The sequence below is a fragment of the Streptomyces sp. NPDC107562 genome (assembly GCF_055657325.1).
In genome coordinates this window covers 56,801-113,604 of record NZ_JBVKBE010000010.1, presented here as the reverse complement: position 1 = coordinate 113,604, position 56,804 = coordinate 56,801, and the positions used below count along the sequence as shown (strand labels likewise).

The window sequence follows — 56,804 nt, the reverse complement described above, 5'->3', positions numbered from 1 at the left end:
ATCTGGCGGGCGCGATCGGGACCGGCACGCTGATGGCCGTGTTCCTCGCCAACTCCGGTGGTGCCTGGGACAACGCCAAGAAGCTCGTGGAGGACGGTCACCACGGCGGCAAGGGCAGCGAGGCGCACGCCGCGACGGTGATCGGCGACACGGTCGGTGACCCCTTCAAGGACACCGCCGGCCCGGCGATCAACCCGCTGCTGAAGGTGATGAACCTGGTCGCGCTGCTCATCGCGCCCGCGGTGATCAAGTTCAGCTACGGGGACGACGCGAGCCTCGGCATACGGATCCTGATCGCCGTACTGTCCCTGGTGGTGATCGTCGCGGCGGTGTACGTCTCCAAGCGGCGCGGCATCGCCATGGACGACGACGATCCCGAACCGACGGCCAAGTCGGCCGACCCGGCGGTGGTTTCGTAGGCCCTCGCACCGGGCTCGACCCAAGGAGCGGGCGGGTGGCGCGCGTTGACGCGTCCCCCGCCCGCTCCGGCGTTCGCGCGCTGTCGCCGTGAGCCTTCTCTCCCTTGGTGCAAATGGCTGCAATAAGGTGAATATCGGACCCCGGTCATGCGTTTGCTGTGCGCTTGGCGTGTATGTTCCGGGGCCGAGAGCCATGGAAGGGGCCGAACCGGTGAACAAGAAGCTCGCGGCCGCACTGTCCGGCGGTGCGGTACTGGTGCTGGCGCTGTCGGGATGCAGCAGCGACGACGGCAACGAGAAGCTCGACGCGTGGGCCAAGCAGGTCTGCGACGACCTGCAGCCGCAGGCCAAGAAGATCGCGGCCGCCAACTCCGCGATCCAGAAGGAGACCTCGGACAACAGCACGCCGGAAGAGGTCCAGAAGACCGACGCGGCGGCCTTCCAGGACATGTCCGACGCCTACAAGGCGATCGGCGCCGCCGTGACCAAGGCCGGCGCGCCCGACGTCGAGAACGGCGAGCAGAAGCAGCAGGACGCGGTCAAGGAGCTCAACTCCATCTCCTCGTCCTACGCCTCCCTGCGCAAGCAGGTCGACGACCTCGACACCAAGGACCAGGCGAAGTTCGCCGACGGCCTCAAGGAGATCGCGACGGAGCTGGACAAGCTCAGCCAGAGCGGCAACGACGCGCTGACGAGGCTGGAGGAGGGCGAGGTCGGCCAGGCGATGGCCAAGCAGGACACCTGCAAGAGCGCCGCGTCCACGCCCCCTGCGACCCAGGGCTGAGGTTCGCGGCGGTCGTGCCGCACGGTCACAATGGGGGGCGTGAGCAACGCCAGCCTCTGCGCCCTGCCCGTCACCGACCGCCCCGACGTCACCGCGCGGCTGCGGGAGGCCCTCCTGGGGGCCGCCTTCACCGCCGACGGACTGCTCGAACTGCTCGGCGCACCCGCCTACGCGGCGCTGGCGCGCAGCGAGGTGGTTCCCGCGCTCCGGGCGACGCGCGGGGACACACCTCTGGAGGTGCTCGTACGGCTGTTCCTGCTCCAGCAGCCCGTGCCGCTCGCGCGCGTGGAGGGCGTCCTGCCCGTCGACGCGTGCCTGGAGAGCGGGTGGCTGACGCGGGTCGGCGGTGACGAGGTCGCCGCGGCCGTGGACGTGCGGCCCTACGGCGGGCTCGACGGCGAGGACTGGTTCATCGTGTCCGACCTGGGCTGCGCGGTCGGCGGCGCCGGCGGTATCGCGAGCCACGACGAGGGCGTCGTGCTGGGCGTGGGCGGCGCGTCGACGACACTGGCCGGCATCACCGTCCGTACGCCGGTCGCGGCGGCCCTCGACCTCGGCACCGGGTCGGGCATCCAGGCGCTGCACGCCGCACAGCACGCCACGCGCGTGACGGCGACCGACGTCAACCCGCGCGCGCTGCACATCGCCGCGCTCACCCTCGCGCTGTCCGGCGCGCCGGGCGCGGAGCTGCGCGAGGGCTCGCTCTTCGAGCCGCTCGCGGACGACGCGACGTTCGACCTGATCGTGTCGAACCCGCCCTTCGTGATCTCCCCCGGCGCCCGGCTGACCTATCGCGACGGCGGCATGGGCGGGGACGATCTGTGCCGCACGCTCGTTCAACGGGCGGGGGAGCGGCTGAACGAGGGCGGGTTCGCGCAGTTCCTCGCCAACTGGCAGCACGTCGAGGGGGAGGACTGGCAGGAGCGGCTGCGGTCGTGGGTGCCGCAGGGCTGCGACGCGTGGATCGTGCAGCGCGAGGTGCAGGACGTCACGCAGTACGCCGAGCTGTGGCTGCGCGACGCCGGCGACCACCGGGGCGACGTGGCCGAGTACCAGGCGCGGTACGACGCCTGGCTGGACGAGTTCGAGGCGCGCAAGGTGCGGGCGGTCGGGTTCGGGTGGATCACCCTGCGCAAGCGGGAGGCGGCGGTGCCCTCGATCACCGTCGAGGAATGGCCCCACCCGGTCGAGCAGCCGCTCGGCGAGACGGTCCGGGCGCACTTCGAGCGCCTCGACTACCTACGCTCGCGCGACGACGCGGCGCTGCTGGAGGAGCGCTTCCGGCTGGCCGTCGAGGTGGTGCAGGAGCAGGTCGGGCTGCCCGGCGCGGAGGACCCGGAGCATCTTGTGCTGCGCCAGAACCGTGGGATGCGGCGCGCCACGAAGGTGGACACGGTCGGCGCCGGGTTCGCCGGTGTGTGCGACGGGTCGCTGACCGCGGGACGGATCCTGGACGCCATCGCCCAACTGGTCGGCGAGGATCCGGTGTTGCTGCGCGACCGTACGCCGGCGCAGATCCGCCTGCTTGTGGAACAAGGGTTCCTGGAGCCTGCGGAGTGAGGTGAGTCCGGGGCGCCCGGGGGAGGAGCGCACGCCGGAGCGGGGGCACCGAGAGGGGCTTGTACGCCGGACTGTGCGCCCGGCCTCAGTGGGGTGCGCCGGGGTCGAGGGGGCGCCGGGGCGCGTGTGCAAGGGAGGGCGTCTGCGCAAGGAGAGGCGTGTGCACAAGGGAGTGGCGTGGGTGACGAGGGCGGCACGTGCGGAGGAAGGCGCCTGCGTGAAGGGGGCGGCGCGTGTGGAGGGCGTGCACGCTGGGTGCGAGGGAGCTGAGGTGGGTCTTGCGCGCCGGGATGTGCGGGAGCGCTCAGTCAGGTCTGACGCCGACGCCGGCGCCTAGGCCTCCGGCCGGCCGGAGGAGATCGGGCACCGCCACCCTCGGCGCGGGACGCGAAACCGGCCAACATCCTTCCCCTCCGCTCACGCGGCACCAAGGACCCGATCATGGAAATGAGCGGCCGTCCCGATCATGGCCGAAGTTCGCCTGAGGAAGCCGCGGCCGAAAACCGCTGAAAAAAAACTTTCGAGAGCCCCGGCCTGATCATGCCGGCCCTTGTCCGAAAGCAGCCGCACCGCCCCGTCGACCCCCCGTTCACGTCAGGTTCGCCTGGGCGCAGCCCGTGCGTGTCAACCTCCCGGGAATTGAACACTCGCCGACGGAAAAAAGGGGCACGCTCAGCCATGGAGAGTGGACCGGCGATCTTCGCGGGATTGGTGTTCGCCCTGTTCGGAGGCGGACTGCTGGTGTGGACGGCGACTCGGGTGCGCCGCCGCGAGCCGGTCGCCCACGGTGTGAACCCGGTCGCATCGGCGACCCTCGCGACCGTCGCCGCGGTGCTCGCGCTGACGCTCGGAGCGTGGTGCTTCACCCGGCTCTGACAGCCGGGGAAGCCTTCCACCTGGGGTAATCGGTACGGCACGCTCCGGATAGAACCGGTCGGTGCGGCGGACACGCCGGGCGGCAGGAATGGCGGTAGTCGGGTTACCGTTCGAGTGGCCGTTGCGGGCTTTTCCCGTTTGACACGGGGGCGGGATGTACCGTCACACTCCGCAGCGTCACCAGCGAGTGAGCCAAGAAAGGTGCCCTGACCCCGGGAGTGCAAGGCCTGGGGAGGCCCCAGCGTCGACCGGAGAGAAGAGCGAAGTTGTCCCCGACCAGCGAGACCGCACAGGGCGGCCGCCGACTCGTCATCGTCGAGTCGCCTGCCAAGGCGAAGACGATCAAGGGCTACCTCGGCCCCGGCTACGTCGTCGAAGCGAGCGTCGGGCACATCCGCGACCTCCCCAACGGCGCGGCGGAGGTGCCGGAGAAGTACACCGGCGAGGTCCGCCGCCTCGGCGTGGACGTCGAACACGACTTCCAGCCGATTTATGTGATCAACGCCGACAAGAAGGCGCAGGTCAAGAAGCTCAAGGATCTGCTGAAGGATTCCGACGAGCTCTTCCTCGCCACCGATGAGGACCGGGAGGGCGAGGCGATCGCCTGGCACCTCCAGGAGGTCCTCAAGCCCAAGGTCCCGGTCAAGCGGATGGTGTTCCACGAGATCACCAAGGCCGCGATCCAGGCCGCGGTGGCCAACCCGCGCCAGCTCAACCAGAAGCTGGTCGACGCCCAGGAGACCCGCCGCATCCTCGACCGCCTTTACGGCTACGAGGTCTCGCCGGTGCTGTGGAAGAAGGTCATGCCGCGGCTGTCGGCGGGCCGGGTCCAGTCGGTCGCGACCCGGCTCGTGGTGGAGCGGGAACGCGAGCGCATCGCCTTTCGTTCGGCTGAGTACTGGGACCTGACAGGCACCTTCGCGACCGGCCGCGCGGGGGACCCGTCGGACCCGTCGTCGCTGGTCGCCCGCCTGCAGACCGTCGACGGCAGGCGGGTCGCGCAGGGCCGCGACTTCGACTCCCTCGGACAACTGAAGAGCGCGAACACCCTCCACCTCGACGAGGCGAACGCCCGCGCCCTCGCCGCCGCCCTGGAGGACACCCGGTTCTCCGTCCGCTCGGTCGAGTCCAAGCCGTACCGCCGCTCGCCGTACGCCCCGTTCCGTACGACGACGCTCCAGCAGGAGGCCAGCCGCAAGCTCGGCTTCGGCGCGAAGGCGACCATGCAGGTCGCGCAGAAGCTGTACGAGAACGGCTACATCACCTACATGCGTACGGACTCCACGACCCTGAGCGACACGGCGGTGTCCGCCGCCCGCGCCCAGGTGACGCAGCTGTACGGCGCCGACTACCTGCCGCCCCAGCCGCGGACGTACGCCGGCAAGGTCAAGAACGCGCAGGAGGCGCACGAGGCGATCCGCCCCTCGGGTGATCGTTTCCGCACGCCCGCCGAGACGGGCCTGACCGGCGACCAGTTCAAGCTCTACGAGCTGATCTGGAAGCGGACGGTCGCCTCCCAGATGAAGGACGCGACCGGGAACAGCGTGACGGTGAAGATCGCCGGCACCGCGGCCGACGGCCGGGACGTCGAGTTCAGCGCGTCCGGCAAGACGATCACGTTCCACGGCTTCCTGAAGGCCTACGTCGAGGGCGCCGACGATCCGAACGCCGAGCTGGACGACCGCGAGCGCAGGCTTCCGCAGGTCGGCGAGGGCGACCCGCTGTCGGCCGAGGAGATCACGGTCGACGGCCACGCCACCAAGCCCCCGGCCCGCTACACCGAGGCCTCGCTGGTCAAGGAGCTGGAAGAGCGCGAGATCGGCCGCCCGTCGACGTACGCGTCGATCATCGGGACGATCCTCGACCGTGGCTACGTGTTCAAGAAGGGCACGGCGCTCGTCCCCTCCTTCCTGAGCTTCGCCGTGGTCAACCTGCTGGAGAAGCACTTCGGCCGGCTCGTCGACTACGACTTCACCGCCAGGATGGAGGACGACCTCGACCGCATCGCGCGCGGTGAGGCGCAGGCGGTGCCGTGGCTGAAGCGGTTCTACTTCGGCGAGGGCACCGTCGCGGCCGTCGCCGCGGACGCCGGCAACGGCGACGGGGACCACCTCGGCGGCCTCAAGGAACTGGTCACCGACCTGGGCGCGATCGACGCGCGCGAGGTGTCGTCGTTCCCTGTGGGCAGCGACATCGTGCTCCGCGTCGGGCGCTACGGCCCGTACATCGAGCGCGGCGAGAAGGACACCGAGCAGCACCAGCGCGCCGACATCCCGGACGACCTGGCGCCGGACGAGCTGTCGGTCGAGCTCGCGGAGGAACTGCTCGCCAAGCCGAGCGGCGACTTCGAGCTGGGCACCGACCCGTCCACGGGTCACACGATCGTGGCCAAGGACGGCCGTTACGGCCCCTACGTGACCGAGGTGCTGCCCGAGGGCACCCCGAAGACCGGCAAGAACGCGGTGAAGCCGCGGACCGCCTCGCTGTTCAAGTCGATGGCGCTGGACACGGTGACGCTGGAGGACGCCCTCAAGCTGATGTCGCTGCCGCGTGTCGTCGGCAAGGACGCGGAGGGCGTCGAGATCACCGCGCAGAACGGGCGCTACGGGCCGTACCTGAAGAAGGGGACGGACTCGCGGTCGCTGCAGACCGAGGACCAGCTCTTCACGATCACGCTGGAGGAGGCCGCCGCGATCTACGCCCAGCCGAAGCAGCGTGGCCGCGCCGCCGCCAAGCCGCCGCTGAAGGAGCTGGGCGAGGACCCCGTCAGCGCCAAGCCGGTGGTCGTCAAGGACGGTCGCTTCGGCCCGTACGTCACGGACGGCGAGACCAACGCGACCCTGCGGTCCGGTGACAGCGTCGAGACGATCACGCCGGAGCGGGGCTTCGAACTGCTCGCCGAGAAGCGCGCGAAGGGCCCTGCCAAGAAGACGGCGAAGAAGGCGCCCGCCAAGAAGGCACCGGCCAAGAAGACGACGACGGCGAAGAAGACCGCCGCCAAGAAGACCACGGCGGCGAAGAAGACGACGACCGCGCAGAAGACGACGGCCACCAAGAAGACGACCGCCAAGAAGGCGACGGCTTCCAAGGCGACCTCGGAGGACTGAGCGGGCGGGGAACGGCGCTTGCCGCGGCCGGACGCACCCGTCCCGGTCGGCAACGGCCCTTCCTTCACCTGACGTTCACGAAACGCGCGCCCCGCCACCACATCGGTGCCGGGGCGTGCGGACGTTCGGGCGGGCGCACTGGAGTGTCGGTGCGGCCCGATAGGCTGAAAGCATGACGCGAGCCGAGCAGCCAACGGCCCATCACCCGGCCCCCGACGACGCCCTCGTCGCAGACTCCCGCGAGCGTGCCGTGCGCGCGCTGTTGCGCCGGCCACAGCTGAGGAGGCTGTGGAGCGCACAGCTCGTCAGCGGCATCGGCGACATGCTCGCGCTCCTGGTGCTGGTCCTCCTCGTCCTCCAGGCGGCGATCGCCGAGGAGTCGTTCGGTGGCGGGTACCGGGGCGTGGCGTTCGCGGTCGCGGCGGTCTTCGCGGTGCGCGTCCTCGCGACACTGCTCTTCGGCGCCGTGCTCCTCGGGCCGCTCTCCGCGCTCACCTCGCAGGACGGCCCCCTCGACCGCCGCTGGACCATGGTCGGCGCGGACGGCCTGCGGGTCGCGCTGCTGATCATCGCGCCGCTGTGGATCGACTGGACGCCTCAGGACGCGCTCGCCCTGCTGCTGGTGACCGTGTTCGTCACCGGGGTCGCCGAGCGGTTCTGGACGGTGTGCCGCGAGAGCGCCGCGCCCGCGCTGCTGCCCGCGCCGCCCCCGGAGGGCGCGACGGTACGGCCGCTGCCGGACCACCTGGACGCGCTGCGGCGCCTGTCCCTGCGTACGACCTTCGTGACCGTGCCCCTCGCGGCCGCCGTACTGGTAGTCGCCGGATTGTTCAACAATCTGCTGGGGGCCGGGATCGCCTGGTTCGGCCAGCACCAGGCGGCCCTCGCCTCGTACGTGGCGGCGGGCCTGTTCGCCGCGTCGCTGTCGGTGCTGACCTTCCTGGAGGTCCCCGGCACCCGCACCCCGCGCGCGCGGTCCCCGCTGGAGGGGCTGCGCCGTCCCCGCTCGGCAGAGGGCTCCGACAAGGGCCGCACGGGTGCGATGCCGCTGCTGGTGCTCGCCTGCGCCGCCGTCGCCGGCGCGGTGGCCGCCGTCGTCGCGGTGTCCGTGCTGCACGCCAAGGACCTGGGCGGCGGCCCGGTGACGTACGGGCTGCTGGTGGGCGTGCTCACCGGCGGTGTCGTCGTCGGCGTCCGCACAGCCCCCAAGGTGCTGGTGTCGCTGTCGCGGCGCCGCCTGCTGGCCCTGGCGATCGCCTTCACCGGCGTCGCGCTGCTGGCCGCCGGGCTCGTCCCGGACCTCGCCACCGTGCTGCTGATCGTCGCGCTGGCCGGCGCGGGCGCCGGTGTGGCCGCCAACACCGGCCACACGCTGCTCGACCAGGAGTCCGAGGACTTCCGGCGGGCCCGCACGACCGAGCACCTGCACGCGATGGTGCGGGTCTTCGTGGCGCTCGGCGCACTGATCGCGCCCGTGGTGGCGGCGCTGATCGGGCCGCACCGGCTGGAGAACGGCAAGTTCGTGTTCGCGCACGGCGGGGCGGCGTTCACGCTGATGCTGGTCGGCGCGCTGCTGCTGCCGGTGGCCGCGCTGGTGCTGGCCAAGCTCGACGACCGTTCCGGGGTGCCGCTGCGCCAGGACGTGCGCCACGCGCTGCTCGGCGGCGACGACCCGGAGCCGACGCCCGCCACCACCGGGTTCTTCATCGCCCTGGAGGGTGGCGACGGTGCCGGCAAGTCCACCCAGGCCGAGGCGCTCGCCGAGTGGATCAGGGCCAAGGGCCACGAGGTGGTGCTGACCCGGGAGCCGGGGGCCACCCCCGTGGGCAAGCGGCTGCGCTCGATCCTGCTGGACGTCTCCAGCGCCGGGCTCTCGCACCGGGCCGAGGCGCTGCTGTACGCGGCGGACCGGGCCGAGCACGTGGACACCGTGGTGCGGCCCGCCCTGGAGCGCGGCGCGATCGTCATCTCCGACCGCTACATCGACTCCTCGGTGGCCTACCAGGGTGCGGGCCGTGACCTGTCGCCGACCGAGATCGCCCGTATCAACCGCTGGGCGACCCACGGCCTCGTCCCGCATCTGACCGTGCTGCTGGACGTCTCGCCGGAGGCCGCGCGTGAGCGGTTCACGGAGGCGCCCGACCGGCTGGAGTCGGAGCCCGCCGAGTTCCACGCGCGCGTGCGGTCCGGCTTCCTGACGCTGGCCGCGGCCGACGCCGGGCGCTATCTGGTGGTGGACGCCGGGCAGGAGGCCGAAGCCGTCACCACCGTGATCCGGCACCGGCTCGACCAGCTGCTGCCGCTGTCCGAGGCCGAGGTCAGGGCCCAGGAGGAGGCCCGCCGCAAGGCCGAGGAGGAGGCCCGCCGCAAGGCGGAGGAAGAGGCCGCCCGCAAGGCCGAGGAGGAGCGCCTGGAGCGCGAGCGCCAGGAGCAGCTCGCCCGGCTGCGCGCCGAGGAGGAGGAGCGCAAGCGGCGCGAGCTGGAGGAGGCGCAGCGGCGCGAGGCCGAGCGGCAGGCGGAGGAGGCCCGGCAGCGGGCCGAGGAGGCGAGCCGCCGCGCCGAGGAGGAGCGGGTCCGGCTCCTCGCCGAGGAGCGGGCGCGCGCCGAGGAGGAAGCCCGCCGCAAGGCCGAGGAGGACCGGCGCCGGCAGCAGGCCGAGGAGGAGGCCCGGCTGCGCGCCGAGGCCGAAGAGCGCCGCCTGGAGAAGCAGCGCAAGGCCGAGGAGGCGCTGCTGCGGGCCGAGGAGGCTCGCCGGGCCGCCGAGCAGGCGGCGTCGGCGGCGGCAGCGGGACCCCGGCCGGCGGCTCCCGCGACGCCCGACGTGCCCACCGACGCGGCGACCGTGCCGACGCCGGTGGTGACGCCGACCAACGCCTCCGGCGGACCCGTGGAGGACACGGCGGTACTGCGGCCGGTGCGCCCCGACGCCGAGAGGCCGCAGGCGCGGACGGACGCCGGTGGATCCGACGCCGAGGTGACGACGGAGCTGCCGCAGCCGGGGACGACTGCGGGTGCGGCCGACGAGACGGCGGTGCTGCCGCCGGTCGACCACCGGCGCGGGGCGGGAGAGCCCTCCCGTGCCGCCGACGAGACGGCCGTGCTGCCGCCGGTCGTGCCCGGCGCCGCGGACGAGACCGCGGTGCTGCCGCCCGTGCGGGACGAGGACCCCGCCGACCGGGTGCCGCCCGGCTTCTTCCGGGACGAGCCCCAGGGCGCGGGTCCGGACGGCACCGAGGACCGCACGCGGGAGCTGCCCCAGCTCGACGCCGACGGCAGGCCGCAGCGACGGCCCCGTCCGGACTGGGCCGAGGAGACCCCGCTCGACGACCTGCCGTCGCTGGCGGACGAACTGCTCGGACCGCACGAGGACGGGTACGACGACGAGCAGGACGGGCGCGGGAAGGGGCGCGGGCGATGAGGCGCGTGCGCTGAGGCGGCGCGTGCGCTGAGGCGGCGCGTGCGCTGAGGCGGTGCGTGCGCTGAGGCGGTGAGTGTGCTGACGGGGGGCGTGCGGCTGACGGGACGTGGCCGTGGAGCCCTCCGTCGTCGTTCCTGGCCGCGTCCCGCCGCCTCTCGCCGTGTGGTCGGTGGTCGCGTCCGCCGTTGTCGGTGGTCGCGTCCGCCGTTGTCGGTGGGCGCCCCCACAATGGAGGGCGTACCGCGAAGTGTGACGGAAGGGCGGCGTGACCCATGAGCGTCTGGGACGACCTCGTCGGGCAGGAGCGGGTGAGCGAGCAGCTCACCGCCGCTGCCCGGGACGCCGACGCCTTGGTCTCCGCCGCCGCGGCCGACACCGCGCCCCCCGAGGCGTCCAGGATGACGCACGCGTGGCTGTTCACGGGACCGCCCGGCGCGGGACGGGTCCGGACCGCGCGGGCGTTCGCGGCGGCGCTGCAGTGCGTCAGCCCGGACCGGGCGCTCGGCGGCGCACCGGGGTGCGGTTTCTGCGACGGGTGCCATACGGCGCTGGTCGGTACGCACGCCGACGTCTCCACGGTCGTCGCGGTCGGTGCGCAGATCCTGGTCGACGACATGCGGGACACGGTCCGCAAGTCGTTCACCTCCCCGGCGAACGGCCGCTGGCAGGTGATCCTCGTCGAGGACGCCGAGCGGCTGAACGAGAAGTCCGCCAACGCCGTCCTCAAGGCGGTGGAGGAGCCCGCCCCGCGGACGGTCTGGCTGCTGTGCGCCCCCTCCATCGAGGACGTCCTGCCCACCATCCGCTCCCGCTGCCGCCATCTGAACCTGAGCACGCCCTCGGTGGACGCCGTCGCCGACATGCTCGTGCGCCGCGACGGCGTCGAGCCCGACGTGGCTGCCGCGGCGGCCCGCGCCACGCAGGGGCACGTCGATCGGGCCCGCCGCCTCGCCACGGACCCGGCGGCACGGGAACGCCGGGCGGCCGTGCTCAAACTGCCGCTGCGTGTGGACGACGTCGGCGGCTGTCTCCGGGCGGCGCAGGAGCTGGTGGACGCGGCCGCGGAGGACGCCAAGCAGCTCGCCGAGGAGATCGACGGCAAGGAGACCGAGGAGCTGAAGACGGCGCTGGGCGCGGTGCAGGGAGGCCGGATGCCGCGGGGCACGGCGGGCGTGATGAAGGACCTGGAGGACAAGCAGAAGCGCCGGCGGACCCGGACGCAGCGCGACAGTCTCGACCTCGCCCTCACCGACCTGACCGCCTTCTACCGCGACGTCCTCGCCCTCCAGCTCGGCTCCCGCGTCGCGCTCGCCAACACGGACGCCGAGGACGCGCTGGAGCGGCTCGCGCGGAGCAGCGCACCCGAATCCACGCTGCGGCGCATCGAGGCGATCGCCGCGTGCCGCGACGCGCTCGACCGGAACGTGGCGCCGCTGCTCGCTGTCGAGGCGATGACCCTGGCCCTCAGGGCGGGGTGAGCGGGGGGCGCCGGCGATGTCTGTCAGCGCCGTCGACGACGTACCTCGTCCGTGGGACATCCGTGGGACAGCCTGCACTCGTCCGAGGCGCGGGGCGCACGGAGCGCGTTCAGGCGATGGCGCAGCGTTACGCTCGCGGGATGCACACAAGGCGCACCCACCGCAGGCCCAGGTCCGTGTTCAGCGTCAGGTCCCGCACCGGAGCCGGATTCCTCGCCATCGCGGCGCTGGTCGCATCCGCCTGCTCCTCCGGGAGCTCGACGAGTTCCGCCAGCGCGCCGGCCCAGGCGGCGCTCGCCGCGCTGCCCCAGGCGGCGTCCGCCGCGCTGGCGTCGTACTACGGGCAGAAGCCGAGCTGGCGCTCGTGCGGTGTCCCCGGCTTCGAGTGCGCGACGCTGCGGGCGCCGCTCGACTACGCCAGGACCGACGCCGGCGACGTGCGGCTCGCCGTGGCCCGCAAGAAGGCCTCGGGGCCGGGCAAGCGGCTGGGTTCACTGCTGGTGAACCCGGGCGGGCCGGGCGGTTCGGCGGTCGGCTACCTCCAGTCGTACGCCGGGATCGGCTACCCCAAGGAGGTGCGTGACCGGTACGACATGGTCGCGGTCGACCCGCGCGGGGTCGCCCGCAGCGAGCCCGTCGAATGCCTCGACGGGCGGGAGATGGACGCGTACACACAGACGGACATCACACCCGACGACCGGCGCGAGGTCGACGGCCTGGTCGCGGCGTACAAGAGCTTCGCCGAGGGGTGCGGGGCGGACGCGCCCGATCTGCTGCGGCACGTCTCCACCGTCGAGGCGGCCCGGGACATGGACATCGTGCGGGCGGCGCTCGGCGACCGGAAGCTGACCTACGTCGGGGCGTCGTACGGGACGCTGCTCGGTGCGACGTACGCCGGGCTCTTCCCGAAGCAGGTGGGGCGACTGGTGCTGGACGGCGCGATGGACCCGACGCTGTCGGCGCGGCGGCTGAACCTGGAGCAGACCGCCGGGTTCGGGACGGCGTTCACGGCGTTCGCGAAGGACTGCGTGCGGCATGCCGACTGCGCCGTCGGGGGCCGTGGGGTCAAGCCGGAGCAGGTCGGGCGGAACCTGAAGGCGTTCTTCGACAAGACCGACGCGAAGCCGCTGCCCACCGGCGACGAGGGCGGCCGCCGCCTCACCGAGTCGCTGGCCACCACCGGGGTGATCGCGGCCATGTACGACGAGGCGGCCTGGCCGCAGTTGCGCGAGGCACTGACCGCGGCCGTGAAGAAGAACGACGGCGCGGGACTGCTGGCCCTGTCCGACGGCTACTACGAGCGGGACGCCGACGGCCGCTACTCGAACCTGATGTACGCCAACGCCGCCGTGAACTGCCTGGACCTCCCGCCCTCCTTCGACACCCCGGACGACGTCCGCAAGGCGCTGCCCTCCTTCGAGAAGGCGTCCCCCGTGTTCGGCGAATCCCTCGGCTGGGCCGCCCTGAACTGCGCGTACTGGCCGGTCGCGCCCACGGGCGAGCCGCGCCGCATCGAGGCGAAGGGCGCGGCGCCGATCGTGGTGGTCGGCACCACCCGGGACCCGGCGACGCCGTACCACTGGGCGCAGGGCCTCTCCCGCCAGCTCTCCTCCGGCCGCCTCCTGACCTACGACGGCGACGGCCACACCGCGTACGGGCGCGGCAGCGAGTGCATCGACCGTACGATCAACGCGTATCTCCTGCGCGGCACGGCACCCAAGGACGGAAAGCGCTGCTCCTAGAGCCGCCCCCGGCCCCGGCGTCGCCCGCTCCGGGGCCGGTACGGAGCACCCCCGGAAACTGTGTAGACTTACCGACGTTGCTGATCGCACCATGGTGCGGACAGCGCGCCGCCTTAGCTCAGATGGCCAGAGCAACGCACTCGTAATGCGTAGGTCTCGGGTTCGAATCCCGAAGGCGGCTCTCTCTGAAGCCCAGCCCAGACATTGTCTGAGCTGGGCTTTTGCGTTCGAGGAATTGCTGGTGAACATCCGGGTTTGCGCCGTTCCTTTTTGGCCTTTAGGTGTCGTTTGCCAATTTCCGGGTGGATGTCAACATGCGAAACTCCAGCAGCATCATGAGCATGTCGTTGTAGGGGAGAGTGGGGAGTGTTGCGCGGGATGTGGGGGGCCGTTGTGCTGACGACGGCTGTGCTGCTTGTTGGATGCGGGACGGACAGGGCAGGACGTTCCCATGACGGCGGGGACGCGGGGACGCGGACGGCCGGCGACAGCACTGCGAGCGCGAGTGCGAGCGGGAGCGCGGCAACGACCGCGACGGAGATGAGCCATTCCGAGGTACGAGCGGGCGTTGCCGCCGGTATGAGAGCCGGGGGGTTCTCCGAACCGAGGTACGCCGCCCCCGAGGACGACGATGCGTTCGACGTTTGCATGATCGACGGTGGTACCCCCACCGACACTGATCCGAGCCCGAAGGACACCGCCCTTCTGGCCGGCGAATTGAAGCGTCAGGGATGGGTCCAGGAGGACTACTGGACGGAGGAGGGCATGACGCTCCTGTCGATGCGGAAGGGGACGTGGACGCTGGACATCATGGGCGGCACCATTACGAAGGACGAAGTCGCCGAGCGCCTGCCGGAGGATGAGCGGGCGGCCGCCCGGAAAGTCACCGGACTTCGCGTTGCCGCGGTCGACCGTGCTTGCGCGGACCGGGTGTACAAGACCCTGCACTCGTGACCTGAGCCGGGTCATCGGCGGCAGCTGTGGGGGGCCAGCCTCTCCCGTCCGCCGGGAGGTGGATGAGGTATCCGGTTAGACTCGTCGCATGACGAGCGCCCGCCGGCGCAAGGACGCCGCCCGTAACCGGGAGCGGATTGTCGCCGTGGCCCGGGAACTCGTGGACGAGGGCGCGCCGCTGCAGCTCAACGACGTGGCCCGCCGGGCGGGTCTGGGCGTCGGTACCGTCTACCGTCACTTCCCCACCGCCGAGGCTCTCCTGGAGACCCTCGCGGCGCCCGGTCTTGAGGCGCTCGCCGCCTACGGCGAGCGGGCGCTGGCCGACGACGACCCCGGCCGGGCATTGGCCCGCTTCCTGCGCCGCACCGTCGAGGCGCAGGCCACCGACGCTTCGCTGTCCCAGGTCACCGCCATGGCCGTGGACGCCCTGCCGCGCACCACGGAGGTGAAGCGGGCGCTGGGGGCGGTCGGCGGGCGGCTGCTCGACCGGGCCCACGCGGCCGGCGCCGTGCGCCCCGAGCTGGCCGGCGAGGACCTGGTCCCCCTGATGTGCGGGATCGCCTACGCCGCGCACGTCCACGGCGGCGCCGCCGGCCGCGTCGAGACCGCTCGCCGCTATCTGACCTCGCTGCTGGAGGGCCTCTACCCCGCCACCGCCGGGCCGGGGCAGCCCACGGCGAAGGACCCGTCGGCGTGAAGGCGCTCACGAGCATCGACGCCACGCTGCCCACGGACCAGCACCCCGAGCACGTCTGGTACACCTCCTACGGCTCCAACGTGCATCTCGACCGGCTCGCCTGCTACATCAGGGGCGGTCGCCCGGCGGGGGCCGGGCGGGAGTACCCGGGGTGCCGCAACCCGGCGATGCCCACGCGGTCGATCCCGGTGGAGCTGACCGGCGCCCTGTACTTCGCCACCAGGTCCCCGGTATGGGGCGGCGGCCGGGCCTTCTACGACCCCCGGTGCGGCGGCCGGGTGCTCGCCAGGGCACACCTGGTGACCGCCGACCAGTTCTTCGACATCGCCGCCCAGGAGATGTATCGGGACCCGGGAATGGACCTCGACCTGGTCGACGTACTGACGAACGGGCGGGCCGTGCTGGGGGAGGGGCGCTACGAGACCCTCGTGTGCGCCGGGCAGGTCGCCGGTCTGCCCGCGCTGACCTTCACCGCCCCCTGGCGGATGAACGAGGTGCCATGGGTACCGCCCTCCGCCGACTACGTGAGGTTCCTGTCCTCGGGCCTGCTGTCGGCGGGCGCGTGGGACAGGGAGGCGATCACGTCGTACGTCGCCGCCTGCCCCGGCGCGCGCGGTCACTGGTCGCAGCGGGCCCTCGTCGATCTGCTGAGCCCGGACACGTGACGGAGTGCGCCGGGCCCGGTCAGCCGAGGACGCGGACCGGGGTGCCGGACAGGTAGGCCTCGATGTCCTCGACGGCCTGCCCGTAGTAGCGGCGGTAGTTGGCCTGCGAGACGTAACCCAGGTGCGGGGTGGCGAGCAGGCGCGGGGCCGCGCGCATCGGATGGCCGGCGGGCAACGGCTCGACGTCGAAGACATCCACCGCCGCGCCGGCGATCCGGCCCTCGTGCAGGGCCGCGAGGAGTGCCTCCTGGTCGACGATCGCCGCGCGGGAGGTGTTGACCAGGTGCGCGGTCGGCCGGAGGAGGGACAGTTCCGCCGGGCCCAGCAGCCCCCGGGTGCGGTCGCTCAGGGCCAGGTGGACCGAGACGAAGTCGCTGGTCGTGAGGAGGTCCTCCAGCGTCGGGGAGAGGTGGACCCCGATCTCGTCCGTGCGTTCCTTGGTGAGGTGCTGGCTCCAGGCCGTGACCTCCATGCCGAAGGCCAGGCCGATCCGGGCCACGCGGCTGCCGATCTTGCCGAGGCCGAGCAGGCCCAGGCGGCGGCCGTGCAGGTCCGCGCCGACGGTGGACTGCCAGGGGCCGCCGGTGCGCAGGGCGGTGCTCTCCTGGACGATGCCACGGGCCAGGCCGAGGATCAGGGCCCAGGTCAGCTCGACCGGGGGAGTGGAGGAGCTCTCCGTGCCGCACACGGTGACGCCGTTGGCGTGCGCGGCGGCGTCGTCGATCACGGAGTTGCGCATGCCGGAGGCGACGAGGAGCTTGAGGCGGGGGAGCCGTTCGAGGAGCGTGGCGGGGAAGGGGACGCGTTCGCGCAGGGTGACCACGAAGTCGAAGTCGACGAGTGCCGTGGCCAGTTCGTCCTCGGTGGGGAAGTGGTCGGAGAAGGTCACGACGTCGACCCTCTCGTCGAGGGGGGTCCAGTCGGCGACGGTGGTCGCGACGCCTTGGTAGTCGTCCAGTACGGCGCAGCGGTAGCGCATGTCTCGTCCTCCCGGGGGCCGGTGTCTCTCCCGTGTCTCTCCCCCAGGGTGGCGGGTGCGCGCACGTTCGGACGCGGGCCCCCGTCGTTCACCTCTGCCGACCGGGGCCCACTGGCGTCCCGGGCCCGGCCGCGGCGGCGACACTCCCCCGAGTTGCGCGGCCATACGCGCGCACCGTCGGGCCGGATCCGATGATGTGATCACATCAGGCCACACCAACGGATCGCTAACATGTGGCCAAGGGTTTCCTCGGCGTCTGCCCGTCTCGGCGTCCGCCGGTCCTGGCGCCTGTCCGGGGGACCGGTGTGCCGGAACGGTGGCGGGTTCCGGTCGTGGTCGCCCGGACGCGGGTGGCGGAAAGTGCCGGGTGGAAGGCTGTGGGCGGCGTGATGCGGTGCGGACCCCGGTTCGGGCTGCGGTCCGGACTCCGGTTCGGACTGCTGGGGCCGCCTGTTCTGTACGAGCCGTGTGGCGGGCGGCCGTTCCACGAGGAGCCGGCGCACGAGTCGTCGCACGAGGGGTCGTCGCAGGACGAGTCGTCGCATGAGGGGTCGTCGCACGACGGGTCGTCGCAGGACGGGTCGTCGCACGAGGTGCTGCGGGGACCTGCCGTGCGCCCCCTGAGCAGCCCCATGGCACGCGTCCTCCTCGCCGCCCTGCTCCTCGAAGCCGGCCGGGTCGTCCCCGTCGCGTCGCTCAAGGACACCTTGTGGGGCGGCGCGCCGCCCGCCTCCGCGCAGGCCTCCCTGCACAACCACGTGGCCCGGCTGCGCCGGATGCTCGACGATCCCGGGCGACTGCGTGCCGTGCCGCCCGGATACCTGCTCCGCGTCGAGCAGGGTGAGCTGGACGTCCATGTCTTCGAGTCCCACGTCGCCGCCGCGCGTCATGCGCACGCGGGGCGGGAGTGGGAGCGGACCGTGCGCGAGTGCGCGCGGGCGCTCGCGCTGTGGCGGGGCGCGCCCCTGAGCGGGCTGCCGGCCGACGTGGGCGGGTACGCGTTCGTGCAACGGCTGGTCGAGGCGCGCCTGCTGGTCCTGGAGTGGCGCCATGACGCCGAACTCGCCCTCGCGGAGGAGTGGACCGCCGGACGGGAACGGCTGGCCGGGCTCGTCCCGGAGCTGGCCGCCCTCGCCGCCGAGCATCCGCTCCACGAGGCCTACCACCGCCAGCTCATGCTTGCCCTGCACCGCACCGGCCGCCGCGCCGAGGCCCTCGCCACCCATCGGGATCTGCGGTCGCGGCTCCTGGAGGAACTCGGTGTCGAGCCGGGGGCGGGGGTGCGCGCGGCCCATGTGGAGGTGTTGCGGGGGGCCGTACAGAGGGATGCCGCGCCGGAACCGGAGCTTCCGGGCGACCGGACCGCGCCCGGCGCGAGCGCGGCGCAGCCGGACGAGCGCGGCCAGGAGACGGCCGCCGCACCGAGACCGTCCCAACTCCCACCCTCACCCGCACACTTCACCGGCCGTGTCCCGGTCCGCGACGCCCTGCTCCGGACCCTCGCCCGGCCGGCCGCGCTCGCCGTCGTCAGCGGCATGGCCGGCGTCGGCAAGAGCGCGCTCGCGCTGTATGCCGCGCACGCGATGGCGGAACGTTTCCCCGATGGTCAGCTCTACGTCCATCTGCACGGCGCCACCCCCGGCATGACCCCCCTCGCCGCGGGCCAGGCGCTCACCGCGCTCCTGCGCGACCTCGGTGTCGAGCCCCGCAGCATCCCCGAACACCCCGATGCCGCCGCCGCGTTGCTGCGCTCGCTGCTCGCCCCGACGCGCACGCTCCTGGTGCTGGACGACGCCGCGAGCGCCGCCCAGGTACGGCCGCTGCTGCCGGCCGGCGCCGGGTGCGCGGTGATCGTCACGAGCCGTTCGCCGCTGACCGCGCTCGACGGCGCCCGGCGCTTCGCGCTCACGCCGCTGAGCGGAGCGGAGAGCGCGGCGCTGCTGCGGGCGGTGTCCGGGCGGGACGGGCTCGACGCCAGGCACCCGCTCGTCGAACTCACCGGCCGGCTGCCGCTCGCCCTGCGCGTCGTCGCCGCCCGGCTCGCCGCCCGCCGGGCGCTCACCCCGGACGTGCTCGCGGCTCAACTGACCGCGACCGAGGGGCGCTTGCACCATCTGGAGTACGACGACCTGAGCGTGCGGCGTTCCCTCGCCGTCGCCCACGACGCGCTCGCCGCCTCCGACCGCGAGGCCGACCGGGACGCCGCCGTCGCACTGCGCAGCGTCGGTGCGCTCGACCTGCCGTCGTACGGCGCACCCCTGATCGCCCGTCTCACCGGCACCGGCGAACGCCGCGCCGAGGCCGCACTGGACCGGCTGGTCGACGTGGCCCTCCTGGAGGAGACGGCGTACGCCCGCTACGCACCCCACGACCTGGTCCGCGACTTCGCCCGCGAACTGGCCGCCTCGGGCGGACGGACGGAGGCCGACACGGCCGACCCGCACTCCCATTCTCACCTGAACCCTGACCCGCACCCCAGCCCAGACCCCCACCCCCACGAAGACCTCGTCGACACCGCCCTCCGCTGGTACGCCGCCACCGCCGAGCGCACCCTCACCGCCATCGTCGAGCCCGGGCTCGACCAGGACGACCGTCGCCGTCCCACCGCCGCCCAGCCCGCCGACCATGCCGCGCACGTGGCGACGGTGGCCGCCTTCGAAGGAACCGAGGCGGCGTTCGCCTGGGCGGACGGCGAACTGTGCAACATCGTCGCGCTGGTCGAGGCGTACGCCGATGGTGCGTGCGAGCGCCGTGCCGCCTACCTCGCGACCCTGCTGCGGCTGCTCTCCCCCTGCCTCCACCGCGGCGGCCGCATCCCCGAGATGGAACTGCTCGGCCGGGCCGCGCTCCAGCTGGCGCGGCGGTTCGGGGACGCGGCGGCGGAGGCGACCGCGCTGGTCGACCTCGCCGGGATGCACTTCCTCACCGGCCGGCACAGCGAGGCCCTCGCGCTGAACGACGAGGCGCTGGGCATCTGGCGTCGCCTCGAAGCCGTCTCCTGGGTCCGGCGCTGCCTCAACAACCGGGGGCTGCTGCTCGAAGGCCTGGGACGGTACGCGGAGTCGGAGGACGCGCTGCGCCAGAGCCTCGGGTACTCACGCCGGCTGAACGATCCGTACGGCGAGGCCGTGACGTACAGCCATCTCGGCAACCTGCACGAGCACACCGACCCGCGCGTCGCTGTCGAGCACCACCGCCGTTCGCTCGCCCTCGGCGTCGCGATCGGTGCCGTCATCGTGCAGCACACGGCGCACTGCAACATCGGCTACGCCCATCTCACCCTCGGAGAACCGGCCGCCGCCGCCGAGCACTTCGAGGAGAGCCTGCGTATCCTCGGCGGGCACGGCGACTGGCACGGCGAGTCGCAGAGCCGGCTCGGCCTGGTCCGCGCGCTGCGGCAGCTGGGCCGTGCCGGGCGCGCCGAGCGTGAGTGCGCGGAGCTGCTGCGCCGCGCGGACGCCCGCTCCGACCGGTACACCGGGGGCCTCGGCCGTCACCAGCGCGGTCTGCTGCTGCGCGACCAGGGCCGCGAGGACGAGGCGCACCAGGCGTGGCGCACCGCTCTCGCCGACCTGGACGGCACGGACGAGCGGGCGGTCCTCACGGAACTCCGGTCCCTGATCCCGCGTTCCTCCTGATCACTTCGCGTCGGCGTAGCACTCGACCACCGCCGTCGAGAACGGGAACCGCACCGGTGTCTCGCCGAACGTCAGCCGGGCCGCCAGTGCCCCCGCCTCCCGGATCGCGGCGACGACCGTCTCGGCCTCCTCCTGCGGACAGTGCACGATCACCTCGTCGTGCTGGAAGAAGACCAGTTCGGCGGCGAGGTCCGCGCAGGTGCGGCGCAGCGCGGCGAGCAGCAGCAGGGCCCAGTCGGCGGCACTGCCCTGGACGACGAAGTTGCGGGCGAAACGGCCGCGGGCGCGGGCGTTGGTGGAGGCGTGACCCGGCACCCACTGCGGGGAGTCCGGCTCGTCCTCCGCCGCGGTGACGGGGATGCCGGCCTCCTCCGCCGCGTCCTCGCCCGCCCCGGCGGCCGGGGGACAGGTCCGACCCAGCCACGTCCGCACCAGGCGACCCTCCTCACCGGCGCGGGCCGCGTCGTCGACGTACGCCACCGCCTTGGGGAAGCGGCGTCTGAGGGCGGCGAGGTTCTTCAGCCCGTCGCCGGAGGTCTGCCCGTAGACCGCGCCGAGCACGGCGAGTTTGGCCTGGGCGCGGTCGCCGGAGAAGGCGCGGTCGGAGACGGACTGGTACAGGTCGCTCTCGCGGCCGGCGACCTCCATCAGACCGGGGTCGCGGGAGATCGCCGCCAGCACGCGCGGCTCCATCTGGTCGGCGTCCGCGACGACCAGCCGCCAGCCCGGGTCGGCGACCACGGCACGCCGGATGACCTTGGGGATCTGCAGGGCGCCGCCGCCGTTGGTCACCCAGCGGCCGGTGACCGTCCCGCCGGCCAGGAACTCCGGCCGGAACCGCCCGTCCCGCACCCAGTCCTGGAGCCAGGACCAGCCGTGCGCGACCCGGATGCGGTACAGCTTCTTGTACTCCACCAGCGGTTTCACCGCCGGATGGTCCAGGGTCTCGATCTCCCAGCGCCGGGTGGAGCCGATCTTGATGCCGGCCTGCGCGAAAGCCTTGATCACGTCGGCCGGCAGATCGGGCCGCACCCGGCGCCCGAACGCGGCGGACACCTCGTCCGCGAGCTCGGCCAGGCGGCGTGGCTCGCCACCGCCCGCGTACCGCTCCCCGAGCAGTTCGTGCAGGACCTCGCGGTGCACCTCGGCGCTCCAGGGCACCCCGGAGCGGTTCATCTCGGCCGCCACCAGCATCCCCGCCGACTCGGCGGCCGTCAGCAACCGCATCCGGTCGGGGTGCGCGGCCCGGTCGTGTCGTCGCTGCTGCTCGGCGTAGACGGCGAGCAGGTCGTCGAGGGGTACGTGTCTGCTCCGGGGCTCGAACAGCGGGGACTGGGCGCCCGGTTCGGCGGCGCGCTGCGGGGGATCGGGCGGTACGGGTCCGCCGCGCAGGCGGGCGAGGGCGGCGGCCGCCGAGCGGGGTTCGCCGTACCGCCCCTCGTGGCCGAGGAGGAGGGTCTCGGCGTCCTCGATGTCGTAGCACCGCTCCACCCGCACCCCGGCGGCGAGCAGGCGGGGATAGATCTCGGCGGTCGACCGCCACACCCACCGCGTGACCTGCGGCCGGCTGCGGACGGCGGCCGCCGGGTCCTGCTCCCGCAGCACCGGCCCGGCGGGCAGCCCGTCGGGACCGAGGGGGGCGACGTCCACGCCACCGTCCTCGGCCGGAGCGAGCGCCCACCGGTCGGCCACGCCTGCGAGTCTCGCACCAGGGTCTGACAACACCGCCCCACGCCACCACCCCGACCCACGGCCCCCGGAGTGGAGCGCCCCCGCACGACCTCCGGCATGCCCCCCGACTGGACGTCCGCGGGTACGTGTTCCCGGGCACGGGCTACCTGTCACGACCTTCGGGCAGGTCCCTCGCATGGACGTCGCGGGCACGGATTCCCGGACAGCGGCGCCCGGCACGGCCACTCCGGCACGGAGCTCGCCGCGGACGGCCCTGCGGCACGGCCTCGGTCACGGCCAGGCGACCGGGCGGAGCGCGGCGATGTCGCCGCCGGTGACCCGGTGACCCGGTGACCCGGTGACCCGGTGACCGGGCCCGCGCTCGGCCGGGCCGCAGGCCCCGGCCCGGGTGCCCCTCCAGGGCCGCCCCGGGGGTGCCTCCGACACGGAGCTAGCCGCGGACGGCCCTCCGTCACGGCCTCTCGGTCACGGCCACTCCGGCACGGAGCTCGCCGCGGACGACCCCCGGCACGGACGTCGGGCCTGGCTCTCCCTGCGGAGGCGACTCCCGGGCATGCACTCCCGGCACGGGCTCCCGGGCTCGGCCACTCCGGTACGCCGGTCACGGGGCTCGCCCCGCTCGGCCCCCGGCACGGAGCCCGCCCCGAATCGGCCCCCAGGCACGGAGCCCGCCCCGCGCGGACCCCGAACACGGAGCCCGCCCCGGCAGCCCGGAGCCTCACGGCACAGACACCCCGCACGGAGCCACCGCACACACCCCCCTCAGCTCCCCCCAGCAGCCTCCCCCGTCCCCCCCTCGCCCGCGCCCTCGCCCTCCCGCTCGCGCATCAACTCCGCGAGCGCCTCCGTCACGTACTGTTCCACGCCCGCCTTCGTGATGCCGAGGCCGGACAGCAGGCCCTCGCCGTTCTCGAACTCCAGGAGGGCCAGCAGGATGTGCTCCGTGCCGACGTAGTTGTGGCCGAGGCGGAGGGCCTCGCGGAAGGTGAGTTCCAGGACCTTCTTGGAGTCCGAGGCGTACGGGACGAGTTCCGGCCCCTCCTCCGCGGCCGGCGGGAGCGCCGCGGTGGCCGCCTCGTGGACCGCGTCCAGGGTGACGCCCTGCGCCGTGACGGCCCGTGCGGCGAGCGCCTCGGGTTCCGTGAGCAGCCCGAGCACGAGGTGCGCGGGCAGCCCCTCGGCGTGGTGCGCCGCCTTGGCCGCGTCGTGCGAGGCGACGACCACCTTCCGCGCGCGGGGGGTGTAGCGGCTGAAGCCCTGGCTCGGGTCCAGGTCCATGGACTCCTTCGGCACGAACCGCTTCTGAGCGGCCTGCCGGGTGACGCCCATGCTCTTGCCGATGTCGGTCCAGGAGGCGCCGGAGCGCCGGGCCTGGTCCACGAAGTGGCCGATGAGGTGGTCGGCCACGTCCCCCAGGTGCTCGCCGGCGAGGACCGCGTCCTGCAGCTGGTCGAGGGGTTCGTTGTGGACCTTCTTGATGGCCGCGATGAGGTCGTCGAGACGGATGGATGACGTGAAGTCGGGGTTCTTCGTCATGCGTCAACCGTAGGTTGACACCCCTAAGGCGTCAACCCTGGGTTGACAGTCGCCCGCATGGCACGATCCCCCCGTGGACACCAGCACCGTCGACCGGGCCTTCCGGGCCGCCCTCTACGCCCCCGCCGACGACCACGCCGCCCTCGACACCGGCGCCTCCCTCCTCGCGGCCGACCCGGCGGCCGACGCGGACGTCACCCGACGGGGCGTCGAGTTCGTCGCCGGTGCCTGGCGCCGCGGCTGGCAGCCCGCCGACGTCGTACGGATCGTCCGCCGCGACCTCGACGACGTGCACGAACGCCTCGTGGCGGCCCTGATCCTCGACCAGGCGCCGGACGACCGCCCCCGCGGGCCCCGCTGGGCCGCCCAGCTCGCGCAGCTCGCCGAGGAGGCTCCCGCCACCCCCGCCCGCACCGACCGCTTCACGCACGCCACCGCCGTCCTGGAGCTCTACCGCCTCCTGCTGCGCCTCCCCACCCTCGAAGACCTCGACGAGCCCTCGACCAGGACGGGCGCGCGACCCCGGACGGAGAGCGGCGCGCAGACACCGTCCCCCGAGTCCCGGATGCTGACCCGCATCCGCGCCCTGCTCGCGAAGGCCGAGGCCACCGGCTTCCCGGACGAGGCGGAGGCCCTCAGCGCGAAGGCGCAGGAGCTGATGGCGCGGCACAGCATCGACGCGGCGCTGCTCGCGGGCCGGACGCCGCAGGGGACGGGCCCGACCGCCTGGCGGATCGGCGTCGACCCGCCGTACGAGCAGGCCAAGGCCGTGCTGCTGGACGCGGTCGCCACCGCCAACCACTGCCGCGCGGTGTGGAACGAACCCCTCGGCTTCTCCACCGTCGTCGGTTTCGCACCCGACCTGGAGGTGGTCGAACTCCTCCACACCTCGCTCCTCGTGCAGGCCACGACAGCGATGACCAAGGCCGAGGCCGCCCAGCGCGCGGGCGGGCGCCGACGCACCAAGACCTTCCGGCACTCCTTCCTCGCGGCCTACGCGCACCGCATCGGCGTCCGTCTCGCCTCCGCCGCCGAGGAGACCGCGAGGCAGGCGGCCGAGGAGGCCCAGGGGGAGCCCGCCGGACGCGACGGCGACCAGGGCGCCGCGGCCGGCGGGCTGCTCCCGGTCCTGGCGTCGCGCGAAGCCGCGGTCACCGAGCACGCGGAGCAGATGTTCCCCGAGACGACCACGACCCGGCTGCGCGCGGTCAGCGACGCGGCGGGCTGGACGGAGGGCGCACGCGCCGCGGACCGGGCCGAGGTCCGATCCCGTCGCCGGCTCGACTGACCCTCAGTCTCCCGCCTGCTGGAACGCCCCGACCGAGGCGTCCGGCACGCCCCCCGTGCCGAGCGCGACAGGGCCGTACGACCAGGCGAAGCCCCGCGTCTCCGACGCTCCGGGCAGACCGATCTTCACCCGGGTGGCGTCGAGGCTGCCGCCGACACCCGCCTCACCCCGGACGTACGTGATCGTGAACGTCGCCGCCGTGCCCTCGGCGAGCGTCAGCCTCTGCGGCCGGGCCGCCTCGTCCTCCGTCACGGTCGCGGAGGTGGCGTCGGCCTGGAGGCCGACCGTGGGGAAGCCGTCCAGCGTGCACGCGGCGCCCTGGTTGGTGACGGTGACGGGGATGTTGCCGGTGTCCCCCGCGAGGGGCGCGGCGTTGGCGGGGCCGACCTCCACGCCGACCTCGTCGAGTACGCAGGCGGAGGTGTCCTGGCCCTCGTCCTCGCCCTCACCGTCGCCACCGCCCCCGCAGGCGGTCAGCAGCAGGGCGGCGGCGAGTGCGGCGGAGCCGACGGTGAGCGAAGTAGCGCGCATGAGTGGGTCCCCTGGGTTCGTGTCGATGCCCCTGGATCATCACGTACGCCGGCTCCGCACGGTCACCCGGCCCGCCTCACCCGCGTCACCTCACCCGCGTCACCTCACGAACCGGTCCCCGTGGTGGGCAGCCCCGCGGTCGGCAGCCCCGGGGGCAGTTCCCCGCCCTCGGACCTGGTGAACGTCTCCTCGCCGAGACCGCCGTCCCACGTCACCTTCAGACTCGTGGCGCCGACGGAGCCGACGGTGCCGGTGCCGCGCTCGTCCTTGCCGTTCGAGCAGGTGAGCCGGATCGTCCGGGTGCCCGACGCCTCGCCCACCCGCCCGCTGCACACGGTCCCGCCGGTCGCGAACAGCCCGGCGGTGTCGCCGGTGACGACGAGCGCGACCGCCTCACCCCCGCTGGTGGCGAGCCAACTGCCGTCCAGTTCCCCGGCGGCCGCCCCGGACGGCGAACCGTCGTCCCCGCCGGTCGCCGCCGACGACGTGACCGGGCTGGGAACGGCACCGGCCGAGGAGCGGTCCGGATCCGAGTCCGAGCCACCGTCCCCACTGCAGGCCGTCAGCGCGACCGCCCCCACCACGGCCAGGGCCGCGATCCGCACCCGCCCGCGCACCGCACCAGGCGCGTGCGCCACCGAAGTCGTCGCCGAAGTCACTGCATGCCCCCAGGGGTGAGCCGGTAGCCGATGGGCCGCGCGAGCCGCGTGGCCGTACGGACGGACAGTCGCACAGCGGTACAGCCGTACCAACGGATGACAGCACAGCCGGACCGTCCGACAACAGCACAGCCGGACAACAGCACAGCCGGACGATCACAGGGAACTACGACCTGACAGCCCGACAACCGCATGGCCGGACGGTCGCACCGCCCTACGACCGGAATGTCGTAGGGCCCTATGAGCGGGACGTCGTACCGTCCTGCGACCCCACAGCAGTACTGCCCTACGACCCGAAAGCCGTACCACCCGACCACCCGACCACCCGACAGGCCTACGGCCCTACAGCGCGACGACCCGACAGCCCGACGGCCTGAAAGCCGCACAGTCCCACGGCCTTACAGCCCGACAGTCGCACAGCCCGACAGCCCGACAGCCCGACAGCCCGACAGCCCGACAGCCCGACAGCCCGACAGCCCGACAGTCTCACAGTGCAACAGACCGGCCGCGCTACGGCCTACGACGCGGCAAGCCGCCCCGTGCCCCGCCTACCACGAAGACTTCCGCACCCCCGGCAGATGCCCCGCGTGCGCGTGCTCGCGCAGACCCACCCGCGACAGCCCGAACGCCCGGAAGTACCCGCGCGGCCGTCCGTCCACCTGGTCCCGGTTGCGTACGCGCGTGGCGCTCGCGTCCCGCGGCTGCCGGCGCAGCTCCCGCTGGGCGGCGAGGCGTTCGGCCTCCGTCGACGACGGCCGCCGGACGATCTCCTTCAACTCGGCCCGCCGGGCGGCGTACCGCGCGACGACCTCCTGCCGCTTCGCGTTCTTCGCGATCTTGCTCTTCTTGGCCATCAGACCTTCACCCCGCGCGCGCGGATGCGGGCCACCGCCGCCTCGACGCCGATCACGTCGACCGTCTTGATGCCCTTGGCGCTCAACCGCAGCCGGACGTACCGGTTCTCGCCGGGCAGCCAGTAGCGCCTGGTCTGGATGTTGGGGTCGAAACGCCGTGAGGTGCGGCGGTGGGAGTGGGAGATGCGGTTGCCGAAGCCGGGCCGGGCGCCGGTCAGCATGCAGTGGGCGGACATGGGTGACGTACCTCTCCGTAGGCCTTGTCGTAAATGGAATTCATTTTCAGTAAGATACCAGCATGGCACGCAACGAACTCCGCCCTGTCATCAAGCTCCGGTCCACGGCCGGCACCGGATACACATACGTCACCCGCAAGAACCGTCGTAACGACCCGGACCGCGTGACCCTGCGCAAGTACGACCCGGTCGCCGGCCGTCACGTCGAGTTCCGAGAGGAGCGCTGAGCCGCCGCCATGCGCAAGGGAATCCACCCGCACTACGGGCCCGTCGTCTTCCGTGACCGGGCCGCGAACCACGCGTTCCTCACCCGGTCCACGCTCACCGGCACGCACACCGGCGAGAAGACGGTCGTATGGGAGGACGGCGCCACCTACCCGGTCGTCGACGTCGAGATCTCCCACGTCAGCCACCCCTTCTACACCGGCACGGCGCGCGTCCTCGACACGGCCGGACGCGTCGAGCGCTTCGAGCGCCGGTACGGGAAGCGGGGCTAGTCGATGCCCGAGCTCCCTGTCGTGGTCGTCGGCGGACTCCACGCCGACGCCCGCAAGGCCGCCGTCGGGCAGCTGCTCGCCGAGGTGCCCGGCAGCGTCGTACTGCACCACGACCTGTCCACCGCCGTCGGCGGCACGGTCGTACGCACCGTCCGGGACGCCGACGGACTCCGGGACGCCGGCGAGACACCGCTCGTCAACGACTGCGCGTGCTGCGCGCTGCGCGCGGACCTGGTCCCCGAGCTGCGGCGGCTCGCGGACGCCGGTGACACCCCGCTCGCGGTCGTCGAGCTGTGGGACTCGGTGGAGCCGAAGGCGATGACGGAGGTGATCGCCTCCGGCGGGCTCACGGTCACCGGCGTGATCACCGCCGTCGACCCCGCGCTGCTGCTGCCCTGCCTCGGCAACGGCGACGACCTCGCCGAGTGCGGCCTCGCCGCGGCCGCCACCGATCAGCGGACCGTCGCGGACACCTTCGCGCGGCAGTTGGAGTACGCCCCCGTCCTCGCCGTCCTGGACTCCCCGGACGCCGACGACGAGGACCGTGAGCTGCTCGCGCAGCTGCATCCGACGGCACGTCAGGTGCCCGTCGGCCGCGCCGCTCCGGCGGACGACCGGCCCGCCCGGCCGGACCGGCGGATCCGGACGGACAGCGAGGCCCGGACGGACAGCGAGGCCCGGACGGACAGCGAGGCCCGGACGGACAGCGAGGCCCGGACGGACAACGAGGTCCGTACGGACATGGCGGCCCGGTCCGGCAACGAGGCCCGGACGGGCCGGGGGATCAGGGCGGGCCGAGGGGGCCCGGGCGCGGCGGGAGTGCCCGGCGCGCACTCGCCCCTCGCCCACGCCGCCCTGGCAGGCTTCGACGTGGAAGCGGCCGCCGCGGCCCAGCACCCTGCCTGTGCGCTGCTGCCCACCGAGGCGGACGCGCACGGGGTCACGACGCTCGTCTGGCACCGGCGCCGTCCCTTCCATCCCGAGCGGCTCTTCGAGGCGCTGGAGGATCTGACCTGCGCGGCGGCCCGCAGCCGGGGCCGGTTCTGGCTCGCCGACCGGCCGGACACGCTGCTGCACTGGGACGCCGCCGGCGGTGCCCTGTGCGTGGAGAGCGCCGGCCCCTGGCTCGCCTCGCTGCCCGACGCGGCGTGGGACCTGGTGCCGCCGGTGCGCCGCGCCGCCGCCGCGCTGGACTGGCATCCGGAGCACGGCGACCGCGGTCAGCACCTCGTGTTCACGTCTCCCGGCCTGGACCGGGAGGGGCTCGCGCACCTGCTGGAGTCCTGCCTGCTCACCGACGCCGAGTACGCCGCCGGGCGCGCCGCGTGGAAGCGGCTGCCGCCCGCCTTCGACGCCTTCCTGGAGGTCTGAACCCGCCATGTCCCGCAAGCCCGACGGCAAGCCCGATCGCAAGCCCGTCCGGAGCCGGCCCAATCCGCTGGACCGGGCCGGGATCACGTACATCGACTACAAGGACACCGACCTGCTGCGGACGTTCGTCTCCGACCGCGGCAAGATCCGCGGCCGCCGGGTCACCCGGGTCTCGGCCCAGCAGCAGCGGCAGCTGGCGCGCGCGATCAAGAACGCCCGGGAGATGGCCCTGATGCCGTACTCCGGCCGGTGACGGCCGCCGGCTGACCGGTAGGTGTTTCCCTACGTTTGACGCGTAGGGAAACGCCTACCTATTCTGTGCCGCATGAACATCACCCACGCCTCCTTCGTCACCCTCCCCGTCGCCGACCAGGACCGGGCCCTGCGCTTCTACACCGAGGTGCTCGGCTTCGAGGTCACCGCCGACCTCCAGATGCCGCCCGGGCGCTGGCTCCAGGTCGCCCCGCGCGGTGCGCAGACCACGTTCACGCTGTCCGGGCCCCGGATGGGCGGTTTCACCCCCGGCTCCACACGGGGGATCATGTTGGTCACGACCGATGTCGACGCGGACTGCGCCCGGCTCACGGAAGCGGGCGTCGAGGTGCAGGGGCCGGACGACCACCCCTGGGGGCGCATGGCCGCCTTCCGCGACCCCGACGGCAACGGTCTGATGCTGCTGACGGAGAAGGAAGGCTTCTGACGACGCCATGACCAGCACCGGGGCCGGGGCGCGTGCCGCCGACACCGCCGAGGCCGCCGACCGCGTGTTCGCCGCCCTCGCCAACGCCACCCGTCGCGAGGTGCTGCGACTGCTGCGCGACGGCGGCCCGCAGCCCGTCCAGGCCCTGGCCGACCACTTCGACATGCGCCGGCCCAGCCTCTCGGAGCACCTGAAAGTGCTCCGGGACGCCGGGCTGGTCTCCGAGCAGCGCTCCGGCCGGCAGCGCATCTACCGCCTGGAGGCGGCCCCGCTGGCAGACGTACAGGACTGGCTCCATCCGTACGAGCGGTTCTGGCGCGAGCGGCTGAGCGGCCTCGGTGAGCTGCTCGACCGCATGCCCGACGATGAACCGACATGAGCACCCCACCCGGCGCCGCGGACGACGACCTCACCGTGATCCGCGTCGACCAGTTCTTCCCGCATCCGCCCGCGAAGGTCTGGCGGGCGCTGACGGACCCCGAGCTGCTGGCGCAGTGGCAGATGCCGGGCTCCGAGGACTTCCGCCTGGAGGTCGGCCACCGCTACCGGATGACCTCCGTGCCGCGCCCCAACACCGGCTTCTCCGGTGTCGTCGAGGTGTCGGTGCTCGGCTACGAGGCGGAGCGGATGCTGCGCGTCCGGTGGGCGGACGCCGCGGGTGCCGGCGCGGCGGACTGGACCATCACGTGGACCCTGGAACAGGAAGGGCGCGGAACGCGTCTGTTCCTAGTGCACGAGGGATTCGATCCGGACGATCCGGCGCAGTCGATGGCGCGGAGGATCATGGACGGGGGCTGGCGGTCGTATGTCATGCGGGCCCTGGGGCAGACGCTGGAACGACTTCGGTAGCGCGGCCGTCCAAGCTGTAACCGCAGGAACACCCCCCGTGCACGTGCATCTGCCCATGCATCTGCACATGAACAAGGTTATGATCCGCCTCAGTTGACCACTGCATCCATGGCCATAGCAGCCAGTGCACCACCGGGGAGCGACCTGTGGATCACGACGTGTACGACGGTGACGTGTACGACGGTGACGTGCACCACGGCGCCGGCGCGTCCGGCGTGTACAACGGCATGGCCGCCACGAACCTGTGCGGGGTGGCCTGGCAGAAGAGCCGGCACAGCAACTCGCAGGGGTCCTGCGTGGAGTTCGCGCGATTGCCGGGCGGGAGAGTGGCGGTACGCAACTCGAACTTCCCGGACGGGCCGGCGCTGGTCTACACGCGCGCGGAGATCGAGGCGATGCTCGCCGGTGTGAAGGACGGCGAGTTCGACCATCTGATCGCGGGCTGAACCCGCGGGGCGCGGTGACGGCGGGTGAGCCTCCGCCGACCCGCGGTGACGCGCGTAGAACCTCGGCACCAGGAGGTGCCGAGGTTCCTCAGCCGTCGGGCTGGAGCCGGAACATGGCCCAGACGACCTTGCCGCTGAGCGTGCCGGCCAGCGGGTGCCAGCCCCAGCTGTCGCAGAAGGAGTCGACGAGGAACAGCCCGCGACCGGACTCCGCCGCGAAGTCGTCGGCCTCGCGCGCGACCGGACTGTCGTTGCTGGGATCGCGTACCGCGCACACCAGCCGCTCGGTCCAGCGCATCAGGTGCAGTCGCACCTGGGGCGGGGTGTGGTCGCCGTCCCGGGCCGGCGGGCGCGGGGTGACGGACGGCAGGCCGTGCCGCAGGGCGTTGGTGACCAGTTCGGAGACCACCAGGCAGACGTCGTCGAAGCGGTGGCCGACATCCCACTGGTCCAGCGTTCTGCGGGTGAACTGCCGCGCCTCACGCACCGCTTCGTAGCGGGCCGGCAGGGCGCAGGAGGCGGCGTTGGACACGGCCGTGGGGTCCAGCGGCGGAAGGCCCTGCCGTAAAGGCTCGAGCATGGTCGATCCATTCGTCCCCATGCGAGGCACTCCCCCGGGAATTCGCGGTCGTGGCGATGCAGCGGTGGCGCGGGACCATGGTTTCGGATGCGTACAGCAGATGCAAGGGCAGATGCACGTGCACGCGACCGAATTGGACCCTCCCGTACCACTTGTTGGCCATTTTTTCCGCCATCTTCACGCCGCCTCCTGGCCTTCTCCTTCCCTCGGCGTTCCTTGAGGGATCCGGAATCTTTGGCTTCTTTCCATCTGTGTAATCGGACGAGTACAGCTCGGAGTGTTTTAGTGGCAGACTGCGGGCCCTGAAGACGGTTGGGGAGGCTGGAACGTGAGCGCGGGAGAGCCCGGATCGGTGGTGCGGCGGATGCTGCTCGGCTCGCAACTCAGGAGACTGCGAGAGGCACGGGGCATCACGCGCGAGGCGGCGGGTTATCACATCCGCGCCTCCGAGTCGAAGATCAGCCGGATGGAGCTGGGCCGGGTGAGCTTCAAGACGAGAGACGTGGAAGACCTGCTGACGCTGTACGGCATCGTGGACGAGACGGAGCGGACGTCGCTGGTGTCCCTGGCCCGGGAGGCCAACGTCGCGGGCTGGTGGCACAGTTACTCGGACGTCCTGCCGAGCTGGTTCCCCACCTATGTGGGCCTGGAGGGCGCGGCGTCCCTGATCCGCGCCTACGAGGTGCAGTTCGTGCACGGCCTGCTCCAGACCGAGGCGTACGCGCGTGCCGTCGTCCGGCGCGGGATGAAGGGTGCCGGCGAGGCCGACGTCGAGAAGCGGGTGGCGCTGCGCCTGGAGCGGCAGAAGCACCTCGTCTCCGAGAACGCCCCCGACTTCCACATCGTGCTCGACGAGGCCGCCCTGCGCCGGCCCTACGGCGACCGCGAGGTGATGCGCGGCCAGCTCCAGCACCTGATCGAGTTCTCCGAGCGGCCCAACGTACGGCTCCAGATCATGCCGTTCAGCTTCGGCGGGCACTCCGGCGAGTCCGGCGCCTTCACCATCCTCGGCTTCCCGGAGTCCGACCTGTCGGACGTGGTGTACCTGGAGCAGCTCACCAGCGCGCTCTACCTGGACAAGACGGAGGACGTCGCCCAGTACGAGAAGGCGCTGAAGGAGCTCCAGCGGGACAGCCCGGGGCCGGACGAGAGCCGCGACCTGCTGCGAGGGCTGCTCCAGCTCTCCTGAAGGGTTCCCGGAGAGTTACTCCAACTCTGTTGCATCACCAGTACGATGACGTGCGATCAGGCACTGCTTCACCGGCAGGGATTGAGGAGTCGCATGTCGTCCTACTTCACCGACCTGGCACAGCAGTACATCGACGGCGAGTGGCGTCCGGGCACGGGTTCCTGGGACATCATCGACTTCAACCCGTACGACGGTGAGAAGCTGGCCGCGATCACCATAGCCACGGTCGACGAGATAGATCAGGCCTACCGCGCCGCCGCCCGCGCCCAGCGGGACTGGGCCGAGGCCGGGTCCCACGCCCGTCGCGCCGTGCTGGAGAAGGCGCTGCGGCTGGTCGAGGAGCGCGAGCCGGAGCTCACCGAGGCGATCGTCGCCGAGCTGGGCGGCACGCGGGTGAAGGCCGGCTTCGAACTGCACCTCGCCAAGGAGTTCCTGCGGGAGGCCGTGAGCCTCACGACGCGCGGCGAGCACCGGCTGATCCCCTCGCCGGACCCCGGCAAGGAGAACCGCCTCTACCGCGTCCCGGTCGGCGTCGTCGGCGTGATCAGCCCCTTCAACTTCCCGTTCCTGCTGTCCCTGAAGTCGGTCGCCCCGGCCCTCGCTCTGGGCAACGCCGTCGTCCTCAAGCCCCACCAGGACACCCCCGTCATGGGCGGCACGGCGCTGGCCCGGCTCTTCGAGGACGCGGGACTGCCCGCCGGTGTGCTCAACGTCGTCGTCACCGACATCGCGGAGATCAACGACGCCTTCCTGGAGCACCCGGTCCCGAAGGTCATCTCCTTCACCGGCTCCGACAAGGTGGGCCGGCACGTCGCCACCGTCTGCGCCGGGCACTTCAAGCGCGCGATCCTCGAACTCGGCGGCAACAGCGCCCTGGTGGTCCTCGACGACGCCGACCTCGACTACGCCGTCGACGCGGCCGTCTTCAGCCGGTACGTGCACCAGGGCCAGGTCTGCATGGCCGCCAACCGCATCCTGGTGGACCGCTCGGTCGCCGAGACCTTCACCGAGAAGTTCGTCGCCAAGGTGCGCGGCCTGAAGGCCGGTGACCCGAGCGACCCGGAGACGGTCATCGGCCCGCTGATCAACTCCTCGCAGTCGGACGCGATCACGTCGGTCGTCGACCAGGCGGTCGCCGAGGGCGCCACCGCGCTGCTGCGCGGCGCCACGCGCGGCAACCTGGTCGAGCCGTCGGTCCTGACCGACGTACCGGCGGACTCGGGGCTGCTGCGCCAGGAGATCTTCGGCCCGGTCGCGCTCCTCGTCCCCTTCGACGGCGAGGAGGAGGCCGTGCGCCTCGTCAACGACACCCCGTTCGGTCTGAGCGGCGCCGTGCACACCGCCGACGTCGAGCGCGGCGTCCGCTTCGCCCGGCGCATCGACACCGGCATGTTCCACGTCAACGACGGCACCGTGCACGACGAGCCGCTCGTGCCGTTCGGCGGCGAGAAGGACTCGGGACTCGGCCGGCTGAACGGCGAGACCACGCTGGACGCGTTCACGACGCTGAAGTGGATCTCGGTACAGCACGGCCGCAGCACGTTCCCCTTCTGAGACCGCCCCATCGATCACGACGTAAGCGGGGCGAGTGACCTGGGCGGTTCTCCGGGAGCCGACCGCGCTCGATACGCGCGGCCCGAGGGCTCCCGGACGGGCACCACGGGGCGGACCCAGGGCCGCCCGACGCGCGGCCTAACCTGGACGGCATGTCAGCGATCCGTCTCCTGGTGCTGGGTGCCGTCCGCCAGCACGGGCGGGCCCACGGGTACCAGGTGCGCAACGACCTGGAGTACTGGGGCGCCCACGAGTGGTCCCACGCCAAACCCGGCTCGATCTACCACGCCCTGAAGCAGATGGCCAAGCAGGGCCTGCTGCACGCGCACGAGATCGCCCCGTCCACCGCGGGCGGACCGCCGCGCACCGAGTACGAGCTCACGCCGGCGGGCGACGCGGAGTACTTCGCCCTCCTGCGCGACGCGCTGACCTCCTACGACCAGAAGGTCGACGTCAAGTCGGCGGCCATCGGCTTCATGGTCGACCTGCCGAGGGCCGAGGCGGTGGCGCTGCTGGAGGAGCGCATCCGGCGCATCGAGGAATGGCGTACCGCCGTCACCGACCACTACGTGCCCGAGGAGGGCCCGGCGCAACTGGGCCACATCGGCGAGATCATGAACCTCTGGATCCATACCGCCGACGCCGAGGCCGAGTGGGCCAGGGGCGTGATCAGCCGTGTCGAGGGCGGCGCCTACACCTTCTCCGGCGAGGGCGCGCCCTTCGTCGGCGTGCTCGCCGAGGGCGAGGAGAACCCGTACGCGACGGGGGAGAGGCCCTCCGGCGGCAGCTGTTAATCAAGTTTGACTAATCATCCTGCCGGGTACTAGCGTCCCGTCGGTAATCAAGTTTGATTAGCGAGGGGGCCCAGTGGGCGACACGGCGATCACCGTCGTAGGAGCACGCAAGAAGTACGCCAACGGAAAAGACGTCAAGCACGCGCTCGACGGGCTCGACCTCTCGGTCGCGCGCGGCGCGGTGCACGGAGTGCTCGGCCCGAACGGCGCCGGCAAGACCACCCTGGTCCGGATCCTGTCCACCCTGCTGCGCCCCGACGAGGGGCGCGTGGAGGTGGCCGGGCACGACGTCGTGCGGGCGGCGTACGAGGTGCGCGTGCGGATCGGGCTGCTCGGCCAGCACGCGGCCGTGGACGAGGGGCTGAGCGGCTACCAGAACCTGGAGATGTTCGGCCGCCTCCACCACCTGGGGGCCCGCCGCGCGCGCGTGCGGGCCGGCGAGCTCCTGGAGCGCTTCGGCCTCGAGGACACCGGCCGCAAGGCGGTCAAGCAGTACAGCGGCGGTATGCGGCGCCGCCTGGACCTCGCCGCGTCCCTCATCACCGAGCCGGAGGTGCTCTTCCTGGACGAGCCCACCACCGGCCTCGACCCGCGCGGCCGCGCCGAGGTGTGGGCGTCGGTCCGCACCCTGGCCGTCGGCGGTACGACGGTGCTGCTCACCACGCAGTACCTGGAGGAGGCCGATCAGCTCGCCGACCGGATCTCCGTCGTCGACCACGGCCGGGTCGTGGCCGAGGGCACCTCGGACGAGCTGAAGGCCCTGACCGGCGGCGACCGTATCGACGTCGTGCTGCGCGACGCGGGCCACCTGGGCACGGCCGTCGCGCTGCTGCCCGTACCGAAGGACGGCGTCACCGTCGACGCCGACCGACGGCTGCTCAGCGCGCCGGTGACCGACCGGATGGCGGCGCTCGCCGGGGTCGTACGGGCGCTGGAGGAGGCCGGGATCGAGGCCGAGGACGTGGCACTGCGCCGCCCCACGTTGGACGAGGCGTTCCTGCACCTGACCGCCGACCGCACGAAGGAGGCCGTATGACCACGCACGCGCTGACCGACTCCTGGACCATGACCCGCCGTGAGCTCTCCCACTGGGCCCGGCAACCGGTCCAGGTGGCCGTCAACGCCGCCTTCCCGGTGATGATGCTGGTGATGTTCGGCTACCTGGTCGGCGGCGGCCGCGCCGTCGACGGCGCGTACATCGAATACCTGCTGCCCGGGATGCTCGCGCTCACCATGGCCTTCGGCCTGGAGGGCACGATGATCGCCGTCACCGCGGACCTCAACAAGGGGGTGATCGACCGCTTCCGGTCGATGCCCATGACCAACGGCGCGGTCCTGGTCGGCCGTTCGGCCGCCGACATGCTCCAGTCGGTGCTCGCCCTGGCCGTTCTCATCGGCGTCGGGCTCGCCCTCGGCTGGCGCGCGCACGGCGGGTTCGCGGCTTTCCTCGGCGGCGTCGGGCTGTTGCTGCTGTTCCGGTTCGCGATGCTGTGGATCGGCATCCACCTGGCGATGGTCGCCGGGAAACCGGAGCTGGTGCAGGCCGTGCAGATCCTGGTCTGGCCGATCGGTTTCCTGTCCAACGCGTTCGCGACACCGCAGGCCATGCCCGGCTGGCTCGGCACGGTCGTCCAGTGGAACCCGATGTCGCAGACCGCGACGGCCGTACGCGACCTGTTCGGCAACCCGGGAGGTGAGCCGGGACACGTGTGGGGCGCGGTCGTCTGGCCGCTGGTACTGCTCGCGGTCTTCTTCCCGCTGGCGGTACGCCGTTTCGCCCGCCTGAGCCGATGAGGCCGTCGCACGCGGCTTGCACCTAACGTGGCGTGAGGGCTCAGCGTGGAGGCGTACCGAGAGAAGGAGCGGAAGTGAGCTACTCCGTGGGACAGGTCGCCGAGTACGCCGGAGTCACGGTGCGCACCCTGCACCACTACGACGGCATCGGCCTGCTCGCCCCCAGCGAGCGCAGCCACGCGGGCCACCGGCGTTACAGCGACGCCGACCTCGACCGGCTGCAGCAGATCCTGTTCTACCGGGAGCTCGGCTTCCCGCTCGAGGAGGTCGCCGCACTGCTCGACGACCCGGCCGCGGACCCGCGCGCGCACCTGCGCCGCCAGCACGAACTGCTGACCGCCCGGATCGAGAAGCTGCAGAAGATGGCGGCGGCCGTGGAGCACGCCATGGAGGCACGCACGATGGGCATCAACCTCACGCCCGAGGAGAAGTTCGAGGTGTTCGGGGACCACGACCCGGACCAGTACGAGGACGAGGTGCGCGAACGCTGGGGCGGCACGGACGCCTACCGCCGCTCGCGCGAGCGCACCTCCTCCTACACCAAGGAGGACTGGAAGCGCGCCACCGAGGAGTTCGACGCGATCCACCGGCGCATGGCCGACCTGATGGCCGCCGGCACCCCGGCCGACTCCGAGGCGGCCACCGACACCGCCGAGGAGCACCGCCTGTTCATCACGCGGTCGTACTACGACTGCTCCCACGAGATGCACAGCTGCCTCGGCGAGATGTACGTCTCCGACCCGCGGTTCACGGCGACGTACGACAAGATCCGCCCGGGTCTCGCGGTCTACCTGCGTGACGCGATCAAGGCCAACGAGGCCCGGCGGACCTCCTAGGACCCTGGCCCGGGAGCCCGCTCCCGGGCCAGGACCGCCGCCGCCCACCGACCCCACGGTTCTGGGCGGTGCGCGCACAGTGCATCCTGGGAACCCCGGTGGAACCCGGGCCGGACACTTTCCGTTGATAGCTTTGTCCGGCCGTATTGGACGCCGTACTTCCCGACCTCTCAGGAGCCCGGAACCGTGACGACGCTTGCCCTCGGACCGAGCTGGCTGGATCCGAACTATCTGCTGGACAGCTTCGGAATCTGGGGCCTGCTCCTCATCGTGTTCGCCGAGTCGGGGCTGCTCATCGGCTTCTTCCTGCCGGGCGACTCGCTGCTCTTCACGGCCGGCCTGCTGATCACGTCCAACCAGCTCGACTTCCCGCTGTGGGCGGCCATCGTGCTGATCTGCCTCGCCGCGATCCTCGGTGACCAGGCGGGCTACATGTTCGGCAAGAAGGTGGGCCCCTCGCTCTTCACCCGCCCCGACTCCCGCCTCTTCAAGCAGGAGAACGTCACCAAGGCCCACGAGTTCTTCGAGAAGTACGGCCCGAAGTCCCTGGTCCTGGCCCGCTTCGTGCCCATCGTGCGCACGTTCACGCCGATCATCGCGGGCGTCAGCGGCATGCGGTACCGCTCGTTCCTGGTCTGGAACGTCATCGGCGGCATCCTGTGGGGCGCGGGCGTGACCATGCTCGGCGCCTGGCTGGGCAACATCGGCTTCGTCAAGGCGAACATCGAGGCGATCCTGATCCTGATCGTCCTCGTCTCGGTCCTGCCGATCATCCTCGAGTTCTGGCGCGCCCGCTCCAAGAACAAGAAGAACCAGTCCCAGCAGCCGCAGCAGCCGCAGCAGCCCCAGGACGGGCAGCCCCGGCTCCAGCAGCAGCCCGTGATGGACGACGCCACGACCCAGCTCCGCCGCATCGAGCCGGACCACCCCGCCGACCGGGGCTACGGACAGCAGCAGGGCTACGGCAACCAGGGCTACCCGCAGCAGCAGGGACACGGCCGTCAGGGCAACGGCCGACAGGACCACGGACAGCAGCAGGGCTACGGGCAGCAGCAGGGGTACGGACAGCAGGGCTACGGACAGCAGCAGGGGCACGGGCAGCAGGGCTACGGACAGCAGCAGGGGTACGAACAGCAGCACGGCTACGGCAACCAGGGCCACCCGCAGCAGTACCCGCCCCAGCAGCAGCCGTACCCCCAGCAGCAGGAGCCCTACGACCCCTACCGGCAGTACTGACCCGCCCTGGCGGGCGCGAGGGCGGGGAAGGGGAACGGCCTCAGAACCCGCGCGTCCGCTTCGCGGCCCGCCGCCCCCCGGTCGCAGCGCCCGGCAGCCGCAGGAACAGCCGGGAGATCTCCGACCCCAGGTTGACCCCGATCGCGATGGCCATCGCCAGCGCCGCCGCCTTGCTCAACGACCCGAGCCCCGAATCCACGTCGTTCCCCGCGATCGACAACAGCCCGAAGTACGTCGCGGAACCCGGCAGCAGCGGCCCGATCGCCGCCGTCGTGTACGGCAGCGCGGACGCGTACCGGTAGCGCGACAGCAACTGCCCGAACAGCCCCACCAGTCCCGCGGCCGCCGCCGTGGAGGCGACCGGTGAGATGTTCCCGGCGTAGTGCATCGCGCCGTAGACGATCCACGCGACGCCGCCGTTCAGCGTCACCGCGAGCACGGTGGACCGCTCCTGCTGCAACAGCACCGCGAACGTCAGCGAGAGCAGCATCGACGCGGCGATCTGGAGCAGGGGCCGCTCGGCGATGTACAGGGCCGCCTCGGGGTCGAGCTGGGCGCCGAGCTGGACGCCGAACCACAGCACCACGAGCACCCCGACGACGATGCCCACGAAGAAGTACATGACCTCCAGCAGCCGTGCCGCGGCGGTGATGTAGAAGCCGGTCAGCCCGTCCTGCACGCCCGCCACCAGTGCCCGCCCGGGCAGTAGCGCGAACAGCCCACCGGTGATGACCGCCGAGGCCTTCACGTCGACGTGCAGCAGCGTGAGCGCGACCCCCATCGCGGCCGGCGGCATCGCGGCCACCGTGAACTGGTAGAACTCCGGCAGTCCGCGCCCCGCGCACAGCCAGGCCAGCCGGTCGCCCAGCATCGCGCCCAGCGCGGCCGCGACGAACACGATCACATCACCGCCGACGAGCACCGAGGCCGCACCGGCGAGCAGCCCGCTCGCGGAGGTCAGCACCCACGTCGGATACGGGTGCCGGTTGCGGCGGATCTCCGCGAGGCGCCGGTAGGCCTCCTCCAGGGAGATGTGCGTCTCGGGGTCGCTGAGGTCGTCGACGAGCTGATAGACGGCCGCGAGGCGGGTGTAGTCCGTCCCCCGGCGGCGTACCGTCCGGGACGCCGTGACGGGGTCGTCGACCAGGGACGGCTGGTACGAGATCGACAGCAGGGTGAAGGTGACGGTCGGCTCGCAGCGGTCCAGGCCGTAGGAGCGACAGACCGCGAACATCGCCGCCTCCACGTCCTCGGCGCCCTCGCCGCCGGCCAGCAGCAGCTCACCGATACGCAGGGTCAGGTCGAGGACGCGCGGGACGGCCGGGCCCGCCTCGTCCTCGTGCTTGTGCACGGGCTCGGGAGCGGGCCGCTCGGCCACCGGCAGCCGCAGCATCGTGCGCATCCGGTCCTGCCAGGGCACGTCCTTGGTGAGCCGGACCACGGGGACCCCGCTCGCCGGCGTGAACGCGGCCGGCGCGCTGCGCGAGCTGTACGTCCGGGGCGGACTGAACGCCGACCCCTCCGGCTCGGCGGCCTGCGGCGTCGGGACGTCGAGCCCGTCCGGCAGCGCGAACTCGGACGTCGTCTCCGGCTCGGCCGGCGCCTTGGCGAGGTCCAGCCCCTCGGGGATCGCGAACTCGGATGTGACCTCGGGGTCGAACGTGCCCCTTGCCTCGTCCGACTGCGGCTTGCGGGCCTCCGCGTCCGTCACCTGGCAGCGCTCCCTGTACGACACACCCAACAGGCCTCAGTATGCGCACTGACACACGGACGGGCCGCACGCCTGAGCGCGCGGCCCGTCTACCCGGAATATGCGATCTCAGTGACCGCCCTGCTCCTCGAAGCGCTTGTAGGACCGCTCGATCTCGGCCTCGGCCTCGGTCCGGCCCACCCAGTTGGCGCCCTCGACGGACTTGCCGGGCTCCAGGTCCTTGTACACCTCGAAGAAGTGCTGGATCTCCAGGCGGTCGAACTCGGACACGTGGTGGATGTCGCGCAGGTGCTCCACGCGCGGGTCGTGCGCGGGCACGCACAGCAGCTTGTCGTCGCCGCCGGCCTCGTCGGTCATCCGGAACATGCCGATCGCACGGCACTGGATGAGGCAGCCCGGGAAGGTCGGCTCGTCCAGGATGACCAGCGCGTCCAGCGGGTCGCCGTCCTCGCCGAGGGTGTTCTCGACGAAGCCGTAGTCGGCCGGGTAGCTGGTCGACGTGAACAGGCGGCGGTCCAGGCGGATCCGACCGGTCTCGTGGTCCACCTCGTACTTGTTCCGCGAACCCTTCGGAATCTCGATCGTGACGTCGAACTCCACCGGTGGCTCCTCCATGATCAGCACGCAGTTCTGGTGATTAAGTGTCCCTCACGCAGCTAAGTGATCGCGAAAGGGGCTGGTGGTCGTGCCCGAGCTGAGGCCTTGGCGGGCCGCGAGACCGCATGTGGCGCGGATCGCGAACGCCGTCCGTCCCCGTCTCGCCCGGGCCCGCGCGGCCGCCGCACCCCGGGTCGCCCGGTGGGCTCCGGCCGCGAAACCGCAGGTCGGGAGGGTGATGAAGGCGAGTCCGTGGCCGTACACCGCGGTCGCCGCCACCGCGGGCCTCGCGCTGGCCGCCGGAGTGGTGACGGCCGCGGGGCCCTGGGACTCCTCAGGCCAGCGTACGGCGGAGCGGGACCGGGCCGCCGCCCACCGGGAGCCGGGTGGCACAGATCACGGCGACGGCCCCGGCATGGCGGGCGCCCCCCGTCCCGCTCCGAGCGCGGCCTCGGTCCTGACCGGCCTCGGCTCCGCCACGAACGTCGTCATGTCCTCGCCGAACGGCCGGGCCCTCGCCGCCGTCCTGGACCCCCTGCTCGCCGCTCCCGCGCTCGGCGACCGCCGTACCGCCGTCGTCATCGACCTGGCCACCGGCAAAAGGCTCTACGGCAGCGGCCCCGACGAGGCGCTCACCCCCGCCTCCACCACGAAGATCGCCACCGCGGTCGCCGCGCTGTCCGCCCTCGGGCCCGACCACCGCCTGACCACCCGCGCCGTCTACGAACCCGACACCGAGGAACTCGTCCTCGTCGGCGGCGGCGACCCCACCCTCACCGCCCGCAAGGACGGCGTCGGCCTGGCCAGCCTGCGCACCCTCGCCGCCAAGGCCGCGGCCGCGCTGAAGGAACGCAAGGTGCGCGAGGTGACGCTGTCGTACGACACGACCCTGTACGCCGGGCCCGAACGTCACCCCATCGGGGTCAACGACAACCTCGCCCCGGTCACTCCCCTCATGGCCGACGAGGCCCGCGTCGACGCGTCGACCAGCGGGCCGCCGGTGCAGCGGATCGCCGCCCCGGCGGCGGACGCCGCGGGCAAGTTCGCGCGGTTCCTGAACGAGCACGGCATCCGCACGACGTCGCCCGGCCCCTCCAAGGCGACCAAGCGCGCCCAGCCCCTCGCCACGGTCCAGTCGCCGCCCGTGTCCGCCCTGGTCGAGCGGATGATGACCGAGAGCGACAACGACATCGCCGAGGCCCTCGCCCGCCACACCGCCGTCGCGAGCGGCAAGCGCGCGGACTTCGCCGGGGCCGCACGCGCGATCGAGGCCCAGCTGAAGAAGCTCGGCCTGCCGCTCAAAGGTGCCCGCTTCAAGGACGGCAGTGGCCTCGACCGCAACGGCAGGCTCACCGCGAACCTGCTGACCCGCCTCCTGCTCAAGGCCGCCGACCCGGCCCGGCCCGGACTGCGCCCCGCTCTCACCGGCCTGCCGGTGGCCGGCTTCACCGGCACCCTGACCACCCGGTACGCCGACGGCGCGGCCGGCATCGTGCGCGCCAAGACCGGCAGCCTCAACGGCGTGAACACCCTGGCCGGAACCGCCGTCACCCGGGACGGCCACGTCCTCGGCTTCGCCTTCCTGACGTCGGGCGGGTACGAGGTGACGGCCGCCCGCGCGGCCCTGGACCGGGCGGCGACGGCGCTGACGACGACCCGGTGAGCCGGTGCCCGCGGCCGGGGAACCGGCCGCCACCGTCCGCCATGCCCTGCCCGAAGTGGTGCCGCTCACGTACCGTTGACGCATGACGAGCATCGGTGCTTCTTCCGGGATGGTCGACTGGAACCTCGCGGTCGCGACCGCGACCCGGCTCGTACGGCCGGGCCCAGAGGTGAGCCGCGACGAGGCCCGGGCCGTCGTCGCGGAACTCCGCCGGCACGCCAAGGCCTCGGAGGGGCACGTCCGGGGCTTCACCCGGATGGGCACCGAGGAGACCCACGACACCCCCGTCCTCGTCGTCGACCGGCCCGGCTGGGTCCGGGCCAACGTCGCCGGGTTCCGGGAACTGCTCAAGCCGCTGCTCGGCAAGATGCAGGAGCGGCGCGGCAACACCGCGGGAGGCGCGGTCCTCGGCGCCGTCGGAGGCAAGGTCACCGGCGTGGAGCTGGGGATGCTGCTGTCGTTCCTGTCCTCCCGCGTCCTCGGCCAGTACGAGACCTTCGCCCCCGCCACCCGCGAACTCCCGGCCGGCGCGAACGGCGGCGGCAGGCTGCTGCTCGTCGCCCCGAACATCGTCCACGTCGAACGCGAACTCGACGTGGACCCGCACGACTTCCGCCTGTGGGTGTGCCTGCACGAGGAGACCCACCGCACCCAGTTCTCCGCGGTGCCGTGGCTGCGCGACCACCTGGAGGGCGAAATCCAGTCGTTCCTCGCGGAGACCGACGTCGACCCCATGACCGTCCTCGAACGCGTCCGCGAGGCCGCCCAGACGCTCGCCGGGGGCCGCCCGGAGGGCGAGGAGGACGACGGCGGCCGCTCGCTGGTCGAGCTGGTGCAGACTCCCTCCCAGCGGGAGATCCTCGGCCGGCTCACCGCCGTGATGTCCCTGCTGGAGGGCCACGCCGACTTCGTGATGGACGGCGTCGGCCCCGACGTCGTCCAGACCGTCGGGGAGATCCGCGAGAAGTTCCAGCAGCGGCGCGCCAAGGGCGCCTCCCGTCTGGACCTCGCGCTGCGCAAGCTGCTCGGCCTGGACGCCAAGCTCAAGCAGTACCGCGACGGCGAGCGCTTCGTACGGTCCGTGGTCGACGAGGTCGGCATGGACGGCTTCAACCGGGTCTGGACCTCCCCGAACACCCTCCCCACCAAGTCGGAGATCGCCAAACCGGCGGACTGGATCACACGGGTGCACCGCAGGAGCGAGACCTGAACCACGGGTGAGACGTCGTGAACCGGATCCGGCCGACGGCAGGCGAACGCCCCTTCAATCACCCGTCCGAGGGACCGTGAGCCATGGGTAGGCGTGCAATGCTCGGGGAACGGCCCGGTTCTGTCACCATCTACACACTCTGAGTGACCGAGCTCGGGCTCACCCCCCGAAAAACTTCATGAAGGGAACCGGACAATGGGTCCCCATCCTGCGGTCGCGGCGATACGCCTGGCGGTACGCCGCGTCCTCCACGACATCCTCACCGAGTACCACTCCACCCCCCACGAGCGTCCCCCCTCGCCGCTCGTGCTCGTGGCATGCTCCGGCGGCGCCGACTCCATGGCGCTGGCCTCCGCGCTCGCCTTCGAAGCCCCCAAACTCGGCATGCGCGCGGGTGGCGTCACCGTCGACCACGGCCTCCAGCCCGGCTCCGAGCTGCGCGCCGAGGAGGTCGTGCTGCGGCTGCGCGAACTGGGCCTGGACCCGGTCGAGGCCACCGCCGTGCACGTCGGCCGCGACGGCGGCCCCGAAGCCGCCGCCCGTGACGCCCGCTATGCCGCCCTCGACGCCGCCGCCGTACGCCATCGTGCCGCCGCCGTCCTGCTCGGCCACACCCGCGACGACCAGGCCGAAACCGTCCTGCTCGGCCTCGCCCGCGGCTCCGGCATCCGCTCCCTGTCCGGAATGGCCGCGGTCTCGGGGGCCGGCGGCCGTTACCGGCGCCCCTTCCTCCAGCTCGACCGGCAGACCGCGCGCAAGGCGTGCATGGTCCAGTCCCTGCCGGTCTGGGACGACCCGCACAACGCGGATCCGGCGTACACCAGATCGCGGCTGCGCCACGAAGGACTGCCCGCCCTGGAGAAGGCCCTCGGCAAGGGCGTCGTCGAGGCCCTCGCCCGCACGGCCCAGCTCTCCCGCGACGACGCCGACGCCCTCGACACCTGGGCGAGCCAGGCCGAGGGGTCCGTCCGCGACGCCGCCGGCGGCCTGGAGTGCGCCAAGCTGTACGCCCTGCCGCCCGCGGTACGCCGCCGGATCCTGCGCCGGGCCGCCATCGAGGCGGGCGCGCCGGCCGGTTCGCTGTTCGCCCGGCACATCGAGGAAGTCGACCGCCTGATCACCGGCTGGCGCGGCCAGGGAGCCATCAACCTCCCGGGCAAAGTCGTCGTCCGCCGTCAGGGTGGCAGACTGGTGATTCGGCAAGGCTGAATCCGGGACACTCCCACCGGACCGTGCACACGGTTCCGCGCACGCCGCGCACGCGGCAGGGACGTCCGGGGACGGCCGGTGGGACGACCGAAAGTGATGCGGGTGGACGCGAACGACATGGGTGCCGACCTTCAGCAGGTGCTCATCACCAAGGAAGAGATCGACGCGAAGCTGGCCGAGCTGGCCGCGAAGATCGACGCGGAGTACGCGGGCAAGGACCTGCTGATCGTCGGAGTGCTCAAGGGCGCGGTCATGGTCATGGCCGACCTCGCGCGGGCGCTGTCCACCCCGGTCACCATGGACTGGATGGCCGTGTCCTCGTACGGCGCGGGCACCCAGTCCTCCGGTGTGGTGCGGATCCTCAAGGACCTCGACACCGACATCAAGGGCAGGCACGTCCTGATCGTCGAGGACATCATCGACTCCGGCCTGACGCTGTCCTGGCTGCTGTCCAACCTCGGCTCGCGCGAACCCGCGTCCCTGAAGGTCTGCACCCTGCTGCGCAAGCCCGACGCCGCGAAGGTCGCCATCGACGTCGAGTGGGTCGGCTTCGACATCCCCAACGAGTTCGTCGTGGGCTACGGCCTCGACTACGCCGAGAAGTACCGCAACCTCCCGTTCGTCGGTACGCTCGCGCCCCACGTCTACGGCGGCTGAGCCAGACGGCCCAAGCCTTGTAGGACGATCGGGAACCCCGGCGGGCCTCGCGCCGTTGGAGCATGCAGACGGGTTCGCCAGCCGTCCCGTGCGGCTTCGGGCACCGATGCTGGGGTACCGTCAGAAGAACTGTCTTATCAAACTCACTATGGCAGGAGGGACGGGGCGACACCGCTCCGTATGGATGGACGTGAAGCGATACTTCCGTGGGCCGGTCATGTGGATCGTGCTGGCCGTCCTTGCCGTGGTCGTGTTGATGCAGGTCGTCGGCTCGTCCGGTGGCTACAAGACGGTGGACACCGGCCAGGTCGTCCAGGCGATCAATGACAACAAGGTCGAAGCAGCCAAGCTGACCACCGGCGACGAGCAGACCATCAAGGTCACGCTCAAGGACGGCCAAAAGATCGAGGACAGCTCCAAGATCCAGGCGAGCTACATCGGCGACCAGGGCGCCAACCTCGCCAACACGCTGCAGGACAAGTACCAGAACAAGCAGATCCCCGACGGATACACGGTCTCGCCGACCAAGCAGAACGCGTTCGTCAGCATCCTGCTGTCCCTGCTGCCCTTCGTCCTCATCGTCGTCGTCTTCCTGTTCCTGATGAATCAGATGCAGGGCGGCGGCAGCCGAGTGATGAACTTCGGCAAGTCGAAGGCCAAGCTCATCACCAAGGACACCCCCAAGACGACGTTCACCGACGTCGCGGGCGCCGACGAGGCGGTCGAGGAGCTCCAGGAGATCAAGGAGTTCCTGCAGGAGCCGGCGAAGTTCCAGGCCGTCGGCGCCAAGATCCCCAAGGGCGTGCTGCTGTACGGCCCGCCCGGCACCGGCAAGACGCTGCTCGCGCGCGCCGTCGCCGGCGAGGCGGGCGTGCCCTTCTACTCGATCTCCGGTTCCGACTTCGTCGAGATGTTCGTCGGTGTCGGTGCCTCCCGAGTCCGTGACCTGTTCGAGCAGGCCAAGGCGAACGCCCCGGCGATCGTCTTCGTCGACGAGATCGACGCGGTCGGCCGCCACCGCGGCGCCGGCCTCGGCGGCGGTCACGACGAGCGCGAGCAGACCCTGAACCAGCTGCTCGTCGAGATGGACGGCTTCGACGTCAAGGGCGGCGTGATCCTCATCGCCGCGACGAACCGGCCCGACATCCTGGACCCGGCGCTGCTGCGTCCCGGCCGCTTCGACCGACAGATCGCCGTCGACCGCCCCGACATGCAGGGCCGTCTGGAGATCCTCAAGGTCCACCAGAAGGGCAAGCCGGTCGCGCCCGACGTCGACCTGTCGGCCGTCGCCCGTCGTACGCCGGGCATGACCGGCGCCGACCTGGCGAACGTGCTGAACGAGGCCGCCCTGCTGACGGCGCGCAGCGACCAGAAGCTGGTCGACAACAAGATGCTCGACGAGGCCATCGACCGCGTCGTGGCGGGCCCGCAGAAGCGGACCCGGATCATGTCGGACAAGGAGAAGAAGATCACCGCGTACCACGAGGGCGGACACGCCCTGGTCGCGGCGGCCTCCCCCAACTCCGACCCGGTCCACAAGATCACGATCCTGTCCCGCGGCCGCGCCCTCGGCTACACGATGGTGCTGCCGGACGAGGACAAGTACTCGACCACGCGCAACGAGATGCTCGACCAGCTCGCGTACATGCTGGGCGGCCGCGCGGCCGAGGAGCTGGTCTTCCACGACCCGACCACCGGTGCCGCCAACGACATCGAGAAGGCCACCAACCTGGCCCGCGCGATGGTCACGCAGTACGGCATGACGGAGCGGCTGGGCGCGATCAAGTTCGGTGGCGACAACAGCGAGCCGTTCCTCGGCCGTGAGATGTCCCACCAGCGCGACTACTCCGAGGAAGTCGCCGCGCTCGTCGACGAAGAGGTCAAGAAGCTCATCGAGACCGCGCACAACGAGGCGTGGGAGATGCTCGTCGAGAACCGCGACGTCCTCGACAACCTCGTCCTGGCGCTCCTCGAGAAGGAGACCCTGGGCAAGGAGGAGATCGCCGAGATCTTCGCCCCGATCGTCAAGCGGCCGCCGCGTCCCGCGTGGACCGGCTCCTCCCGCCGTACGCCGTCCACCCGTCCGCCGGTGCTCTCCCCGAAGGAGCTCGCACTGACGAACGGCGCCAACGGCGCGACGGCGGCGATCACCGCGAAGAGCGCGGTGGCGGAGCCCGCCCCCGCCGCCGAGCCGGCCGCCCCGGAGGATCGCCCCGAAGCCTGACCCCCAGGGCCGCCCCCGCGGTCCCGACAGGCCCGGAATGGATGCCGCGCCACCCAGGTTCTAGCCTGGGTGGCGCGGCATCGACGTATGCGCACAGTTGGGACGCGTCCAGTGACGCGTCAGGCACAGGAACGAGGCACCACATGACCGACCCCGTGACGCTGGACGGCGAGGGCACGATCGGCGAGTTCGACGAGAAGCGCGCCGAGAACGCCGTACGCGAACTCCTGATCGCGGTCGGCGAGGACCCGGACCGCGAGGGCCTCAGGGAGACGCCGGCGCGGGTGGCGCGGGCGTACAAGGAGATATTCGCGGGGCTGTGGCAGAAGCCCGAGGACGTGCTGACCACGACGTTCGACATCGGGCACGACGAAATGGTGCTCGTGAAGGACATCGAGGTGTACTCGACCTGTGAGCATCATCTGGTGCCGTTCCGGGGCGTGGCGCACGTCGGATACATTCCGGCCACCTCCGGCAAGATCACCGGACTGTCCAAGCTGGCCCGGCTGGTGGACGTCTACGCGCGCCGCCCCCAGGTGCAGGAACGACTCACCACCCAGATCGCGGACTCCCTGATGGACATACTGGAGCCGCGCGGCGTGATCGTGGTCGTGGAGTGCGAGCACATGTGCATGTCCATGCGGGGCATCCGCAAGCCCGGCGCGAAGACCATCACGTCGGCGGTGCGAGGGCAGCTGCGGGACGCGGCGACGCGCAACGAGGCCATGAGCCTGATCATGGCTCGCTGACGAGGGACTCAGGCAGCCGGGGCCGTGCCGGGGCCGTTGTGGTCGTCGTCCTCCGGGAGTTTGCAGATCTTTTCCAGGAAGATCGCGGCCGCTATGACGGCGATGCCGGCGACGACCGAGCAGCCGGCGTAGATGGCCTGGTCGCGGCGGGCCGGGATGTCCAGGGACTCCAGCAGGAAGACGCCCGTGCCGCCGTACATTCCGGCGACCAGGGCCGCCACCAGGGCGCTGGCCTGGCCGAAGACGACCGCGCGGGCCGCCATCAGCGGGTCGACCCCCTTGGCGCCGGGACGGCGCTCGCGCTGGGCTCTGAGCCGGGCGCGCAGCGAGAGCGCCGTGGCGAGCAGCACCGCGGCGATCAGGGCCAGGACGACGGGGGCGGCGAGGGGGACGCTCGGGAGCGTGCCGATCGAGTTCCAGAGGCGGGCGCCCGCCCAGGACAGGATGCCTGCGACGACGAAGACGCCGGCCAGCACCCTGATGCGCAGCTCTCTCACGGTGTCCCTTCGGTTCCCCGGATCCCCCGGACTGTGGTCGTCTCGACCTTAACGACTACTCGGGCAGCCGGAGTTCCAGGTCCGCGCGGGCGGCCACCCCGTCCTGGGTGACGACGCCCAGCAGTTCGACGACGGGGCCGCGGCCGGGCAGCTGGGCGTCGGGTTCCACGTCGTGCCAGGGGGCGAGGACGAAGGCGCGTTCATGGGCGCGGGGGTGGGGGAGGGTCAGCAGCGGGTCGTCGGAGACCACCTCGGCGTAGGACACGATGTCGACGTCGAGCGTGCGCGGGCCCCAGTGTTCGTCGCGGACCCGGTGGAAGGCCTCCTCGACCGCGTGCGCCCGCTCCAGGAGCGAGGACGGGGGCAGGGTGGTCTTCAGGACCACGACCGCGTTGAAGTACGCGGGCTGGCTGCCGGGCTCGACGCCCCACGGCTCGGTCTCGTAGACGGGGGAGACGGCCTTGACGCGTACGCCCGGGGTGTCCTCCAGGGCGTCGATGGCGCCCTGGAGGGTCTCCAGGCGGTTGCCGAGGTTGGAGCCGATGGAGATCACGACCCGTTTGGGGTTCTGCAGGGTGGTGTCGGCGGCGTCGACCTGCTCCACGACGGAGGCGGGTACCGGCTGTACGGTCGGGTCGCTGTGACCCTCGGTGAACGAGGCAGTCATACTCGGCTCCGGATGATGGTGACGGTCACGTCGTCGAAGGGGACCGTGATCGGTGCGTCCGGCTTGTGGACGTTGACCTCGACCTCCTTGACCCCCTCGTGCTTCAGACAGACCTGGGCGATGCGCTCGGCGAGCGTCTCGATGAGGTTGACGGGCTCGCCCTCGACGACGGCCACGACCTCCTCCGCCACGACGCCGTAGTGCACGGTCTTCGCCAGGTCGTCGTCGGCCGCGGCCGGCCGGGTGTCCAGGCCGAGGACGAGGTCCACGATGAAGGTCTGGCCCTCCTCGCGTTCCCTGGGGAACACACCGTGGTGCCCGCGGGCCTTCAAGCCGCGCAGCGCGACACGATCCACGCGAATCACTCCTGCAATCGTCGGGTGCGGCCGGTGCGTACCGTGTGCGGGCGGCACACCGGCCTCGAACGAATCTACCTGCGGACACCGACAGCCCCGGGACACGGGGGCGGGGGCCCCGGCGGGGGCCGGGAGGTTTCATCGTGTGTTTCCCCTGGGGAATCCGGCGGCTCACGGGTTGGTAGCCGCCCATACCCCGGGTCCGTGATTCCAACCACTTCTTGGTCCCTTCGGGGCCCGGGCGCCCGCCCGCTCAGGCGGGCGACTCGTCCTCCTCGTCCTCGCCGTTCTCGGTCAGTACGGGTGAGGCGTGGTGCGACCAGAGCTTCCAGCCGTCGGGGGTACGCCGGAACACGTTGGTGGCGACCACCAGCTGGCCGACGAGTGGTCCCGGGCCGTCGCCGTCCTCGGGGGCGGGGCCGCCGCTGAGGATGTTCTCCGTGCAGTTCACCAGGGCGGTGTCGCCGGTGACGGAGACGTGCACATCGGTCAGGAAGAACTGGATGTACTCGGTGTTCGCCATGATCAGGGCGTACGACCGGAGGACCTCGCCGCGGCCGGTGAGCACGGGCCAGCCGGGGTGCACGCAGGAGATCACGCCGCTGTCCGCCGGGTCGTGGTACGTCTCGTCGACGCCCAGGTCGGAGGGGGTGAGCCAGAGGGTGGACAGTTCCTCGAAGTCGCCCCTCTCCAGCGTCTCGTAGAAGGCCGTGTTGGCGAGTTCGACCTCTTCGACGTCGGTGTGCGGTGCGGTCACCGGGCTCCTTCCACGGCGCGTGCGACGCGGACCGCGTCCGCGGTGGCGCGGACCTCGTGGACGCGTACGGCCCATGCGCCGGCGTGCGCCGCCAGCGCGGAGACGGCGGCCGTCGCCGCGTCGCGTTCCCTCGCGGGCGGCGGGGCGCCCTGCGGGCCCGCCAGTACGCGGCCGAGGAAGCGCTTGCGGGAGGCGGCGACGAGCAGCGGGTGGCCGAGCGTGCGCAGACGGTCGAGGTGGGCGAGCAGGGTGAGGTCGTGCTCGGCCCCCTTGGAGAAGCCGAGACCGGGGTCGATCACGATCCGGTCGGGGGCGACGCCGCCCTCCAGGACGGCCTCCACGCGCGCGTGCAGCTCTTCGGCGACCTCGGTGACGACGTCGTCGTAGACGCCCTGGATGTTGCCGCCCTCCAGGAAGCCGCGCCAGTGCATGACGACGAAGGGGGCGCCCGTCCGCGCCACCACGGGGATCATCCCGGGGTCGGCGAGGCCGCCGCTGACGTCGTTGACAAGGGTGGCGCCGGCGGCGAGGGCCTGCTCGGCGACGGACGCGCGCATGGTGTCGACGGAGACGGTGACGCCCTCGGAGGCGAGGCCACGGACGACCGGGACCACCCGGCGCAGCTCCTCGGCCTCGTCGACCCTGGAGGCGCCGGGGCGGGTGGACTCGCCGCCGACGTCGACCAGGTCGGCGCCCTCGGCGACCAGGTCGAGGCCGTGCTTGACGGCGGCGGTGGTGTCGAACCAGCGGCCGCCGTCGGAGAAGGAGTCGGGGGTGACGTTCACGACTCCCATGACCGCGCAGCGGTCCCATTCCGGTAGGCCCGCGATCCGCCCGCGCCCGCTGTGATTGCTCATACGTTCAGCGTAGGCCCAGGGTGGGGCCGGGCTCCTCACCTGGGCGGGCCTGGTGGGGGACCGTCCGGATCAGGCCGTGCGGGCGTCCCGCTCAGCGACGGCGTGCGCGCCGGGGCGCGCGGTGGTCTCGGAGCGCGGCATCAGCTGGTCCCCCAAGGCCTGGTGGACGACGCAGGCGCGGTGGACGTCGGGGCCCCGCTCCGGCAGCTCCTCGGCGCTCAGGGCGTGGAGGCCGGTCTCGCGGAGCCATACCTCGCCGCCCGTTCCCGAGCAGCCCGTGACGGCGGGCGTCCACGAGCGGGCGCGTGCCACGTCCATGAACCGTTCGATGGCCCCGGGCCAGGCCTCGACCTCGCCGACGGGGTCCCCGTCGGCGAGCATCACCCCGTGGACCACCCGGTAGGTCACCGCCGCCTTGCCGCTGGGGGAGAAGACGACGGCCCGGCCGCGGCGCGGGGCGAGGTGTCCGGGCGGGTCGCCGCCGTGCCGCTCCAGGAGGGTGCGCAGCCTGACTTCGTCGTCCTCGGTGAGCCGGCCGGCCCGGTGCCCGGGACGCAGGGCGAGGTGGACCGTGGTGACGGCGGTGAGCAGGCCGAGGGCGCCCAGGCAGACGGTGACCGTCCGGGAGGCGGTGCCCGTGTAGGCGACCGGGCCCGCGAAGCCGAACAGCCCGTAGAGGACATGGGTGATGCGGTCCGCCAGGGACGGGTCGCCGACGAGGCTGTGCGGGTGCGCGCTGACGACGACCAGGCCCAGGGCGAGCGAACCGGCGCCCATGAGAACGGCGTTGGCCAGTGCCCGCCATCGGCTGTGCGGCTCGGGCGGGGAGGCGAACCGGTCGCGGTGACGCAGCAGCGGCGCGAGGAGCGCGAGCGAGAGGATCACGCCGATCACGGAGTGCCGGTACGTGAACTGCCCGAGCGCGCCCACCGGGAGCAGGACGACCGCGGCCCGCCAGGCCCGCCTCCTGCCGCGCCCGAGGCCGTGGGCGAGCAGCACCAGCAGGACGCCCGCGCCGAGCGAGACGGCGGCCGCGAACGGGCCGAGCGCGCCGGGCAGCACCTCGGCGAGCGCGTGCAGGCGGCCGTGCCGGAAGCGCGGGAGGACGCCCGCGGCGATGTCGGCGAGGCCCACGAGGGCACAGGCCCTGCCGACGAGAGGCGGAACGGCCCCGTCCCGCGGAGGTTTCCCGACTTCGCTGACAGACATCGCATCCCGAGGTTCTGGGCGAGGGCTCCGCGCGCGTTCCGCGCGAGAGTCACGCGCAAGAGGTGGAATCCGGTGCCGATTCGGGCATCCGGCGACATTGCGCCCTCTAGGACGGCGGGACGTAACGGGAGGTTCACTCCGCTTCGCAAAGCCCTTTCCAAGGGCACTGAGCCGCCGTCCGCCCCGGGGGACCGGGCCGCACCGTTTCAAGGCCCCGTAGTGGCTGTGTTTTTACCGCCTGGGGCACCACGATTCGCCTACGCGCGGTAAGTTTCTGGCCATGCCACGTGGACGTCACCGCCATTCACCACCTCTGCACAGGCTGCTGCCTCCGTCGGCGATCGCAGGCGTCTCCCTCGTCTGCGCTCTCGGCCCCTGGGTGTTCACGGAACAGACGCTGCTCCGTGGGCTGGCTGCCGCCGCCGCGGTGACGGCTGCCGCCGGTGCGGTCGTCATGCGCCGTTGGGACATCCAGGCCGGCAAGCAGGTGGCCGACCTCGTGCGCGCGCGGGCGAGCGACGAGTGGCGGCACGAGGAACGCGTCGCCGAACTGGAGACCGACCTGGAGGAGTCGCGCGAGCTGCGCGGCAAGCTCGAACAGCGCCTCCGGGCCAAGCGCACCGAACTCGCCGGGCTGCGCAACGAGCACGCGGCGCTGCTGCGCCGGTACGCCAACGCCGAGACCGAGCGGGCGAGCGCCCTGGAGGGCCGCCGCCAACTGGAGATCGAGGCCGCGGTTCCCTCGCGGGCCCTGCCGCCCGGGCCGGTCGCGCAGGGTGGCGCCGAGGACGGGGCCGGCCCCCGGGCCGACGCCTACGACGAGGTCTCCGCGGACGCCGACGCCGATGTCGACGACGACACCGACACGGACATCGACGCCGAGGCCGACGCCGGCCCGGACGCCGCGGACGGCGCCGCCGACCCCACCACCGACGGGACGGCCGACGAGGGGCAGCCCGAGGGCCCGAAGCTGTTCTCCCCGGAGGGGTCCCGGCTGTTCCTGCGGGCGCAGGCCGCACTGGTCCGTTTCGACGCCGACCGGCCGGCCGAGCCCGAACAGGACCCGGGCGAGGGGGCGGAGACCGCCGTCAAGGAGCCCGTCCCGGCGGACGCCGAGCGCGGCGCCGGCACGGAGGCCGCGCAGGAGGACGAGGCGCGGGGGAAGACCGAGGCGGCCGACGCGCACGAGCACGCGGCCGCCACCACATCCCGGGTCCCGTTGCAGCAGCCCTCCGGCCACTTCACCGTGCCCACCGCGGTGGCCGTGGTGCCGGCGTCCACGCCGGTGCGCAGGCCCCGGGTGGAGGGCGGGTTCGACTTCTTCGGCACGAAGGCGGACGGCGAGGGCTTCGCGTCGCTGGAGGCCGTGCAGAACGAGGATCTCGCCGACGTGGTCGGCCGGGAGGCGCTCGATCTGCACAAGGCCGAGGCCGAGGCGGAGTTCAAGCCCGCGACCGCGCAGTCGCGGGGCGTCGGCCAGGTGATCGACCTGACGGCGCACGACGAGACCGAGCAGATCGACATGCAGGGGCTGCGCAGCGCGGCGTCCTGAGCCCGCGCACCCGGAACCCCGTTCGCACGCCATCCGCCGGACGGCTCCGGCGCGACGCCGTGCCGGGCGCAGCAGCGCCGGGCACGGCGTTCCTCATGTCATCCAGCGGTCGGGCCGGGCGTCCCGGCGTCCCGTCCGTGACCGCTCGGCCTGCGCGCGCAGCAGTCGTGCCGCCTCCTCGGCGTCCCGCAGCCGGGCCGTCACCGTCTTGTCGGCCCCGGTGTCCACATGGACGTCCGCGAGGCGCCACAGCCGCATCCAGGGACCTTGCTCCTGCCGGACGCTCTGCACCTTGGCGTGCGGGACGAGCGCGAGGGTGCGCCGGAGCAGTCCGTGCCGGGCCACGAACACCGTGTCGGTGACGGTGTGGCCGTAGCCGCGCCACCACAGCGGTACGCACCGGCCCGCGCGCCGCGGTGGACGGGACAGGGACGGGGCGGGCGGTACGGTCACGCCGGGCAGGACGCGGGTGACGAGGGACTCCGCGATCTCGCGCGGGGCGACCGGCAGCAGCAGGGAGTTGGACGAACCGGCCACGTCCAGTTCCACCCGCACCCAGCCGCGCCGCCGCCACAGCAGCGGTTCCACGATCCGCACGGTCTGCACCCGTCCCGGCGGCACCGTCTCGTGCGCGCGGTCGAGGAGCCCGCGGTCGATGCGGATGCCGTCCGGCGACTCGGCCACCGTCCAGTCGTACTCCGCGACGAACCTGCCGACGCTGCTCGCGCCCGCCGCGCCGATCAGCGGCACGGCGGTCGCGACCACCGTCCACAGGTTGTGGGTGACGAGCCACAGCACGGTGGGTACGACGACCGCGGCGGCCAGCGTGGCCCAGGTGGCGCCGGTCAGCAGCAGCGAGACGGCGAGCACGCCGCCCGGCACGTGCAGCAGCCGCTGTTCGGGCGCCTCGCCCACCTCGTGGGCGGTCTCGGGAGCGAAACCGGCGGCACGCGCGAGGAGTTCGGCCCGCAGCGCGCGGGCGTCCGCCTCGCCGAGGTAGGCGAGTTCGTCCTTCTTGTCGGTGCCTATGACGTCGAGCCTGAGCTTGGCGACACCCGCCACGCGCGCGAGGAGCGGTCTGGTGACGTCGACGGCCTGGATGCGCTCCAGGCGGATGTGCGCGGTGCGCCTGAACAGCAGGCCGGTACGGATGCGCAGTTCGGTCCCGGTCACCGCGAAGTGCGTGAACCACCAGCTGAGGAAGCCGTACAGCGCGGCAGCCGGTATGACGACGGCGAGGGCTATGAGGATCGTGGTCGTGGTGAGCCGGCTCAGCTGGCGGTGGGCCCCGTCCGGGTCGTGCAGCGCCCACCCGATGAGCACGGCGACCGGCGCCCACGCCCGCCGGAACGGCGTGACCGGGTGCAGCCGCCGCTCGGTGGGGTCCTGCGCACCGCGCACCTCGCGGGCCGTGCCCTGCTCGTCGGTGCCCGGCGTGGTCACAGCCCCGCCGATCGTGCCTGGCCCAGCTCGGTGAGCCGGTCGCGCAGCCGTTCCGCCTCGACCGGGTCGAGGCCGGGGATCGTCGCGTCGGTCGCGGCGGCGGCCGTGTGGAGCTGCACGCTGGCCAGCCCGAAGTGCCGCTCGACGGGCCCGGAGGTCACCTCGACCAACTGCATCCGGCCGTACGGCACCACCGTCACGGTGTGCCACAGCACGCCCCGGCTGATCAGCAGGTCGTCGGCGCGTTCGGCGTACCGCCAGGACCGCCAGTTGCGGCCGATCAGCCACCAGCCCCACACCATGAGGCCCAGCGGCAGCAGGACGAACGCGGCCCACGCGGGGCCCGCCAGCAGTCCCGGCAGCAGGCCCGTGGCGAGCGTCAGCAGTCCCATCCACACCACGAGCAGCAGCCGTCGCATGCGCAGCAGGCCGGGCGGCAGCGCCGTCCAGGCCGGTTCGGCCTCCGCCGTCACCACGCCGCCCTGCG

The 56,804-nt window shown here is 72.4% G+C and carries 52 protein-coding genes, 1 tRNA gene and 1 pseudogene (2 of these 54 running past the window's edge); 36 read left to right on the top strand and 18 right to left on the bottom strand.

All coding sequences use genetic code 11. From position 1 onward, the window contains the following. From ACZ7LV_RS25910 to ACZ7LV_RS25855, 12 genes are all read left to right on the top strand, one after another. Positions 1-419: the 3' portion of a sodium-translocating pyrophosphatase gene (locus ACZ7LV_RS25910; protein WP_471942602.1), read on the top strand. It extends 1,990 nt beyond the left edge of the window; the window shows 419 of its 2,409 coding nt (coding positions 1,991-2,409); its start codon lies off the left edge, out of view; its stop codon occupies positions 417-419. A gap of 193 nt (positions 420-612) precedes the next feature. Then, entirely contained in the window at positions 613-1,203 is a 591-nt protein-coding gene (locus tag ACZ7LV_RS25905; protein WP_471942600.1) for a small secreted protein, read from the top strand. A gap of 30 nt (positions 1,204-1,233) precedes the next feature. Further along, positions 1,234-2,763 carry a DUF7059 domain-containing protein gene (locus tag ACZ7LV_RS25900; RefSeq protein WP_471942598.1) on the top strand — a complete coding sequence of 510 codons (1,530 nt, stop codon included), beginning with the start codon at positions 1,234-1,236 and terminating at the stop codon, positions 2,761-2,763. Between the two features lie 678 nt (positions 2,764-3,441). Next, positions 3,442-3,639, top strand: coding sequence for a hypothetical protein (locus ACZ7LV_RS25895; protein WP_471942596.1), 198 nt, complete (start codon positions 3,442-3,444; stop codon positions 3,637-3,639). Between the two features lie 266 nt (positions 3,640-3,905). Then, the gene (topA, locus tag ACZ7LV_RS25890; RefSeq protein ID WP_471942595.1) at positions 3,906-6,746 is read left to right on the top strand and encodes a type I DNA topoisomerase; all 2,841 of its coding nucleotides are present in this window, start codon (positions 3,906-3,908) and stop codon (positions 6,744-6,746) included. Between the two features lie 172 nt (positions 6,747-6,918). Further along, positions 6,919-10,164 carry a dTMP kinase gene (gene tmk / locus ACZ7LV_RS25885; protein WP_471942594.1) on the top strand — a complete coding sequence of 1,082 codons (3,246 nt, stop codon included), beginning with the start codon at positions 6,919-6,921 and terminating at the stop codon, positions 10,162-10,164. A gap of 272 nt (positions 10,165-10,436) precedes the next feature. Next, complete coding sequence (locus ACZ7LV_RS25880) at positions 10,437-11,642, top strand: DNA polymerase III subunit delta' (RefSeq protein WP_471942592.1); 1,206 nt, start codon at positions 10,437-10,439, stop codon at positions 11,640-11,642. Between the two features lie 140 nt (positions 11,643-11,782). Continuing rightward, the gene (locus tag ACZ7LV_RS25875; protein WP_471942590.1) at positions 11,783-13,384 is read left to right on the top strand and encodes an alpha/beta hydrolase; all 1,602 of its coding nucleotides are present in this window, start codon (positions 11,783-11,785) and stop codon (positions 13,382-13,384) included. A gap of 107 nt (positions 13,385-13,491) precedes the next feature. Continuing rightward, positions 13,492-13,565, top strand: a tRNA-Thr gene (locus tag ACZ7LV_RS25870). 359 nt (positions 13,566-13,924) lie between these two features. Next, positions 13,925-14,338, top strand: a complete 414-nt coding sequence (locus ACZ7LV_RS25865) for a hypothetical protein (RefSeq protein ID WP_471942589.1) — start codon at positions 13,925-13,927, stop codon at positions 14,336-14,338. Positions 14,339-14,426: 88 nt separating this feature from the next. Further along, positions 14,427-15,035 (top strand): TetR/AcrR family transcriptional regulator, encoded by a 609-nt coding sequence (locus tag ACZ7LV_RS25860; protein ID WP_471942588.1) that lies wholly within the window; start codon positions 14,427-14,429, stop codon positions 15,033-15,035. Further along, positions 15,032-15,700, top strand: a complete 669-nt coding sequence (locus ACZ7LV_RS25855) for a histone deacetylase (RefSeq protein WP_471942586.1) — start codon at positions 15,032-15,034, stop codon at positions 15,698-15,700. Before ACZ7LV_RS25860 ends, ACZ7LV_RS25855 begins: the two co-directional genes overlap by 4 nt. A gap of 19 nt (positions 15,701-15,719) precedes the next feature. On the opposite strand, the gene ACZ7LV_RS25850 is transcribed toward ACZ7LV_RS25855, so the two are convergent. After that, positions 15,720-16,679 carry a D-2-hydroxyacid dehydrogenase family protein gene (locus tag ACZ7LV_RS25850; RefSeq protein WP_471942584.1) on the bottom strand — a complete coding sequence of 320 codons (960 nt, stop codon included), beginning with the start codon at positions 16,677-16,679 and terminating at the stop codon, positions 15,720-15,722. A 389-nt stretch (positions 16,680-17,068) separates the two neighbouring features. On the opposite strand from ACZ7LV_RS25850, the gene ACZ7LV_RS25845 reads away from it, so the two are divergent. After that, positions 17,069-20,317, top strand: coding sequence for an AfsR/SARP family transcriptional regulator (locus tag ACZ7LV_RS25845; protein ID WP_471942583.1), 3,249 nt, complete (start codon positions 17,069-17,071; stop codon positions 20,315-20,317). Here ACZ7LV_RS25845 and ACZ7LV_RS25840 read toward each other — a convergent pair whose 3' ends face one another. Continuing rightward, positions 20,318-22,009 (bottom strand): bifunctional 3'-5' exonuclease/DNA polymerase, encoded by a 1,692-nt coding sequence (locus tag ACZ7LV_RS25840; RefSeq protein ID WP_471942581.1) that lies wholly within the window; start codon positions 22,007-22,009, stop codon positions 20,318-20,320. It abuts the gene before it with no gap. Positions 22,010-22,771: 762 nt separating this feature from the next. Continuing rightward, complete coding sequence (locus ACZ7LV_RS25835) at positions 22,772-23,545, bottom strand: Clp protease N-terminal domain-containing protein (RefSeq protein ID WP_471942579.1); 774 nt, start codon at positions 23,543-23,545, stop codon at positions 22,772-22,774. 73 nt (positions 23,546-23,618) lie between these two features. Here ACZ7LV_RS25835 and ACZ7LV_RS25830 point away from each other — a divergent pair, with 73 nt between their 5' ends. Further along, on the top strand, positions 23,619-24,833 hold the full coding sequence (locus ACZ7LV_RS25830; protein WP_471942577.1) for a DUF2786 domain-containing protein: 1,215 nt from the start codon (positions 23,619-23,621) through the stop codon (positions 24,831-24,833). 3 nt (positions 24,834-24,836) lie between these two features. On the opposite strand, the gene ACZ7LV_RS25825 is transcribed toward ACZ7LV_RS25830, so the two are convergent. From ACZ7LV_RS25825 to rpmB, 4 genes are all read right to left on the bottom strand, one after another. Next, entirely contained in the window at positions 24,837-25,364 is a 528-nt protein-coding gene (locus tag ACZ7LV_RS25825) for a DUF4232 domain-containing protein (RefSeq protein WP_471942575.1), read from the bottom strand. A gap of 104 nt (positions 25,365-25,468) precedes the next feature. Then, a complete protein-coding gene (locus tag ACZ7LV_RS25820) occupies positions 25,469-26,023 on the bottom strand; it encodes a hypothetical protein (RefSeq protein WP_471942573.1) in 555 nt (184 codons plus the stop codon). A 548-nt stretch (positions 26,024-26,571) separates the two neighbouring features. After that, positions 26,572-26,877, bottom strand: a complete 306-nt coding sequence (gene rpsN, locus ACZ7LV_RS25815; protein ID WP_471942571.1) for a 30S ribosomal protein S14 — start codon at positions 26,875-26,877, stop codon at positions 26,572-26,574. Then, the gene (gene rpmB / locus ACZ7LV_RS25810) at positions 26,877-27,113 is read right to left on the bottom strand and encodes a 50S ribosomal protein L28 (protein ID WP_471942570.1); all 237 of its coding nucleotides are present in this window, start codon (positions 27,111-27,113) and stop codon (positions 26,877-26,879) included. Before rpmB ends, rpsN begins: the two co-directional genes overlap by 1 nt. A 62-nt stretch (positions 27,114-27,175) precedes the next feature. Between rpmB and rpmG the strand changes: the two genes are divergently transcribed. From rpmG to ACZ7LV_RS25770, 8 genes are all read left to right on the top strand, one after another. Beyond that, on the top strand, positions 27,176-27,340 hold the full coding sequence (gene rpmG, locus ACZ7LV_RS25805; protein WP_401675718.1) for a 50S ribosomal protein L33: 165 nt from the start codon (positions 27,176-27,178) through the stop codon (positions 27,338-27,340). A 9-nt stretch (positions 27,341-27,349) separates the two neighbouring features. Then, positions 27,350-27,610 (top strand): type B 50S ribosomal protein L31, encoded by a 261-nt coding sequence (locus tag ACZ7LV_RS25800; protein WP_471942569.1) that lies wholly within the window; start codon positions 27,350-27,352, stop codon positions 27,608-27,610. Positions 27,611-27,613: 3 nt separating this feature from the next. Further along, on the top strand, positions 27,614-28,981 hold the full coding sequence (locus ACZ7LV_RS25795) for a GTP-binding protein (protein ID WP_471942567.1): 1,368 nt from the start codon (positions 27,614-27,616) through the stop codon (positions 28,979-28,981). A 7-nt stretch (positions 28,982-28,988) separates the two neighbouring features. After that, positions 28,989-29,234 (top strand): 30S ribosomal protein S18, encoded by a 246-nt coding sequence (gene rpsR / locus ACZ7LV_RS25790; protein ID WP_471942565.1) that lies wholly within the window; start codon positions 28,989-28,991, stop codon positions 29,232-29,234. A gap of 72 nt (positions 29,235-29,306) precedes the next feature. Beyond that, complete coding sequence (locus tag ACZ7LV_RS25785; RefSeq protein WP_401675726.1) at positions 29,307-29,681, top strand: VOC family protein; 375 nt, start codon at positions 29,307-29,309, stop codon at positions 29,679-29,681. A 7-nt stretch (positions 29,682-29,688) separates the two neighbouring features. Beyond that, the gene (locus ACZ7LV_RS25780) at positions 29,689-30,060 is read left to right on the top strand and encodes an ArsR/SmtB family transcription factor (protein WP_471942563.1); all 372 of its coding nucleotides are present in this window, start codon (positions 29,689-29,691) and stop codon (positions 30,058-30,060) included. Further along, positions 30,057-30,530 (top strand): SRPBCC family protein, encoded by a 474-nt coding sequence (locus ACZ7LV_RS25775; protein ID WP_471942561.1) that lies wholly within the window; start codon positions 30,057-30,059, stop codon positions 30,528-30,530. Before ACZ7LV_RS25780 ends, ACZ7LV_RS25775 begins: the two co-directional genes overlap by 4 nt. A 146-nt stretch (positions 30,531-30,676) precedes the next feature. Then, entirely contained in the window at positions 30,677-30,976 is a 300-nt protein-coding gene (locus ACZ7LV_RS25770) for a DUF397 domain-containing protein (RefSeq protein WP_401675732.1), read from the top strand. 88 nt (positions 30,977-31,064) lie between these two features. Here the strand turns inward: ACZ7LV_RS25770 and ACZ7LV_RS25765 are convergent, their stop codons facing one another. Beyond that, a complete protein-coding gene (locus ACZ7LV_RS25765; RefSeq protein ID WP_471942559.1) occupies positions 31,065-31,556 on the bottom strand; it encodes an ATP-binding protein in 492 nt (163 codons plus the stop codon). 364 nt (positions 31,557-31,920) lie between these two features. Between ACZ7LV_RS25765 and ACZ7LV_RS25760 the strand changes: the two genes are divergently transcribed. From ACZ7LV_RS25760 to ACZ7LV_RS25730, 7 genes are all read left to right on the top strand, one after another. Next, positions 31,921-32,745, top strand: coding sequence for a helix-turn-helix domain-containing protein (locus tag ACZ7LV_RS25760; protein ID WP_471942842.1), 825 nt, complete (start codon positions 31,921-31,923; stop codon positions 32,743-32,745). A gap of 93 nt (positions 32,746-32,838) precedes the next feature. Then, positions 32,839-34,299, top strand: a complete 1,461-nt coding sequence (locus tag ACZ7LV_RS25755) for an aldehyde dehydrogenase family protein (protein WP_471942557.1) — start codon at positions 32,839-32,841, stop codon at positions 34,297-34,299. Positions 34,300-34,451: 152 nt separating this feature from the next. Further along, complete coding sequence (locus tag ACZ7LV_RS25750) at positions 34,452-35,093, top strand: PadR family transcriptional regulator (RefSeq protein WP_471942555.1); 642 nt, start codon at positions 34,452-34,454, stop codon at positions 35,091-35,093. Positions 35,094-35,166: 73 nt separating this feature from the next. Beyond that, positions 35,167-36,129, top strand: a complete 963-nt coding sequence (locus ACZ7LV_RS25745; protein WP_471942554.1) for an ATP-binding cassette domain-containing protein — start codon at positions 35,167-35,169, stop codon at positions 36,127-36,129. Then, a complete protein-coding gene (locus tag ACZ7LV_RS25740) occupies positions 36,126-36,887 on the top strand; it encodes an ABC transporter permease (protein ID WP_471942553.1) in 762 nt (253 codons plus the stop codon). Before ACZ7LV_RS25745 ends, ACZ7LV_RS25740 begins: the two co-directional genes overlap by 4 nt. 74 nt (positions 36,888-36,961) lie before the next feature. Next, entirely contained in the window at positions 36,962-37,723 is a 762-nt protein-coding gene (locus ACZ7LV_RS25735; protein WP_471942552.1) for a MerR family transcriptional regulator, read from the top strand. A gap of 186 nt (positions 37,724-37,909) precedes the next feature. Beyond that, complete coding sequence (locus ACZ7LV_RS25730; protein WP_471942550.1) at positions 37,910-38,959, top strand: DedA family protein; 1,050 nt, start codon at positions 37,910-37,912, stop codon at positions 38,957-38,959. 40 nt (positions 38,960-38,999) lie between these two features. Here ACZ7LV_RS25730 and ACZ7LV_RS25725 read toward each other — a convergent pair whose 3' ends face one another. Continuing rightward, positions 39,000-40,670 carry a threonine/serine exporter family protein gene (locus tag ACZ7LV_RS25725; RefSeq protein WP_471942548.1) on the bottom strand — a complete coding sequence of 557 codons (1,671 nt, stop codon included), beginning with the start codon at positions 40,668-40,670 and terminating at the stop codon, positions 39,000-39,002. A gap of 108 nt (positions 40,671-40,778) precedes the next feature. Beyond that, a complete protein-coding gene (locus ACZ7LV_RS25720) occupies positions 40,779-41,270 on the bottom strand; it encodes an inorganic diphosphatase (RefSeq protein WP_196460818.1) in 492 nt (163 codons plus the stop codon). A 79-nt stretch (positions 41,271-41,349) separates the two neighbouring features. Here ACZ7LV_RS25720 and dacB point away from each other — a divergent pair, with 79 nt between their 5' ends. From dacB to folE, 6 genes are all read left to right on the top strand, one after another. After that, the gene (gene dacB, locus ACZ7LV_RS25715; RefSeq protein WP_471942546.1) at positions 41,350-42,930 is read left to right on the top strand and encodes a D-alanyl-D-alanine carboxypeptidase/D-alanyl-D-alanine endopeptidase; all 1,581 of its coding nucleotides are present in this window, start codon (positions 41,350-41,352) and stop codon (positions 42,928-42,930) included. 82 nt (positions 42,931-43,012) lie between these two features. After that, entirely contained in the window at positions 43,013-44,140 is a 1,128-nt protein-coding gene (locus tag ACZ7LV_RS25710; RefSeq protein WP_471942545.1) for a zinc-dependent metalloprotease, read from the top strand. Between the two features lie 195 nt (positions 44,141-44,335). Continuing rightward, positions 44,336-45,349, top strand: a complete 1,014-nt coding sequence (tilS, locus tag ACZ7LV_RS25705) for a tRNA lysidine(34) synthetase TilS (RefSeq protein ID WP_471942543.1) — start codon at positions 44,336-44,338, stop codon at positions 45,347-45,349. A 96-nt stretch (positions 45,350-45,445) separates the two neighbouring features. Next, the gene (hpt, locus tag ACZ7LV_RS25700) at positions 45,446-46,006 is read left to right on the top strand and encodes a hypoxanthine phosphoribosyltransferase (protein WP_164585775.1); all 561 of its coding nucleotides are present in this window, start codon (positions 45,446-45,448) and stop codon (positions 46,004-46,006) included. A gap of 184 nt (positions 46,007-46,190) precedes the next feature. Then, a complete protein-coding gene (gene ftsH, locus ACZ7LV_RS25695; protein ID WP_471942542.1) occupies positions 46,191-48,230 on the top strand; it encodes an ATP-dependent zinc metalloprotease FtsH in 2,040 nt (679 codons plus the stop codon). A gap of 143 nt (positions 48,231-48,373) precedes the next feature. Next, a complete protein-coding gene (folE, locus tag ACZ7LV_RS25690) occupies positions 48,374-48,979 on the top strand; it encodes a GTP cyclohydrolase I FolE (RefSeq protein ID WP_471942540.1) in 606 nt (201 codons plus the stop codon). An 8-nt stretch (positions 48,980-48,987) separates the two neighbouring features. On the opposite strand, the gene ACZ7LV_RS25685 is transcribed toward folE, so the two are convergent. From ACZ7LV_RS25685 to ACZ7LV_RS25660, 6 genes and pseudogenes are all read right to left on the bottom strand, one after another. Beyond that, the gene (locus ACZ7LV_RS25685; RefSeq protein ID WP_471942538.1) at positions 48,988-49,476 is read right to left on the bottom strand and encodes a DUF3180 domain-containing protein; all 489 of its coding nucleotides are present in this window, start codon (positions 49,474-49,476) and stop codon (positions 48,988-48,990) included. A gap of 55 nt (positions 49,477-49,531) precedes the next feature. Next, positions 49,532-50,143 carry a 2-amino-4-hydroxy-6-hydroxymethyldihydropteridine diphosphokinase gene (folK, locus tag ACZ7LV_RS25680; RefSeq protein ID WP_471942537.1) on the bottom strand — a complete coding sequence of 204 codons (612 nt, stop codon included), beginning with the start codon at positions 50,141-50,143 and terminating at the stop codon, positions 49,532-49,534. Beyond that, positions 50,140-50,499 carry a dihydroneopterin aldolase gene (gene folB / locus ACZ7LV_RS25675; RefSeq protein ID WP_401675768.1) on the bottom strand — a complete coding sequence of 120 codons (360 nt, stop codon included), beginning with the start codon at positions 50,497-50,499 and terminating at the stop codon, positions 50,140-50,142. The genes folK and folB overlap by 4 nt, the downstream gene beginning before the upstream one ends. A gap of 253 nt (positions 50,500-50,752) precedes the next feature. Next, positions 50,753-51,256 (bottom strand): nuclear transport factor 2 family protein, encoded by a 504-nt coding sequence (locus tag ACZ7LV_RS25670; RefSeq protein ID WP_471942535.1) that lies wholly within the window; start codon positions 51,254-51,256, stop codon positions 50,753-50,755. Then, positions 51,253-52,113, bottom strand: coding sequence for a dihydropteroate synthase (gene folP, locus ACZ7LV_RS25665; RefSeq protein ID WP_471942534.1), 861 nt, complete (start codon positions 52,111-52,113; stop codon positions 51,253-51,255). The genes ACZ7LV_RS25670 and folP overlap by 4 nt, the downstream gene beginning before the upstream one ends. 219 nt (positions 52,114-52,332) lie before the next feature. After that, positions 52,333-53,322, bottom strand: a pseudogene (locus ACZ7LV_RS25660) (phosphatidylglycerol lysyltransferase domain-containing protein); the annotation flags it as partial. A gap of 280 nt (positions 53,323-53,602) precedes the next feature. On the opposite strand from ACZ7LV_RS25660, the gene ACZ7LV_RS25655 reads away from it, so the two are divergent. Next, positions 53,603-54,874 carry a hypothetical protein gene (locus ACZ7LV_RS25655; RefSeq protein WP_471942532.1) on the top strand — a complete coding sequence of 424 codons (1,272 nt, stop codon included), beginning with the start codon at positions 53,603-53,605 and terminating at the stop codon, positions 54,872-54,874. Positions 54,875-54,967: 93 nt separating this feature from the next. On the opposite strand, the gene ACZ7LV_RS25650 is transcribed toward ACZ7LV_RS25655, so the two are convergent. Next, complete coding sequence (locus ACZ7LV_RS25650; protein WP_471942531.1) at positions 54,968-56,317, bottom strand: PH domain-containing protein; 1,350 nt, start codon at positions 56,315-56,317, stop codon at positions 54,968-54,970. Beyond that, positions 56,314-56,804 carry the 3' portion of a PH domain-containing protein gene (locus tag ACZ7LV_RS25645; protein WP_471942529.1) on the bottom strand. 40 nt of this gene lie beyond the right edge of the window, so only the last 491 of its 531 coding nucleotides appear in the window; its start codon lies beyond the right edge, outside the window; its stop codon occupies positions 56,314-56,316. Before ACZ7LV_RS25645 ends, ACZ7LV_RS25650 begins: the two co-directional genes overlap by 4 nt.

Bases quoted from the DNA above. Each gene is read 5' to 3' on its own strand.
- ACZ7LV_RS25905 (WP_471942600.1), top strand. From the start codon at position 613: ATGGAAGGGGCCGAACCGGTGAACAAGAAGCTCGCGGCCGCACTGTCC.
- ACZ7LV_RS25900 (WP_471942598.1), top strand. From the start codon at position 1,234: ATGGGGGGCGTGAGCAACGCCAGCCTCTGCGCCCTGCCCGTCACCGAC.
- ACZ7LV_RS25895 (WP_471942596.1), top strand. From the start codon at position 3,442: ATGGAGAGTGGACCGGCGATCTTCGCGGGATTGGTGTTCGCCCTGTTC.
- tmk (WP_471942594.1), top strand. From the start codon at position 6,919: ATGACGCGAGCCGAGCAGCCAACGGCCCATCACCCGGCCCCCGACGAC.
- ACZ7LV_RS25880 (WP_471942592.1), top strand. From the start codon at position 10,437: ATGAGCGTCTGGGACGACCTCGTCGGGCAGGAGCGGGTGAGCGAGCAG.
- ACZ7LV_RS25875 (WP_471942590.1), top strand. From the start codon at position 11,783: ATGCACACAAGGCGCACCCACCGCAGGCCCAGGTCCGTGTTCAGCGTC.
- ACZ7LV_RS25865 (WP_471942589.1), top strand. From the start codon at position 13,925: ATGAGCCATTCCGAGGTACGAGCGGGCGTTGCCGCCGGTATGAGAGCC.
- ACZ7LV_RS25860 (WP_471942588.1), top strand. From the start codon at position 14,427: ATGACGAGCGCCCGCCGGCGCAAGGACGCCGCCCGTAACCGGGAGCGG.
- ACZ7LV_RS25850 (WP_471942584.1), bottom strand. From the start codon at position 16,679: ATGCGCTACCGCTGCGCCGTACTGGACGACTACCAAGGCGTCGCGACC.
- ACZ7LV_RS25845 (WP_471942583.1), top strand. From the start codon at position 17,069: ATGCGGTGCGGACCCCGGTTCGGGCTGCGGTCCGGACTCCGGTTCGGA.
- ACZ7LV_RS25835 (WP_471942579.1), bottom strand. From the start codon at position 23,545: ATGACGAAGAACCCCGACTTCACGTCATCCATCCGTCTCGACGACCTC.
- ACZ7LV_RS25825 (WP_471942575.1), bottom strand. From the start codon at position 25,364: ATGCGCGCTACTTCGCTCACCGTCGGCTCCGCCGCACTCGCCGCCGCC.
- rpsN (WP_471942571.1), bottom strand. From the start codon at position 26,877: ATGGCCAAGAAGAGCAAGATCGCGAAGAACGCGAAGCGGCAGGAGGTC.
- rpmB (WP_471942570.1), bottom strand. From the start codon at position 27,113: ATGTCCGCCCACTGCATGCTGACCGGCGCCCGGCCCGGCTTCGGCAAC.
- rpmG (WP_401675718.1), top strand. From the start codon at position 27,176: ATGGCACGCAACGAACTCCGCCCTGTCATCAAGCTCCGGTCCACGGCC.
- ACZ7LV_RS25800 (WP_471942569.1), top strand. From the start codon at position 27,350: ATGCGCAAGGGAATCCACCCGCACTACGGGCCCGTCGTCTTCCGTGAC.
- ACZ7LV_RS25795 (WP_471942567.1), top strand. From the start codon at position 27,614: ATGCCCGAGCTCCCTGTCGTGGTCGTCGGCGGACTCCACGCCGACGCC.
- rpsR (WP_471942565.1), top strand. From the start codon at position 28,989: ATGTCCCGCAAGCCCGACGGCAAGCCCGATCGCAAGCCCGTCCGGAGC.
- ACZ7LV_RS25785 (WP_401675726.1), top strand. From the start codon at position 29,307: ATGAACATCACCCACGCCTCCTTCGTCACCCTCCCCGTCGCCGACCAG.
- ACZ7LV_RS25780 (WP_471942563.1), top strand. From the start codon at position 29,689: ATGACCAGCACCGGGGCCGGGGCGCGTGCCGCCGACACCGCCGAGGCC.
- ACZ7LV_RS25775 (WP_471942561.1), top strand. From the start codon at position 30,057: ATGAGCACCCCACCCGGCGCCGCGGACGACGACCTCACCGTGATCCGC.
- ACZ7LV_RS25765 (WP_471942559.1), bottom strand. From the start codon at position 31,556: ATGCTCGAGCCTTTACGGCAGGGCCTTCCGCCGCTGGACCCCACGGCC.
- ACZ7LV_RS25760 (WP_471942842.1), top strand. From the start codon at position 31,921: ATGCTGCTCGGCTCGCAACTCAGGAGACTGCGAGAGGCACGGGGCATC.
- ACZ7LV_RS25755 (WP_471942557.1), top strand. From the start codon at position 32,839: ATGTCGTCCTACTTCACCGACCTGGCACAGCAGTACATCGACGGCGAG.
- ACZ7LV_RS25750 (WP_471942555.1), top strand. From the start codon at position 34,452: ATGTCAGCGATCCGTCTCCTGGTGCTGGGTGCCGTCCGCCAGCACGGG.
- ACZ7LV_RS25740 (WP_471942553.1), top strand. From the start codon at position 36,126: ATGACCACGCACGCGCTGACCGACTCCTGGACCATGACCCGCCGTGAG.
- ACZ7LV_RS25710 (WP_471942545.1), top strand. From the start codon at position 43,013: ATGACGAGCATCGGTGCTTCTTCCGGGATGGTCGACTGGAACCTCGCG.
- tilS (WP_471942543.1), top strand. From the start codon at position 44,336: ATGGGTCCCCATCCTGCGGTCGCGGCGATACGCCTGGCGGTACGCCGC.
- hpt (WP_164585775.1), top strand. From the start codon at position 45,446: ATGCGGGTGGACGCGAACGACATGGGTGCCGACCTTCAGCAGGTGCTC.
- ftsH (WP_471942542.1), top strand. From the start codon at position 46,191: ATGGACGTGAAGCGATACTTCCGTGGGCCGGTCATGTGGATCGTGCTG.
- folE (WP_471942540.1), top strand. From the start codon at position 48,374: ATGACCGACCCCGTGACGCTGGACGGCGAGGGCACGATCGGCGAGTTC.
- folK (WP_471942537.1), bottom strand. From the start codon at position 50,143: ATGACTGCCTCGTTCACCGAGGGTCACAGCGACCCGACCGTACAGCCG.
- folP (WP_471942534.1), bottom strand. From the start codon at position 52,113: ATGAGCAATCACAGCGGGCGCGGGCGGATCGCGGGCCTACCGGAATGG.
- ACZ7LV_RS25655 (WP_471942532.1), top strand. From the start codon at position 53,603: ATGCCACGTGGACGTCACCGCCATTCACCACCTCTGCACAGGCTGCTG.